Here is a 42,212-nt window from a genome sequence, read left to right on the forward strand (position 1 = left end):
TTCGGCACCACCGGATAGACTTCGGCGTTGATAAGCGTCATCAGCGCCTCCAGCACCTCCAGCCGGATGCCGGAGAAGCCGCGGGCCAGGGAGTTGACCTTGAGCACCATCATCAGCCGCACCGTGGCGTCATCCATGTAGGTGCCAATGCCGGCGGCGTGGGAGAGCACGATGGAGCGCTGCAGTTCGTCGAGCTGCTCCACCGGGATGCGGGTGTTGGCCAAGAGGCCGAAGCCGGTGTTGATGCCATACACCACCCGGTTCTGCTCGATCACCTTGGTGACGGCGGCGGCGGAGGCGTGGATCCCCGGCAGGGCGGACTCATCCAGCCGGATATGCAACTGCTCGCGGCTGACGCGGCGCAGGGTGGCAAGGCTGAGCTTGCCCGGTAACAGATTGAGTTCAAACATCTTATTTCTCTCCTTTGCCGGCAGCAGCCAGCATGGGCAAGTCCAGTTTCGCCTCATGGGCACAGTCGATGGCAATCGGGTAGCCCGCATCCGCATGGCGCATCACGCCGGTGGCAGGATCGTTGCGCAGCACCCGGCCGACGCGCCTGGCGGCGTCATCGCTACCGTCGCAGACGATCACCACCCCCGAGTGCTGGGAAAAGCCCATCCCCACCCCGCCACCGTGATGCAGCGAGACCCAGGTCGCGCCGCCGGCGGTGTTGAGCAGGGCGTTGAGCAGCGGCCAGTCGGAGACGGCGTCCGAGCCATCCAGCATGGATTCGGTCTCCCGGTTCGGACTCGCCACCGAGCCGGAGTCCAGGTGATCGCGACCTATGACCACGGGCGCCTTGAGCTCGCCATTTTTCACCATCTCGTTGAAAGCCAGGCCCAGGCGTACCCGATCCTTGACCCCGACCCAGCAGATCCGCGCCGGCAGGCCCTGGAAGGCGATGCGCTCGCGGGCCATGTCGAGCCAGTTGTGCAGGTGGGGATCGTCCGGGATCAACTCCTTCACCTTCTGATCCGTCTTGTAGATGTCTTCCGGATCGCCGGACAGCGCCACCCAGCGGAAGGGGCCAATGCCCTCGCAGAACAACGGACGGATGTAGGCGGGCACGAAGCCGGGGAAGTCGAAGGCGTTCTTGACCCCTTCATCCAGCGCCACTTGGCGGATGTTATTCCCGTAATCGAGGGTGGCGGCGCCACGGGACTGCAGGGTCAGCATGGCCTCCACCTGACGGGCCATGGAGTGGCGAGCCGCCTGGTTCACCTCCTGGGGCGCGGATTTTTGCAGCGCGCGCCACTGGGCGACGCTCCAGCCCTGGGGCAGGTAGCCGTGAATCGGGTCGTGGGCCGAGGTCTGGTCGGTCACCACATCCGGGGTGATGCCACGGGCCACCAGCTCGGCGAACACGTCGGCGGCGTTGCCGAGCAGGCCGACGGAGACGGCGGTGCCGCTACGTTTGGCTTCCTCGACCATGGCCAGCGCCTCATCCAGGCTGTGGGCCTTCTTGTCCACGTAGCGGGTCTTGAGGCGGAAATCGATGCGGGTCTCGTCGCACTCGACGGCGATCATGGAGAAGCCGGCCATGGTGGCCGCCAGCGGCTGGGCGCCGCCCATGCCCCCCAACCCACCGGTCAGGATCCAGCGGCCCTTGGGTTCGCCGTTGAAGTGCTGGTTCGCCACCGCGAAGAAGGTCTCGTAAGTGCCCTGCACTATCCCCTGGGTGCCGATGTAGATCCAGGAGCCGGCCGTCATCTGGCCGTACATCATGAGGCCTTTCTTATCGAGCTCGTTGAAGTGCTCCCAGTTGGCCCAGTGCGGCACCAGGTTGGAGTTGGCGATCAGCACCCGGGGCGCATCCTTGTGAGTCTGGAACACCCCGACCGGCTTGCCGGATTGCACCAGCAGGGTCTCGTCTTCCTCGAGCCGGGTCAGCACCTCGACGATCTTGTCGTAGCAGGCCCAGTTGCGGGCGGCGCGGCCGATACCGCCATACACCACCAACGACTGGGGATGCTCGGCCACTTCCGGATCCAGATTGTTCATCAGCATCCGCAGCGGCGCCTCGGTGAGCCAGTTCTTGGCGGTCAGCGTCGTGCCACGGGGGGCACGGATGATCCTGCTCGGGTCCTGACGGGGATCCTGGTGTTGCTCAGACATACACACTCCTTGTTTTATCAATGTCGCCGCCATCATGGGCGCTCCTGGCACCCGGCGAGTCGGCTGGCTACTTGGTGAGTTGATGGATCAGGCGGGCGGCCACGCGGGCACTGCGCTGATCCTGATCCAGACTCGGGTTGTACTCGGCCAGATCGGCGAGCCTGAGCTTGCCGCTGGCCCGGATATGGGCGATCAGGGGTTCGATGACGGCCAGCTCGACGCCGCGGGCGGCGGGGGCGCTCACCCCCGGCATGACGGCTGCGGGCAACACGTCCAGATCTATGGTCAGATAGAGGTGATCGCAGCGGGCGATGAAGGCATCCAGGCCGTTCAGCAGCTCGGGCAGCTCGCGCTGGGTCATGGCCTCGTCCAGCTCATACCAGACCCCCAACCCATCGGCGCGGGCGAACAGGGCCTGGGTGTTGGCCGTCTCGGCCACCCCGAGGCAGGCGTAGTGGAAGGGGCTACCCTGGGCGGCGCACTGCTCGGCGATCTGGAAGAAGGGGGTGCCGGAGCTCGCCTGCTCCTGCTTCATCCGCAGGTCGAAGTGAGCATCCAGGTTGATGATGCCGACCCGGCCCTTGCCCGCCAGATGACGGTTGAGGCCGCTCCAACTGCCGAAGGCCACCTCGTGGCCCCCGCCCAGCACCAGCGGGAAGTGCCCCTCGGCCAGCAGGCTCGCGACTCGCTCGGCCAGGCGGTTGTGGGCGGCATCGAGATCGCCGTCATCACAGGCCACATCACCGCCGTCGTAGACCGGCCGCCCCAGATGCCAGGCGGTGTTGGCCAGCAGCTTGCGAATGGCGTGCGGCGCGCTCGCGGCCCCCACTCGCCCCTTGTTGCGGCGCACCCCCTCGTCGCAGGCGAAGCCCACCAGGGCCACGCCGGGCGCGGCATCCGTTTGCCAAGGCTGGACGCGGTCGTGCCAGCGCAGGGCCAGTTCACCATCTTCCGGATCCCGGCGCCCCTGCCAGACCGTCATGTCAATGCCATTCAACTCAGCCATGGAGCGTCTCCTCGCCATTCAGTACCCGGCTCACCAGCTGATCGACGCCGATGAGGTAGCTGAGCTCGGCCGGGTGGGCACAGTTCCAGATCAGGAAGTCGGCCTGCATGCCCACTCGCAGTTGCCCCAATCGCTCCTGCTCGCCCAGGGCGCGGGCGGCGTGGCGGGTCACCCCGGCCATGGCCTCCACCGGCGTCAGGCCGAACAGGGTGCAGGCCATGTTCATGGCCATGCGCAGGGAGACGATGGGGGCCGTGCCCGGATTGATGTCGGAGGAGACCGCCATGGGCACCCCGGCGCGGCGCAGCGCCTCGACCGGCGGCAACTTGGTCTCTTTCAGGAAGTAGAAGGCGGTGGGCAGCAGGGTGGCAACCACGCCGCGGTGGGCCAGGGCCTGGATCCCGGCGGCGTCCAGGTGCTCGAGGTGATCCACCGAGAGCGCGCCGAAGTGGGCGGCCAGGGTGCTGCCCCCCAGGTTGGAGAGCTGATCCATGTGGCCCTTCACCGCCAGGCCGTATTGATCCGCCGCCAGATAGACCTGCTCGGTCTGGGCCAGCGAGAAGCCGATGTGCTCGCAGAAGACGTCAACCGCATCCGCCAGACCCGCCTCAGCGGCGGCCGGGATGATCTCCTGGCAGATGGTCTCGACCCAGGAGTCAGGATCGTCGCGGTATTCGGGCGGCACCGCATGGGCGGCCAGCAAGGTGGTCTTGACCCGGATAGGCAGCGCCTCCCCCAGTCGGCGGGCGACCCGCAGCATCTTGAGCTCATCCGCCAGGGTGAGGCCGTAGCCGGACTTGATCTCGACCGTGGTGACCCCCTCCCGGATCAGGGACCTGATCCTCGGCACCGCCAGTTCATAGAGCTGATCCTCGCTGGCGGCGCGGGTGGCGCGCACAGTGCTGAGGATGCCGCCGCCCTTGCGGGCGATCTCGGCGTAAGGCACGCCCCGCTGACGCAGTTCGAACTCCTCGGCACGGCTGCCGGCGAAGATGAGGTGGGTGTGGCAATCGATGAGGCCGGGTGTCACCAGCCGGCCCTTCATGTCGCGCAAGTGGGCGGGGTGCGGCCCCTTGAGATCCTGCATGGGCACCAGGGCGTGGATCTTGCCTTCGTGGACACCGAGGGCGTGGGGTTCCAGCAGACCGTAGTCGGCCAGATCGGGGCGCAGGGTGGCGGGTGTCACGTTGAGCCAGACCCGCTCGCAGTTCAACAGTTCCTTGTTCATACCGACCTCAAAATGTATATACAATAATTTATATCCGATCTCTGGCGAGAAAGATAGGATCTAATTCACATCTTGATAACAGCCATTTCATTAGAGTTTAGGCACAAAAAAGCCCACCTAAGGGTGGGCTCCGCAAACAAGATATGTATATACAATCAGATGAGGCGGGTCTTGGAGCTCAGCTTGTAGCGGGAGCCGGGCGAGAGCAGCCTGGCGTAGGAAACCAGATAGCCATCCGACCAGGTACGGCGATGCAGCAGCAGGCAGGGGGTATCGACCCGCACCTGCAGCAGCCCGGCCTCACCGGCGCTCGGCAGCACGGCCTCCACCACGTGTTCCATCTCGGAGAGCGGGCAGACCTCCATCAGATAGCTGTTCGGCGTCTGTTGGGTGAAGTCCTGCTCGCCATAGCCCGGCAGGCGCTCGGCATCGACGAAGCGCTCCTCCAGCTGCAGCGGCTCCCCATCGGCCTCGTGGACGATGAGGCTGTGGAAGGTGGGCGCCCCCACCCGCAGCCCGAGCCGCACCGCCACCTTCTCGTCGGCGGCCTGCCGCTGCAGGCGGATGACCCTGGCGCTGTACTGACTGCCACGCTCGCGGATCTCGTCGGCGATGTTGCGAATGGCCAGCAGCGGCGACTCGGCCCGCCGGTCCGCCACGAAGCTGCCGGAGCCCGCGGTGCGCACCAGCCAGCCTTCGGCCACCAGCTCCCGCAGCGCCTTGTTGACCGTCATCCGGCTCACGGCAAACTGGTCGCACAGGGCCGCCTCGGTCGGGATCCTGTCCCCCGCCTGATAGTGGCGTTCGCGGATACCATCGAGGATGTGTTGCTTGATCTGAAGGTAGAGGGCGGGGGCCAATGGCAGGCTCCTCAGCGGCGGCGATGGGGCGGACGCATGTCCGGCCAGGCGCGGTAGACATCCGGGATCTGCTCGGGACCGCTGACGCAGAGATCCAGATCGTGCAGCAAGCCGTCCTTGATGCCGTAGATCCAGCCATGCACCGCCAGCTCCTGACCCTTGCGCCAGGCGTTCTGGATGATGGTGGTATGGCAGACGTTGGCCACCTGCTCGGCCACGTTCAGCTCGCACAGGTAGTCGTGGCGCTCGTGCTCATCTTCGATGGCATCGAGCTCGTCACGATACTTGAAGTAGACATCCTTGATGTTGCGCAGCCAGTTGTCGATGAGCCCCAGCTCCTCGTTCTTCATGGCCGCCCGCACGCCACCGCAGCCGTAGTGGCCACAGACGATGATGTGCTTCACCTTGAGCACCTCGACCGCGTATTGCAGCACCGAGAGGCAGTTGAAGTCGGTGTGCACCACCAGGTTGGCGACGTTGCGGTGGACGAAGACGTCCCCCGGCAGCAGGCCCATCAGCTGGTTGGCGGGCACCCGGCTGTCGGAGCAGCCGATCCAGAGATATTCGGGCGCCTGCTGGGCGGAGAGGGTGGCGAAGAACTCGGGATCTTCGGCCTTGAGCCGTTCCGCCCACTCGCGGTTTTTGGTAAACAGGTCGTTCAACAGTTTCACTATCTGCTCTCCCTAGATGTGAGTGGCGGCAACATACCATATTCGATGGTATCGGAGGCAAGGGGTAACACCAGATAGTCGCGAAACAAAAACAGGGCCATCAGGCCCTGCTTGTTACTGGAGTATGCCCTCAGGCATCCATGGCGTCTTTCAGCTTCTTGAGCGCGTTCTTCTCGAGCTGACGCACCCGCTCGGCGGAGACACCATAGGTATCGGCCAGCTCCTGCAGGGTGGTCTTGCTCTCCTCATCCAGCCAGCGGGCGCGGATGATGTGCTGGCTGCGCTCGTCCAGGGTAGCCAGGGCCGCGCTCAGACGGCGGGAGGCATAGCTGTCCCAGTTGTCGTTCTCGATGGTGGCGGCCAGATCGGAAGACTTGTCTTCCAGATAGTGCACCGGGGCGAAGCCACCCTCGTCTTCATCATCACCGACCAGATCGAAGGCCTGATCGTAGTTGCTCATCCGTGCTTCCATCTCGGTCACATCGGTCGGGGAGACCCCCAGATCGGCGGCGACGGCCTGCACCTCGTCATGGCTGAACCAGCCAAGACGCTTCTTGGATTTACGCAGGTTGAAGAACAGCTTGCGCTGCGCCTTGGTGGTCGCCACCTTGACCATGCGCCAGTTGCGCAGGACATATTCGTGGATCTCGGCCTTGATCCAGTGCACGGCGAAGGAGACCAGTCGCACCCCGACACTCGGGTCGAAGCGCTTGACCGCCTTCATCAGGCCGATGTTGCCCTCCTGGACCAGATCGGCCTGGGGCAGGCCATAGCCGGCGTAGCTCTTGGCCACGTGAACGACAAAACGCAGGTGAGACATGACCAGCTGACGGGCAGCCTCGAGATCGCCATCCTGCTGCAAACGCGTCGCCAGCTCACGCTCTTCCTCTGCGCTCAGCACCGGAATAGAGTTTACTGCCTGGATATAGCCTTCCAGACTACCTTGCGGAATCAGGGCCATAGTGCGTTGCAATGAAGTTCCCATGTTCTACCTCTTACTTTTCAATCGAATCAGTCTAACACCCTGAGAGGGTCTGTCTACTGACCGCATGCCGTTCTGCGGGCCGCATCAAACAACCCCGGCGTGAACCCGGCTTATCTTAAGTCGACTGGATGAATCATAAATGAACAGTCAAAAAAAAGGGGTCACAGTGAAGGACCCCTGAAAAGTAGCATGCTAAGTCCATTGTTGCGGAGCTCGCAACCTTCACATGCTTGCCAAGTCAGACGAGCAAGGCAGAGGGGCCACACCCGTATACATTCTGTCGCATTAAATAGACTGCTTATAAATCAGAAGGTTCCCAAGATCCTTCCCAGGATCCAGCGACGCCTGCGGAGCAGTATCGTTCAGATTACTCCCTGAACTGGAGCTGTGCCAGAAACGGGCCATTCTTTTACTTGATCCAGTTCTCAAAATCCAGTGCTTTGCGGTGATGGCAAATTAATCAGGACGGTTCTATGTCGCGAATGTGTCTGTGCACCGAAAACCAGGATGCAATCAGCCCCAGCAAGGCGCCGAGCAGTATCAGATTGAAGCCATCGACCGCCCCCATCCCCACCAGCCGGAAGTTGCTGTTGTAAAGCCCGGCCAGCTCCTTCACCACCCCCTCGCTCCAGATCACCATCACCTCGGTCAGCCACCAGGCCAGCATGCCGCCGATGACCCCGAACCAGATGCCGGTGTACAGGAAGGGACGATGGATAAACGCATCGGTCGCCCCCACCAGCTTGAGCACCTCGATTTCGGAGCGCTGGTTGAGGATGTTCAGGCGCAGGGTGTTGCCGACGATCAGCAGCACCGCGGAGAGCAACAACACCGCTATACCCGTGATGGTGTGGCGCAGCAGGTTCATGATGCCCTGCAGCCGGGTCAGCCACTGCAGATCCAGCTTGCCCTGCTCGACGCCTGGCTCATTCTCCAGCTTGGCGAGCAGCTCGGCGGCCCCTTCCGGGTTCTGCCAGCGGGGATCCGGGATCACGCTCAGCACCGGCGGCAGCGGATTGCTGTCGAGGTAGTCGAGCGCATCGCCGAAGCCGGAGATCTCTCGAAACTCCTTCAGCGCCTCGTCCCGGCTCATGTAAGTGACGGACTCCACCTCGGGATAGAGCAGGATCCGCTGCTTCATATCGAGGATGCTCTGCTCGGGCAGGTCCTTGCGCAGATAGAGGGAGATCTGGGAGCTGGTCTGCCAGCTGCCTTCCACCACCTCGGCGTTCTTCAGCAGCACATGGAAGCAGGAGGGCAGCGCCAGACTGACGCCGAGCACCGCCAGCGTCATCAGGGAGGCGAGCGGATTGCGCCACAGCTCGCCCATGCTGGAGAAGGCCTGGCGGGCGTGATCCACCCAGTACATGCCCAGCCGCCGGAGCAAAGGTTGTTTATGACGAACGATGGCCATCAGCTCTCCTCCTGCTCTTGCGAATACATGCGACCCGCCTTGAGGGTCAGAGTGCGGTAACGCATGCGGGCGATGAGCCCGAGATCGTGGGTTGCGATCAGCACCGAGACCCCGAAGCGGTTGAACTCCTCGAACAGCCGCATGATGTCCATGGAGAGCTGGGGATCCAGGTTGCCGGTCGGCTCATCCGCCAGCAGCAGCGGCGGCTTGTTGACGATGGCGCGGGCGATGCCGACCCGCTGCTGTTCACCACCGGACAGCATGCGTGGCTGGTAGCGCTCCTTGCCGAGCAACCCCACCTTGTCCAGCGCCGCCGCGACCCGCTTGTTGATGTCACCGTGGCTATAGCCATCGATCACCAGCGGCAGCGCCACGTTGTCGAACACGGTTCTGTCCATCAGCAGCCGGTGATCCTGGAAGATCATGCCGATCTGGCGGCGCACATAGGGGATCTGGCCCCGCTTGATCTGACTGACGTCGTCACCGTGGAAGAAGACGCGGCCGTCGGTCGGCCGCTCCATCACGCTGATGAGCTTCAAGAGGGTACTCTTGCCCGCCCCCGAGTGGCCGGTCAGGAAGGCCATCTCCCCCTTGCGCAGGTGGAAGCTGACCTTCTGCAGCGCCTGGTGGCCACCGCTGTATACCTTGCTGACCTTATCGAAACGAATCATAACGGATCCCTGACATTGACAAGCCCCGACCTGGGTCGGGGCGAGTGGCGCTTATTCATCGCGACTGAACAGTGCCTCGATAAAGTCGTTGGCGACGAAGGGACGCAGATCGTCTATCCCCTCACCCACCCCGATGTAACGGATCGGGATCTGGAACTTGTCGGCCACCGCGAAGATGACGCCGCCCTTGGCGGTGCCATCGAGCTTGGTCAGGGTGATGCCGGTCAGGCCCACCGCCTCGCTGAACAGCTTGGCCTGGCTCAGGGCGTTCTGGCCGGTGCCCGCATCCAGGGTCAACATGATCTCGTGAGGTGCCTCTTCATCCAGCTTCTTCATCACCCGCACCACCTTCTTGAGCTCTTCCATCAGGTTGCTCTTGTTTTGCAGGCGGCCGGCGGTATCGGCGATCAGCACGTCGGCGCCCCGTGAACGGGCGGCCTCGATGGCATCATAGATGACGGAGGCGGAGTCGGCGCCGGTATGCTGGGCGATCACCGGGATCTTGTTGCGCTGGCCCCACACCTGCAGCTGCTCGACCGCGGCGGCACGGAAGGTATCACCGGCGGCCAGCATGACGCTCTTGCCCTCGGCCTGGAACTGCTTGGCCAGCTTGCCGATGGTGGTGGTCTTGCCCACTCCGTTGACGCCGATCATCAGGATCACGTAGGGCTTCTTGCTGGTGTCGATCACCAGCGGCTTCTCGACCTGGGCCAGCATGGCGCCCATGTCCTGCTTGAGCAGGCCATAGAGCGCCTCGGCATCCTTGAGCTGCTTGCGATCCGCGTGCTGGATCAGCCCCTCGATGATGCGGCTGGTGGTGTCTACGCCGAGATCCGCCGTCAGCAGCTGGGTCTCCAGCTCCTCGAACAGCTCATCATCGATTTTCTTGCCACGGAACAGGCCGAAGAAGCCGGACCCTATGTTTTCTCTGGTGCGCACCAGGCTGCGCTTGAGGCGAGCGAAGAAGCCCTCCCGCTGCGGCTTGTCCTGGGTGTCGTCGTCAACCTTGGCGGCCAGCGGCAAGCTGGCCAGGGCGGCGGCATCGGCCTCCGCAACGATGCGCGCGGCTTCTGCGGCCTGAGCCTCGGCGGCAACGCGGGCGGCTTCGGCAGCCTGTACCTCGGCGGCAACGCGAGCGGCTTCGGCAGCCTGCGCCTCAGCAGCAATACGAGCAGCTTCTGCGGCCTCTGCCTCGGCGGCGATGCGTGCGGCTTCCGCGGCCTGCGCCTCGGCAGCGATACGTGCGGCTTCCGCGGCCTGGACCTCGGCGGCAATACGAGCTTCTTCCGCGGCCTGAGCCTCGGCAACGATGCGTGCGGCTTCCGCGGCCTGAGCCTCGGCGGCGATACGCGCGGCTTCTGCGGCCTGCGCCTCGGCGACAACACGCGCGGCTCCCGCGGCCTGAGCCTCGGCGGCGATGCGAGCTTCTTCCGCGGCCTGGACCTCGGCGGCGATACGAGCGGCTTCCTCGGCCTGAGCCTCGGCGATCAGCGCCTCATTGACGATGACGGGCTCGAGTTCGGAGGCAGGCTCCTCCACCACCAGCGGGCCTTCGTCGGGCGTCGCCAGCGGCGCCTCGTGCTGTGCAGCAGGGGCCTCGGTCAGGGGAATATCAGCGACGGGAGCGGGGGCAGCAGTGGCCTCGGGCTCGGCGACAGCCGGGGTGGCTGCGGGGGCCTGTGATTGGACGGCCTCAGCCTCTTCTTTCTTGCGGCCGAAACCCAGCCAGGAAAACAAACCTTTTGCCATCTAAAAAATACTCACTTCGTTGGCTGACTGCTAAGATAGCCGTCCCTCGGTGGGTCGGCATAAAAATGAACCGCCTTATACTAACACTTTATTTTCTGACGACGAAACGCGATGCCCAGAGTGAAATCCAGCCCTAGCAGCCCCCATAAAAGCCCGGTTCCGCAGGGAAAAGCGGGCTTTGTAAGAATCATCAGCGGCCAGTGGAAGGGTCGAAAATTGCCGGTCAGGGATGTGGAAGGACTCAGACCCACCACGGATCGCGTCAAGGAGACCATCTTCAACTGGCTGGCGCCCCATGTCCGTGGCACCCGTTGCCTCGATCTGTTTGCCGGCAGCGGTGGCCTGGGACTGGAGGCGCTGTCGCGCTATGCCGAGCAGGTGACGCTGATCGAAATGGACAAGGGCGCAGCCGATCAGCTCAGGAAGAACCTGGCCGCCCTGGGCAGTCAGCAGGGCAAGGTGATCCAGGCCGATGCGGTCAGCTGGCTGCAAGGCCCGGTGACCCCCTTCGATCTGGTGTTCCTCGATCCGCCGTTTCGGCGCGAACTGTTGCCCCAGGTGTGCGAGCTACTGGAGCAGCGTGGCTGGCTGGCAGCGGATGCGCTCATCTATCTTGAACGGGAAAAGGAGATGGGCGACCTGGCTCTGCCTGCCAGCTGGCAACTACTCAAGGACAAGCAGGCCGGTCAGGTCTGCTATCAACTCTATGTGCGGGAGATGAACAATGAAGCGCTTCTTTAATCTGGTGGCGATGGGATTGCTGCTGTTCTTCTGGCTAGGGGTGGTGCTCGCGCTGGCGGGTACACTGCCGGGCAAGTTGAACGGTTTTCTGCCGGTCTGCGGTGTGATCGTGATCCTGATGCACTGGGTGCAGGCCAGCCTGATCAAGGCCGCCTGCAAGCCCTACTTCGCGGTCAGCCGCCTCGAGTTCACCCAGGTGCTGATCTTCGGCGTGTTCGGCATGATGGAGATCCGCGCCAAGCTGCAGGCTATCATAGACGCCAGGCAGAAGGGCGGGACGCCGCCTCGGGAAGACTAGCCTCTCCCCTCGCAACCGACCCTGAAGGAGTGACTCGTCACTCCTTCACTTTTTTCCCCACGCTGATCCCGAGCCTGATGGAGAGCACGGCGAGCAACAGCAGCATGGCGATCAGCGAGAAGAAATTGCTGCCAAGCTCAGGGTACTGCACCTTGATCAGCGCCGAGTGGCCGAACACCCCGATGAAAAAGCAGAGCAGGATGCAGCTGGGGGTGTTGCCGACCATGGGCTGGTGGCGATAGAGCTGATAGAGCTGGTAGGCCGCCAGCAGCAGGGCGATCAGGGGGAAGAAGGAGAAGGGCACGGCCGATGCGGTCAGCACCGACAGGAAGGCATCCCCGCAGATGCCGATGAGCAAGGCCAGCAGCAGGGGTTTCTTCGGGATCGCGTTCGGTTCACGCATGAGACTGTCCATCCTTAACTTAAGAGAGGGGTTCGCGGCGCTTGCGATTCTGGACCTCGGCGCCCATGGCGATCATCCGCAGCTGGCTGATGGTGCGATCGGACAGCGCCCGGCACTCTTCCGTGGTCATGTCGAGGGCGTCGGCACCGGCGCTGAAGACGATGGTCACCATGGCCTCGGCCTGAATGTAGGCCTCCTCCCGCGGCGCCTCCGTGGTCGCCTCCAGATAATCGGTCAGCTCGGCGATGAAATGCTGGATCTCGCGCGCCACCGCCTGGCGGAAAGCCGCCGAGGTACCGGAGCGCTCACGCAACAGCAGACGGAAGATATTCGGGTTGTTTTCGACGAATTCCATGAAGGTCTGCACCGAGGTGCTGATGACGCTGCCGCCACCGGCGATGCGCTGGCGCGCCTGGCGCATCAGCTGGCGCAGGGTCAGGCCACCCTCGTCCACCAGGGTCAGCCCCAGCTCCTCCATGTCGCGAAAATGACGGTAGAAGGAGGTCGGCGCTATGCCCGCCTCCCTGGCCACTTCCCGCAGGCTGAGGTTAGAGAAGCTGCGGTTGGCACAGAGTTGACTGAACGCCGCCTCGATCAGCGTACGCCGGGTTTTTTCTTTCTGTTGCGCGCGAATACCCACGAAAACCGTCACCTTGAGATTAGCGAGGCCAGATGATAACCCGAAGGCGGGGGCTGGATCAGGTTTGTTGCCGACTTTTTTACCATTGACCCCCATTCCGGCCCGGTGGAGAATAGTGAACAGCTGTTCGCTGAAAGGAGCCGAGTGAAATGGACCGCCCCCCGATCATCATGACCAACACCCTGCTGTTCGCCCTCTCCGGGCTGACCGCACTGATTGCGGTACCCTGGTACGGACTGAGCCACGGCTACGACCTCTGGCAGTGGCTCTGCTTCCTGCTGCTGTTCTGCTATTGCGGCATCTCCATCACCGCCGGCTATCACCGGCTCTGGTCACACAAGGCCTACAAGGCACACCCTGCCCTGCAATGGATCTTCGCCATCGGCGGCGCCCTCGCCCTGCAAAACTCGGCGCTGCACTGGTCGTCCGATCACCGCCGCCACCATCGCCACGTGGATGACAACCAGAAGGATCCCTACAGCGCGGGCCGCGGCTTCTGGTACTCCCACATCGGCTGGATGCTGCGGGAATACCAGCGTGAGACCTACCACGACTACAGCAATGTGCGGGATCTGCAGAACAACCCTGTGGTCGCCTTCCAGCACAAGCATTATCTGGCACTGACGCTCGGCACCAACATCGGCATCCCGCTGCTGCTCGGCCTCATCCACGGCGATCTGCTCGGCATGCTGCTGCTGGCGGGGGCGCTGCGCATGGTGATGACTCACCACACCACCTTCTTCATCAACTCCCTTGCCCACATCTGGGGCAGCCAGCCCTTCACCGATCGCAACAGCGCACGGGACAACGGCATCCTGGCCTTCTTCACCTTCGGCGAGGGCTATCACAACTTCCATCACCTGTTCGAGAACGACTACCGCAACGGCATCCACTGGTGGCAGTTCGATCCGACCAAGTGGCTGATCCGCTGCGCCGCCTGGTGCGGGTTGGCCAGGGATCTGCGCGCCTGCCCGGAGGAGCGGATCGAGCTGGCCAGGCTGGAGATGCAGCTCAAGCGCGCCCAGGCGAAGCTGCGCAAGGAAGAGGATAGGGAGCTGTGGCAGGCACTGCTGCAAGAGGAGTACGACAAGCTGAGTCTGCAGCTCCAGCACTACTACGCCAGCCGCAAGCTGCTGCTGGAGCAGCGCAAGCGCAAGGCGCTGGCCCGCTACGATAGATTCAAGCTGCAGCTGGAGTATCGCAACCTGCGGGATGGCTTCCTCGCCGGCAAACGCAACTGGAGTCGCCTGCTGGCCGGCATCGCCTGAGGCGGCTGACCGACAGACCTGATTGCCCAAGACCGCCCGCTGGCGGTCTTTTCATGAGCGCCAGGCGACCTTTCGACATAAAAAATGGGGCGACATTCGCATGTCACCCCCTCGCAAATAGCATGTTCCATATTGGGATCCGGCAATAACGGGTAGTGATTCCACTTCACGGGTTTCCGCTCCCGAGCCGAAGTGGTTGTCTGCCAGAGCAATCCGGCCGACCAATTCCCTCATCACCCTCTCCCGCACGACGGACCAGCCGCCGTGTTTGTCCTTGCAACTGAAATACTACGCAGTTAAATAAAATAAAAAACCGTTTTATACGAACTTGTATGCAAACAGCATGGAGCCAGCTCGATTCACATCAAGATAGAAAGTGATTAAAAACAATACGATAAAATCGAAATCCGGCGTTGGATGGCAAAGGCTATCCTCGAAGGCGCACAAGGCTTTGCGAGATCTCGCACAAACGGACCCCGTCACAGCCAGGGGTGCAGCGGCAACCAGTCGCTCAACCGGGCCAGCAGGCGCCGCAGCGCCGAGGGGGGCGTCGACACCGGCTGGACCGCTGCCTGTTGCCACCCTGCCAGCCACTGTTGCAGCTCGGCACAGAGCGCGGGGCAGCGCAGATGCAGCATCAGCTCGGTGTTGAGCAGCAGGGAGCGGGGATCCAGATTGAAGCTGCCGAGCAGCGCCTCTTCGTCGCCCATCAGGATCAGCTTGGCATGCAGGCTGAGCGCCTCGCTCTCCAGCTCGGCCAGCGCTATCCCCTGCCGCACCAGCCAGGGGCGGTGACGCCGGTAGGCGCCGTACACCAGCGGCACATCGGTGCTGGCCAGGGAGTTGGTCAGTATCTCTATCGCCACCCCCGCCTGGCGTTGCCGCTTGAGCTGACGACGCAGCCCGCGCGTCAGGATCAGGTAAGGGCTCACCAACCGCAGGGTGCCCAGGTTGCCGGCCAGCTTGCGCCCCAACAGGGGCGCCGTGGTCGGCCGGGAGACCAGCCCCTTGCCGGGCCGATCGAACCAGCACTCCCCCTGCCCCGGATGCCAGCGCAGGGGGACAGGCTCTTCATCAAACAGGCTGGCGGGCAGATCGTAGACGGCGGCCACCGCCGGCTCGGTCAGGGTGAGCAGGAAGTCGTTCACCGCCTCTATCTCGGCGGGCAGCAGGGCGCGGCGCAACAGGCGCCGGATGGGGTGGCTCCAGCGACTGTGCCAGAACAGCCCGAAGCCCTGCCCGGCCTGCCGGCAGAGGGGGCCCCGACAGAGCAGATCCAGATCGACGAAGTGAGGCGACGCCCCCAGCCCGAAGTAGCGATCACCGATGTTGCGGCCACCTATCACCATCTGGCAGCCATCCACCAGCAGCAGCTTGTTGTGCATGCGGTGGTTGATGCGTCTGAAGCTGAGCAGCCCCTCCAACAGCAGGGTCAGCCGGCGCCAGCCCCTGAGCCAGAACGGATTGAACAGCCGCACCTCGATGCCGGGCTGATGCGCCACCATCTCCAGGAAGCGGTTGTCGCCGGCATAGAGATCGTCGATAAGCAGCTGGACCCGGACCCCGCGCCGGGCCGCGTGCAACAACTCGGACAGCAACAGCTTGCCGCTGCCGTCCTCCTCCCAGCTGTAATACTGGGCCTGGATCCTGCTGCGGGCCGCGCGGATCAGCTGGCAGCGCGCCTTCAGGGCCGCACCAGGATCGTCGAGCAGGGCGAATTCGGCGGGGATCAGGGTCATCTCCTTGTCATCTGGCCATGGCATAACCCAGGCAACCGCCCTGATCGCAACGAATCAAGGAGTTGCGCATGGAACTCTGTGACCGCCCCTCCCTCGGCCATAGGCCGCAAGCCAGCCAACCGGATCCCATCCCGGCCGGACAACCATCCCCCTGGTACATGCTGCACCGGGACCAGGGCTGGGAGGCCGCCAGCGTCCAGGAGCGCGCCCCCGAGCGGTGCTGAGTGCTCAGGGCTGGGCCGCCTCTATGGCGTCGGACTTGCCCTCCAGCTGGGGCAGGCTGAAGCGATAGGCCACGTAATATTTGTAGATGGTGCCGACGTAGTTGATGGGCCCCTGGCCGACCTCGTTGGCCACCAGCTGTTCCACATTGCCGAACCAGACATTCGGATCCAGCCCCCTGGCCCTGGCCTTGGCCTGCAGCGCCTGCACCCGGTTGGGGCCCGCGTTGTAGGCCGCCAGCGCGAACAGGTGGCGGTTGAGCCGATCCATCCCGGGATCGTTGAAGTAGGTGTCGAGGATCAGCCGCATGTAACGGCAGGCCGCCTCCACGTTGCCCTCCAGGCTGGTGAGCCGGGCACCGCGGATCCCCACCTCGCCACCTGTGCTCGGCAGCAGCTGCATGATGCCGACCGCCCCCCGATTGGAGCGGACATTGGGATTGAGCCCCGACTCCTTGTACGCCAGCGCCGCCAGCATCAGCCAGTCCAGCTGGTATTTGTCCGCCTGCGTCTCCAGCACCTTGCGGATGGTCGACAGCCGGCCCATGGGATCCGGCGCCAAGATGTTGCTCATCTGGTCACTCTGCGCCAGCAGGCGGCGCAGGGTCATGTCGCTGAAGAGGGTGCGTTTGCTTGACTCCGAGATATAGGCATTCACCGCCTTGAGCAGCTCGGGGCTGTTGTTGCGCAGGGCCCAGGCGCTGCGCCCCTTGTCCCGCAACGGGATCAGCTTGTGGGCCTTGAGCCCGCCTATCATGCCGAGCCAGATCCGCCCCTTGAAGCTGTCGGTGACGGTCAGCGGTATGATGCCGGCCGCCACCATCTCCAGCAGATCCCCATCCTGCAGGTATTCCGGCACCGTCTCTATGTAGACGGGGGGCAGCCCCAGCTCGCGGAACAGCCAGTTGAGCTGGTGCAGGCTCTCGTAGTAGCTGGAGCTGGCACGTACCCAGATCCGCCGGCCCGACAGCTGGGTGATGCGGTTGAAGCCTGGCAGATCGCGCTGGCTCACCACCCACTCCTCGATGGGCGAGATGAGCGGGCGGGAGAAGGTCACCTGCTCGCGCCGGGTCGGCGTCACCGTCATGGTGGCCGCCACCAGATCGCCGCGCCCCTCGGCGAGGTAATCCAGCAGCTTGTCCTGGCGCACCGGGATGTAGATGATCTTGAGCTTGAGCTTATCCTTGGCGAGATAACGCTGGTTCAGCCAGCGCTCGAAGCCCTGCAGCTGATTGACCAGGATGCCGTACTGGGCGCCCTTGTCGAAGAAGAAGAAGCCCCGCTCATAGACCACCAGGGCCCTGAGTTCTTTCTTTTGCAGTATGTGTTCGAGATCCCCGGGTTGGGGCAAGAGCTGCGGCTTGAGATCGGCCGCCAGCAGGGGAAGACACCAGAGGGCCAGCAGGCCCCAGATCCATCGCCGCGTCATCATGTCGTCGCCTTCCGTTGGCCGACTCGCGCCGGACTGTTTCTTGGCAGGATGATTAACAATAAAACCCGGGGCTCAGGGCTGGGTCCATCGTCGCATCATCACGCCATCGCCTGCCGTTGGTCAGTCCACGGCAGGCTGTGCCTTGGCAGGATAACTCGCTCCGGAACCCGGGGCTCAGCGCAGGGCGCCATCGCTGCGTCAGCATGTTGTCGCCTGCAGGTTGACCGGCTCGCGCCCGGCGGTTCGTCGGCAGGATGCTTCGTTATGGGATAGGAGGGACAGGGCAGAGCGCCCTCGCCACTGCATCATGCCGTCGCCTGCCATTGGCCGACTCGTATCGGGCTGAGTCATCTGGAGATAACTCACTATAGAACGGGGAACTGTGGCTGGAGGCTCAATACGGCAGGCAGGCCTGCCGTATCCTCAGGGGGCTCAGATTGAGCGGGCACGCATCTCGAAAATCAGCTTCTCGGCGGTGCAGGTGAATTGCAGGCGGGCTTTCAGGATCACGCCATCGGCGCCCTGGCTCAGCTCGCTGCTGATCTCGGCCTCGGCGGTGACCTGCTTGGCCAGCGCCTCATAGGCCGCCAGCTTGGCGCGGGCATCGGCTTCGGCCGCGGCCTCGATCACCAGCTCCATCACATCGTCGCCTTCACCTATGATGGTGCCAATCTCGGCGAAACAGCCGCAGCTGTCGCAGGTTTCATTCAATTCGACTTTCTCGTCTACAGACATCACTCAACTCCCACTTATTTCGGCTTTACTTCATCGTCACGCAAGGCTTTACGAAAGTCCTTGATGGCGGTGCCCAGATCCTCACCGGCGCCGGCCAGGCGTTTGCTGCCAAACACCACGACCACGACCACGAGCAGGATCAACAAATGCCAGATATGAATTCCACCGAGTCCCATCGGGATACTCCTGACTGATAGATACCCATTGTTTGTATCAAAAGAAAGCGCAACGATTGTTGGGCAAAATCAAGGCAGGTGCAAGTTGGCAAATAAATCACGCAAAAAAATACGGCGGCCATTGGCCGCCGTATGAGTCTGTGCTACTTGTCCCCTCAACCGCTACATCCTGTACCAGCCACCCTCTCAGGCGAGAGACGACTCGAGCATAGGGTCGCCAAGATATGAAAACAAATGGTATAAATTCATCTAAGAATTGAAGAGGATTCATATCATGCTGCTGGAACAGCTCGGGCGCATAGACCTTAATCTGTTGATTATCCTGCAAGTATTGCTGGAAGAGCGCAATGGCAGCCGGGCCGCGCGGCGACTGCACCTGAGTCAGTCGGCCGTCAGCAAGGCCCTCGGCCGCCTGCGGGAAACCTTCGACGACCCCCTGTTCGTGCGTGCGGCCCATGGGCTGGAACCCACCCCGCGCGCCCTCGGCCTGCAACAACAGCTGCAACCCATACTGCTGTCGCTGGACAACCTGATCCAGCCGCCGGCGTTCGATCCGGCCAGCACCGAGCGGGAGTTCGTCATCGCCAGCATGGACAGCGCCTTCACCCTGTTCGCCCCCCTCTACCTGAGCGAGCTCAAGCGCCAGGCACCGGGCATCCGCTTGCGCTACGAGGAGTGGACGGAGCACAGCCTGACCGCGATGAGCCAGGGCCAGGTGGACATCGCCTTCACGGTGCGGGAGAACTGCATCACCTCGGACTACCGGCTGGATACCCTGCCCGGCAGCATCTGCCAGCGGCTGCTCGCCATCGATGGCCTCACCTGTCTGGTGCAGCAGGATCATCCGGCGCTGCACGAGCGCGAATGGGATCTCGCCCGCTACCTGGCCTATCCCCATGTGCAGACCTATTGCGAGGGGCGGGATCGCTGGATGCTGGATCACAAGCTGGCAGAGCAGGATCTCTATCGCCGGATAGAGGCGACCGTGCCCTCGTTCGAAGCGGCGCTGCGGATGGGGATGCACTCCGACATGATAGTGACCCTCTCCAAGCTCTATGCCCGCCATGCGACCCAGGTCTACCCGCTGGTGCCGCTGGCGCTGCCCATCGCGCTGGACAGCATCTCCCACCTGCTGATCTGGCATCAGCGTCACGAGGAAGATCCGGGCCACCGCTGGCTGCGGGAGACCCTGCTCGCCCTCATCCTGAGCAAGCTGGAGACCTCGGCCGTCGGTCAGCCCTGAGACAAGGCTCCGGCCGGCTTAGCCCTGACCGGTCACGTCCAGATAATGGTGCACGCCGTCGAGCAGCATCTGCACCGAGATCATCACCAGCAGCATGCCCATCAGCCGCTCCACGGCGGTGAGTCCTCGCTCACCCAGCAGCTTGTTGAACACCTCGTAGAACATCAGGATCACGGCGCTGGCGCCCCAGGCTAGCAACAGGGCCAGGGACCAGTCCGCCATCCGGGTCGGCTCCTGATTCGCCAGCAGCAGCAGAGAGGCCAGGATGGAGGGACCCGCGATCATCGGGATGGCCATGGGCACCAGGAAGGGCTCCTCCCCGGCCGCCAGCCCGGTCACCCCGCCCGGGGTCGGGAAGATCATCTTGATGGCGATGAGGAACAGTATGATGCCCCCCGCTATGCTCACCGCCTCCTGGCGCAGATTGAGGAAGCTCAGGATCTGCTGACCGGCGAACAGGAAGCCCAGCATGATGGCCAAGGAGAACAGCAGCTCCCGGATCATCACCTTGCGTCGCCGCTTGGGATCGACATGACGCAGGATGGAGAGGAAGACCGGCAGGTTGCCCAGCGGATCCATGATCAGAAACAACATGACGGCAGCGGAGAAAGTATCCATACAACGCCCAGGCTAAGCCTTCAACAGGGGGGAGAGAGGGCGAAATATAACAAAGGGCAGGGGATTCGGCGAGCACCAGGGCGGTGCCCGCCGCGGGGATCAACCGTGCTGGCAGATCTTGTCGGCCCGGGTCTGGAAACCCTGCCCGGATTCGATGAACTTGCCGCGCTTGGCCAGGAAGTCGATCAGCGCCTCGGCATCCATCTCGCTGGCGCTGCAGGTGTGAAAGCGGGCATCGGCGCCGAAGCGGCTGTCGATCGCCTGCTTGAGGCTGGCCCGGGTAAATTGGCCGTCCTGCGCCAGCATCATCTCCATCACTTCGTGACCGTGTATCGATTGAGACATCTCAAACCTCAGTAATCATCATATAGGATGCCAATTAAAGCCCGAGTCGGGCCCCCCTATCTTGATGTAAGCCAATAAAGTGCCGATTTCCCGACCTCCGAGCTGGCCGTGAGCGCCACTTTGTCGATAAAGTGGCAACCTGAACAGGGGATGGCTACACTGGCGCCCCTTTTTGCCGTCGCAGTTAGAAAATAAGGACATTGGCGTCATGCTGTTCCATGGATTGGCCCTCAAGCCCTGGCGGATCTGGACCCGCCGCCCGCTCTGGTTGAAGACCCTGATCGGCATGTTGACCGGGATTGGGCTCGGGCTCGGCTTCAGCGAGCAGGCGTTGCTGCTCAAGCCCATCGGCGTCCTGTTCGTCAACACCATACAGATGCTGATGGTGCCCCTCATCTTCTGCTCCGTCATCGCCGGCCTCACCTCCCTGCTCAAGGGCAAGACCCTGGATCGGATCGGCAGCAAGGCCATCGGCCTCTATCTGTGCTCGACCGCCATCGCCATCTGCATCGGACTGATGATGGGCTGGCTGCTGGAGCCCGGCATGGGCGCCAATATGGGGCCTTACGAGCGGACCGGTGTGGTGGTGCAACCGACCCTGGCCAGCGTGCTCAGCCATCTGGTGCCACGCAACCCGATCCAAGCCATGGTGGATGGCAAAATCCTGCAGGTGATAGTGTTCGCGGTGGCCCTCGCCCTCGCCCTCAACGCCACCGGCCGCCGTGGTCGTCCCGCCATCCGCTTCTTCACCGCCCTGGCGGAGGGCATGTTCAAGCTGACCCAGATGGTGATGGCCCTGGCCCCTTACGGCGTCTGCGCCCTGATGGCCTGGATGACCGGCAAGTACGGACTGGATCTGCTGCTGCCGCTGCTCAAGGTGATCGGGGCCGTTTACCTCGGCTGCCTGCTGCACGTGCTCGGCGTCTACAGCAGCCTGCTGATCCTGCTGGCCCGCCTCAATCCGCTGCACTACTTCAGAAGCATCCTCGATGCCCAGGCGATCGCCTTCACCAGCAGCTCCAGCAGCACGACCCTGCCCGTCAGCCTAGCCTGCGCCGAACGCCGGCTCGGGGTCTCCCCCGCCATCACCGCCAAGGTGCTGCCCATAGGTGCCACCATCAACATGGACGGCACCGCGCTCTATCAAGGGGTGACGGCGCTGTTCGTGGCGCAGGCGTTTGGCGTGGATCTGCACCTGGTGGATTACCTGACCATCATCAGCATCGCGACCCTGGCCAGCATAGGCACAGCGGGCACCCCGGGCACCGGGCTCATGTTGCTGACCCTGACCCTGACCGCGGTGGGCTTGCCGCTGGAAGGGGTGGCGCTCATCGCCGGCATCGATCGCCTGCTCGACATGGCCCGCACCACGGTCAACGTCTCGGGGGATATTCTGGTGTCCGTGCTGATCGCCCGCAGCGAAGGGGAGCTGGATCTGGCGACCTACCACGATCCCAATGCCGGCGAGGATATCGACTTCACCCTGCGCTGAGGCAGGCAAGACAGGATCAGGGCCCGCTGGCGGGCCCTGGTGAATGCGAATGATCAGTGATCGTGCGGATCATGATGGCAGCGCCAGCAGATGTCGAAGTTGGCGCCGTTCTCCTCCCCGCACTGGCCACAGAGCCAGCCATTGCCCTGGCGCTGCTGGTAACGCTCGATGACCTTGCCCGCCCGGCTGCGATCCTCGGCAGGCACCAGCAGGGTGACCTGCAGCAGATCCACCGGCAGCTCCCCCAGCGCGCCCGACAAACCCTCCCCACTGAGCCGCACCCGCACGCCTTCCACCTCCAGCGCCCCTTTCAGGGCATGGGCCTCCAGCGAATGGGAGGCCCGATACAAGTTAATCCACTGCTCCATATATCCTCTCCTCGCAACCGCTTGTCGATGCACCGACGGCGCCTGCGCCACCATCATTTCAGGGCGCGGGCCTCCAGCGAATGGGAGGCCCGATACAAGTCAATCCACTGTTCCATGTCTCGTCCTCACAACGGCTCGTCTTCATATCATCGTCGTCACGCACCAACCCCGCCAGCGGGAAGCCGTGCATTCGTGCGCCTTCACCGCAGGCTGTCGATGCCGTACTCGGCCCCATTCTCGACCAGAAAGTCGATGAAGACCCGCAACTTGCTCGGCATCAGCCGCCGCTCCGGGAACAGCAGATAGATGGGCACCCTGGGCTGCTGCCAGCCCGGCAACAGGGCCACCAGGGCCCCGCTGGCCAGCTCCTCGTGGCAGATCATGACCGGCAGCGCGGCTATCCCCAGCCCGGCCTTGGCGGCCTCCCTGGCACAGGTGATGTTGTTGACCTGGAAGCGGGAGCGCGGATCCACCAACACCTCCCGCCCCTCGGCCTCGAAGCACCAGTGGGAGGAGAGAAAACCGCTGCTGACCGCCACCCGCTCGTGCAGCAACAGATCCTCCGGCCGCGTGATCGGCGGGTTGTTGGCCAGATAGGCCGGGCTGGCGCAGAGCACGCGATCCGAGCTCCACAGCCGCCGTGCCGCCAGGTTGGAGTCGCTCATGTCACCGATCCGCACTATGGCATCCAGCCCTTCGTTGATGGGATCCACGACTCTGTTGGTCAGCTCCAGATCCACTCGCAGGCCAGGATAGGCCTGCAGGAAGTTGGCCACCAGCCGGCCCACCACCAGCTGCCCCGTCTCTATGGGCACGGCCAGCTTGAGGGTACCGGTCACCTCCTGCTGGCTGGCGCTCAGCATCAGCTCGGCCTGGGTCAGCTCCTCCACCGCCTTGCTGCAGCGCAGGTAGTATTGCTCCCCCGCCTCGGTCAGGGTGAGCTGCCGGGTGGAGCGATAGAGCAGGCGCACGCCGAGCCGCTGCTCCAGCTCGGCGATGCGACGGCTGACCGTCGCCTTGGTCATGCCCAGCTCCCGGGCCGCCGCCGTGAAGGAGCCCTTGTCGACGATGCGCACCAGAATTAAGGCAGCATTTAGGTCCATTGTCTCACCAGTGCAACTGTATATCTCATAAAGCAATACTAATCGAAACAGTCTGCCGATGTTAGCCTGCGCCCCTCAGTTCAGGAAACCCCACACAATGAGTCAACACAAGAAGATCCCCCTGCTGGCCGCCCTGCTGCTGGCCCTGTTCGGCATGCTGTTTGCCGGCTACTGGTATCTGCACGCCCGTTACTTCGAGAGCACCGACAACGCCTATCTGCAGAGCGAGGTGACCGGCATCGGCTCCAAGCTGCCCGGCTACATCAGCCAGGTGCTGGTGACCGACAATCAGGAGGTGAAGGCGGGTCAGCTGATCGCCCGGCTGGACGATCGGGAATACAAAGCCAAGGTGATCGAGGCCGAGGCCGACCTGCACCTCAACCAGGCGACGGCGGAGAACCTGGCCGCCACCCGCACCCAGCAGCAGAGCCTGATCCGTCAGGCCGAGGCCAAGGTCGCCTCGGCCGAGGCCGAGCAGGTGCGCTCCCAGCAGCAGGTGCATCGTGTCGGCCAGCTCAATCAGCGCCACTACAGCTCCCAGGACAACCTGGACGAGGTGCAGGCCGGTTTGCGCGTCAATCAGGCCCTGCTGCAGGAGGCCAAGGCGGCCCTGCAGGCGGCCCGTGAGCGCCTGCTGGTGCTGGATGCGGAGGCCAAGCAGAATCTGGCCAGACTGGCTCTGAGTGAAGCTCAGCTGGAACAGGCCAGACTGGAACTCGGTTACACCGAGCTGCGGGCCCCGGCCGACGGCATCATCGGCAAGCGCAGCCTGCGGGAAGGGCTCTACGTGCAGTCCGGCATGCAGGTCGCCAGCCTGGTGCCGCTGCAGCAAGTCTGGGTCGAGGCGAACTTCAAGGAGACCCAGTTGCAACACATGCAGCCGGGCCAGAGGGTGGATGTGATCCTGGATGCCTACCCGGATCAACCGGTCGAGGGCATCATCGACAGCCTGGCCCCCGCCACCGGCGCCAAGTTCGCCCTGCTGCCTCCCGAAAATGCCACCGGCAACTTCACCAAGATAGTGCAGCGGATCCCGGTCAAGATCCGCATCCCCGAGCCGGGCCCGCTGGCGGGCAAGTTGCGGCCGGGCCTCTCCACCGAGGTGATAGTGGACACCCGCACTGCCGCACCGGACCGGCTGGCGAGCACTGAGCCCGCCGCCCCGGCCAGCGGGGTGAACCTGGACCGCCAGGCCTCTGAAGCCATGGTGGCCGCCCACTGATGGAACCCATCCCGCGTCGCAACTGGATCGCGGTCATGGGGGGGCTCATCGGCGCCTTCATGGCCATCCTCGACATCCAGATCACCAACGCCTCCCTGAAGGACATTCAGGGGGCCCTGTCGGCCACCCTGAGCGAGAGCTCCTGGATCTCCACCTCCTATCTGGTGGCCGAGATGATCGCCATCCCGCTCAGCGGCTGGCTGAGCCGTGGCCTGAGCGTGCGCCGCTACATGCTGTGGAGCACAGGCGCCTTCATCGTCGCCTCCGTGCTCTGCTCGTTCAGCTGGAACCTCACCAGCATGATCGTCTTCCGGGCCTTGCAGGGCTTCACCGGCGGCGCCCTCATCCCCATGGCCTTCTCCCTGATCATCAGCCTGTTGCCGCTGCACAAGCGCGCCACCGGCATGGCGCTGTTCGGCCTGTGCGCCACCTTTGCGCCCACCATAGGGCCGACCCTCGGCGGCTGGCTGACGGAGCAGTTCTCCTGGCACTACATCTTCTATCTGAACGTGCCGCCCGGCCTGCTGGTGATGGCCATGCTGGCCCATGGCCTGGACCGGAAGCCGGTGGACTGGGAGGTGATCAAGCGGGTGGACCTCATCGGCATCGTCACCATGGCGGTGGGCCTCGGCCTGCTGGAGGTGGTGCTGGAGGAGGGCAACAGAGAGGACTGGTTCGGTTCCAGCTTTATAGTACGGCTCACCGTCATCTCCGTGGTGGCGCTGGTGTTCTTCGTCATCAGCCAGTTGCTGCGGCGCCATCCGCTGGTCAACCTGCGGCTGCTGCACAGCCCGCGGTTCGCGCTGGCCTGCTTCGCCTATCTGGTGCTCGGCATGGGGTTGATGGGCTCCATCTATGTGTTGCCGCTCTACATGACCCAGATCCACAACTACAACGCGCTGGAGATAGGTGAGGTGCTGATGTGGATGGGGCTGCCACAGCTGCTGGTGCTGCCGCTGGTGCCCAAGCTGGTCACCAGGATAGACCCGCGCTATCTGGTGAGCTTCGGCTTCCTGATCTTCGGGGTGAGCTGCTTTATGAACGTGAACATGAGCGCCGACTACGCCGGGCCCCAGCTGATCCAGTCGCTGATCGTGCGGGCGCTGGGCCAGCCCTTCGTCATGGTGCCGCTCTCCCTGGTGGCCACCGCCAGCCTGAGCCCGGAGGAGATCCCCTCCTCCTCGACCCTGCTCAACGTGCTGCGCAACCTCGGCGGCGCCTTCGGCATCGCCATCATCGCCACCCTGATCGACAACGATACCCGCATCCATTTCAGCCAGATCAGCAGCACCCTGGCCGCCACCAGCATCGAGGGTCAGAGCTATCTGTTGCAGCTGACCCAGAGCATGATGGCGCAGGGCTCGGGCCCCGAGCTGGCGCAGCAGCAGGCCCAGGCCATGCTCTCCAACACCATCTCGCGGGAGGCAGCCATCATGGCCTACAACCAAGTGTTCTACGTGATGGGAATCTTCCTGCTCATCGCCAGCGCCCTGATGCTACTGCTCAAGCAGCCGGCCCCCAAGCCGGCCAATGGGGAGCCGCTGGAGTCATGACAATAAAAAAACGGGCCGACTGGCCCGTTTTTTTCTGGCTGAAGATTCTTCATCCCATCCGCCGGATGGGCGCTCGCAGGCGAGGGATGACGTCCCGCCCTATCCCGCCAGCGAGGCGGCGATCAGGAACTGGGCGGCGAAGTAGCTGCTCATGATCCAGGCCTTGGCGTGGGGGAAGGGCCGGCGGAATCTGTCCAACGCCAGCATGCTGTCGGAGAACAGGAACATCAGGGCCCCCACCAGTGCGGCGGCGCTGCCCGCCGTCAGGGAGGCATGCCAGGCGCCTGCCGCCACCCAGGCCATGCCGATGATCACCAGCATGTAGCAGAACACCGGGATCTTCATCTCCCCCAGCTGGCCCCACAACAGGCCGAACACCAGGCCGGCCACCAGCAGCAACATCAGGCCATCCACCAGCTTCAGCACCAGCGGCCCCTGGGCGAAGCCGACGATGTAGCAGAGGTGCGCGACAAGAAATGCCGCCAGTCCCTGGATGAAGCGATCCCTTGGCAGCATCAGCAGCACGTCACCGGCGAGCGACAGGCAGAGGCCGAGCAGGAGCCAGGCATGGGAGCCGTTATGGTCGTCACTCTGGTAACCGAACGCCAGTGCGATGATAAACAGCATGGTCAGCGGCTTGCTGATATAGAACTGACGGGAGTCTGAGCCGTAGGCTGCGCGGATATGCCACCAGCCCGATGCGATGATCAAGAAACTCAATAACATGCCCTGCTCCTCACCGGTTGCTCGCTGTCATACGGCAACCTCTTTAGTGCTCGCAAGAGTAACAAATTCCCCCGCCGAGTGGCAGGGGTGCGCAGCAGATGAGCAGTCTACGCCTAAAGTCTAATTGCCCCGCCCTCGTGGCTCGGGCATAAGAAACGGGTCTGAAGGATCACCATGGAACAAACTATGACCAACTATCTGCCCGCTATCGATATCATGATGTGTCATCTGGGGATCAGCTTCGAGCAAGCCTGCGAGCAGCTGGGCCTGAGCCCGCTGGAACAGCAGAACCTGAGTCTGCTGCAAGAACAGCAGCCAGAGTAACGCCCCCAAGATTGAAAACGGCGCCTTCGAGGCGCCGTTTTTATTGTGGGTGTTGATTAACGCAAGGTTCGTCGCCGCTGCAGCCAGACCACCAGCGCAAACAGCAGGAAGCCAGGCAACCACATCAGCTCCTTGTGCCAGCGTTCGGTAGGCGCCTTGACGGAGAGGATCTCCTGATCGAACTCCATGCCGGCCTCCGCCGCCGGACTACCGAAGGTGACGTTGTCGATCAGCGTCTTGCCATCCTGCTCATATAGGGCCAGCCCCAGGCTGGCCAGACGGGCCTCCCCATCCGCACCGGCCGGCACCGCCAGCAGTACTGTGGATTGGCGCAGCTTGCCCACCGCATCCTCCCCCTGGATCCGCAGCCGCAGGGTGCTATCAGCCTCCACCTCCCCCAGGGTCTGGGCGAACTGGGCCGGCGCCGTGTCGCTGTAGGGATCGTGCACCATGTCCATCCAGAAGCCGGGACGGAACAGGGTGAAGGCCACCAGCAGCAGCAGCACGCTCTCGTACCAGCGGCTGCGCGCCAGGAACCAGCCCTGGGTCGCGGCGGCGAAGATCAGCATGGCCACGGTAGCCACCATGAAGATCAGCACACCGTGGGCGAAGTCCACGTCGATCAGCAGCAGATCGGTGTTGAAGATGAACAGGAACGGTAGCGCCGCGGTGCGCAGGCTGTAGTAGAAGGCGGTGATCCCGGTCTTGATGGGATCCCCCTTGGAGACGGCCGCCGCCGCGAACGACGCCAGCCCCACCGGCGGGGTCACGTCCGCCATGATGCCGAAGTAGAACACGAACAGGTGCACCGCGATGAGCGGCACTATCAGGCCGTTCTGCTGGCCGAGCGTCACCACCACCGGTGCCAGCAGGCTGGACACCACTATGTAGTTGGCGGTGGTGGGCAGCCCCATGCCGAGGATCAGGCTCAGCAGAGCGGTCAGCAGCAGCATCAGCAGCAGGTTGCCCATGGAGAGGAACTCCACCAGATCCGCCAGCACCAGGCCGACCCCGGTCTGGGAGACGGCGCCCACTATGATGCCGGCGGTGGCGGTGGCGATGCCGATGCCGATCATGTTGCGGGCACCGGCCACCAGGCCCTCCCTCAGATCCACCAGGCCATCGCGGGCTGAGCCGTAGTGGTGCTTGCCATCGGTGCGCAGCCAGTTGAGCAGCGGCCGTTGGGTCAGCAGTATGATGGTCAGCATCACTGTGCCCCAGAAGGCCGACAGCCCGGGCGACAGTCGCTCCACCATCAGGCACCACACCAGCACCACCACAGGCAGCAGGAAGTGCAGGCCAGATAGCAGCACGGCGCGGGTGTTGGGCAGCTCGGTCAGCGGCTGATCCGGATCCTCGGCGGGCAGCGGCTCATTGCTGGCCGCTATCTTGAGCAGTCCCAGATAGGCGGCTACCAGCAGCAGGGCGACCCCCGGCAGGGCATAGTCACCCAGCGCCGGTTTGAGCCAGCCCAGACCGTAATAGACCGCCATCGACAGGCCGCTGATCAGGGCGGCGCCGAAGGCAAAGCCGGTCAGGCGGCGCAGCCAGGGCTTGGGTTGGTGGTTGCCGATGGGCTCCATACCGAGCTTGAGCGCCTCCAGGTGCACTATGTAGAGCAGCGCTATGTAGGAGATGGTCGCCGGCAGGAAGGCGTGCTTGATGATCTCGACGTAGGGAATGCCCACGTACTCCACCATCAGGAAGGCGGCGGCCCCCATCACCGGCGGCATGATCTGGCCGTTGACCGAGGAGGCCACCTCGACCGCCCCCGCCTTCTCCTTGGAGAAACCGACCCGCTTCATCATGGGGATGGTGAAGGTGCCAGTGGTGACCACGTTGGCGATGGAGGAGCCGGAGATGACCCCGGTCAGCGCCGAGGCGACCACGGCCGCCTTGGCCGGCCCGCCGCGCAGGTGGCCGAGCAGGCTGAAGGCGAGCTGGATGAAGTAGTGACCGGCGCCGGCCCGCTCCAGCAGGGCACCGAACAGCACGAACAGGAACACGAAGCTGGTGGAGACCCCGAGCGCTATGCCGAACACCCCCTCTGTGGTGATCCACTGGTGGTTGGCCAGCGCGGTGAAGCTCACCCCGCGGTGAGCCAGCAGCCCCGGCATCCAGGGACCGGCCAGACTGTAGCCGAGAAACACCAGGGCGATCACCGCCAGGGCGGGCCCAAGGGCGCGACGGGTCGCCTCCAGCAGCAGCGGGATACCGATGCAGGCGGTGACCAGATCCGAGGTGGTGAGATTGCCGGGGCGCTGGGCCAGGGCCTCATACATGACGAACAGATAGGCGGCCGCACCGGCGGCGACCAGGCCGAGGGCGATGTCACCGAGCGGCACCCGATCCCGGGGCGAACGCCGGAAGGCCGGGAACACCAGATAGGCCAGCAGCAGGGCGAAGCTAAGGTGAATGGCGCGGGTTTCGGTATCGTTGAGGACCCCGAAGCCCAGCATGAAGGGCAGCGGAGAGGCGATCCAGAGCTGGAACAGGGACCAGGCCAGCGCCAGCCCCGTGATGAGCCAGCCCATGAGGCCGAGCGGCAGCCGAGCACCCACGTCCTGGGCGATCAGTTCCTCGGTAGAGAGTTGTTTTTCTTGCATAGGGTTAACTTGTGCCTACGAGTACAACGACACGACACCCGCTACCGCGGCAGGGCGGCAGACGGGTGTCGAAGAGACGAGAGAGGCCCTTGAGCCTGCGATCAGAGCCAGCCGCGCTCTTTGTAGTAGCGGGCGGCGCCTTCATGCAACGGGGCTGAGAGACCCACCTTGATCATGTCGGCTTCTTTCAGATCGGCGAAGGCCGGGTGCAGACGCTTGAAGCGATCCAGGTTGTCGAACACCGACTTGACCAGCTGATAGACCACTTCCGGATCGGCCTTGGCGCTGGTGGAGAGCACCGCCTTGCCGCCGATGGACGGGGTCGGCTGGTCGCTGCCCTTGTAGAGGCCACCGGGGATCTCGGCCTTGGTGTAGTAGCTCTTCTCGGCCAGCAGCTTGTCGATGTCGGCCCCGGTCACCGGCACCAGCACGGCGTCCGTGGTGGTGGAGGCCTCCTGGATGGCCCCGTTCGGGTGACCGACGAAGTAGCTCATGGCATCGATGTTGTTGTCACCCAGCGCCGAGGCCTGCTCGGCCGGCTTCAGCTCGGAGACCAGCCCGAAGTCGCTCTTCTGCCAGCCCTTGACCGCCATGATCTCTTCCATGGTGTCGCGCTGGCCCGAGCCCGGGTTGCCGATGTTGACGCGCTTGCCCTTCAGATCGTCGAAGCTGGCGATCTTGGCATCGCGCCGGGCCAGTATGGTGAACACCTCGCTCTGCAGGGAGAAGACGGCGCGCATGTCGTCCATGGCCCCCTCGGCCTGGAAGGGGGGCAGCCCCTTCATCGCCTTGTACTGGTGGTCGGACTGCATGATGCCGAAGTTGAATTCACCACTGCGGATGCCGTTGACGTTGGCCACCCCGCCGCCGCTGGCCGGGGCGTTGCATTTGATCTGGTGATCGGCGGCGCCGCGATTGAGGAAACGGCAGATAGACTGACCCGCCACGTAGTAGACCCCGGTCTGACCACCGGTACCGATCGTCACGAAGCGTTCCTGTGCCTGGACCTGGCCGCCGAAGGAGACGCCAACCAGAACAGCCGACAAGGCGCACGCCAAGGATAATCCTTTCATGTTTTCCATCCTTTTCATTGATTTATCTCACCCGATTCCCGGGTGAATATGAGACGGACCCGCATCAAGACTGGGTCCGCCTATATGACCTCATATGAGGAAAGGGTCGAGCGCCAACGGCTCTTCCCAAAGCCACCATCATCCTGCGGTGAGATAATCAGCGTCATGCCGATCGAGGGCGATTCGACCAGAAGAGGGTCGGATCAAAAGTGGTAACCCCTTGATTAGGCACATACTGCCAACATAAATCAAACAAAATGGCAAAATGCTGGATTTAAATAGCGAGAAATTTGAACTGGATCATCAATTCATCGGTCATGGATTAATTGAATCTGTTCATGCAGGCAGAGGGAAAATGGAGGGAGATTCTTTTGCAACCCTTGGCTGGCAAGGGCCTCAAGCTTGGTGGCTTATGGGTTTGGCTGCGAGATAAAAACACAGGCCGGTGGGTTGCCCTCACCGGCCTGTTCTCATCTGCGGATCGGCGCCGTCCCAGGCACCAGAGTCGCGTTCAGTAACAACCGCTTAGCCTTTCCTCATGCCTTCGGCTTGGCCAGATCCAGGATAAAGGCAAACTCCAGCGCTATGTCCTCATAGGCCTTGAAACGGCCCGACTTGCCGCCGTGCCCGGCATCCATGTCGGTGCTGAGCAGCAGCTTGTTGTCGTCGGTCTTCAGCTCCCGCAGCTTGGCGACCCACTTGGCCGGCTCCCAGTACTGCACCTGGGAGTCGTGCAGCCCGGTGGTGACCAGCAGGTTCGGGTAGGCCTGCGCCTTGACCTGGTCATAGGGGCTGTAGGCCTTCATGTAGTCGTAGTAGCGCTTCTGGTTCGGGTTGCCCCACTCGTCGTACTCCCCGGTGGTGAGCGGAATGGATTCATCCAGCATGGTAGTGACCACGTCCACGAACGGTACCTGAGCCACTACACCACGGTAGAGCTGGGGCGCCTGATTGATGACGGCCCCCATCAGCAGGCCGCCGGCGCTGCCGCCCATGGCGTAGACCTGCTCCCTGGCGCCGTAGCCCTGGCTCACCAACGCCTCGGTCACGTCGATGAAGTCGTGGAAGCTGTTCTGTTTTTTAAGCAGCTTGCCATCCTCATACCAGCCGCGACCCAGCTCCTCGCCGCCCCGGATGTGGGCGATGGCGTAGACGAAGCCCCGATCCAGCAGGCTCAGGCGAGAGGTGCTGAAGTCGGGATCCATGCTGGCGCCGTAGGATCCGTAGCCATACACCAGCAGCGGGTTCTGACCATCCAGCTTGAACATATCCTTGCGATAGACCAGCGACACCGGCACGGCGACACCGTCGCGGGCCGTCACCCACAGCCGCTCGCTGGCATAGAGCGCCGGCTTGAAGCCCGCCACCGCCTGCTGCTTGAGCAGGGTGCGCTTGCCGCTGTCCATGTTGAGCTCGTAGGTGGACGAGGGGGTGGTCATGGAAGAGTAGCCGTAGCGCAGCTCGCTGGTCTCCGGCTCCGGGTTGAAGGCGAGCCAGGTGACATAGGCGGGATCGTCGAAGGCGATCTCTTTTTGCTCGCCACTCTGCCAGTTGACCTGCCGCAGCCGGGTCAGCCCCTTGCTGCGCTCCTCCAGCACCAGCCAATCCTTGAACAGGGCGTAGCTCTCCAGCAGCACGTCCGGATTGGGGGCTATGACCGCCTTCCAGCGATCCACTGGGCTCTCCTTGGTCTCGTACAGGCCGAAGTTCTTGCCGTCCTTGTTGGATCGCACGTAGAAGCGGCCACGGTAGTGGTCCAGGCTGTATTCGTGATCCACCTGACGGGGCAGGAACAGCCGCGGCGCCTGGGTCGGGGTGTTGGCGTCGATGAGCCGCGCCTCCCCCGTGGTGGTGCTGGAGAGCGCGATGACGATGAAGTCTTCCGAGGTGGTGGCGTAGAGGCTGACATAGAAGGTGTCATCCTTCTCCTCGTAGACCAGCTGATCCTTGGCTGGATCCGAGCCGAGCTCGTGGCGATAGACCTGATAGGGCAGCAGGGTCTTGGGGTGCTTGCGCACGTAGAACACCGTCTTGCTGTCGTTGGCCCACACCAGGTTGCCCGAGGTATTCTCCAACTGGTCGCTCGCCCACTTGCCGCTCTCCAGATCGAGGAACTGGATCTGGTACTGACGACGGGAGAGGAAGTCTTCCGCCACCGCCAGCCAGCGGTTGTTGCGGCTCACCTCCAGCGCGCCCAGAGAGTAGAACTCGTGCCCCTCGGCGCGCTGGTTGCTGTCCAGCATCAGGCTGGCGTCTTTCTCTCCCAGCTTGGTGCGGGAGTAGATGCCGTACTCCTTGCCCGGCTCGTAGCGGGTCTGGTAGCGGTAGCCGTTCTTCACATAGGGCACCGACTCATCCTGCTGGGGAATGCGGGCCACCATCTCCTTGTAGAGCTGATCGCGCAGCGGCTTGGTCGGTTTGAGCATGGCCTCGGTGTAGGCGTTTTCGGCCTTGAGATAATCCAGCACCTCGGGCTTCTGGCGCTCGTCATCCCGCAGCCAGTAGTAGTTGTCGACCCGGACATCCCCATGTTTCTTCATGGAGTGCGGGTGTTTGGCGGCCACGGGCGGCTGGATAGGGGTTTCGCTTGTCGGCATGGCGGACTCTTCATTGGCATAGGAACAGGGAACGGCGGCCAGGCAAGCCAGCAGCAGAAGCCCTCGGGAAAAGGTGAACATGTCGCATCCTTTGCGCGGTAGCAGGGTAGGCGGCCGGGTATTAGCGCCATAAACTGACGATCGCTCTGCTGCCGGTCACCCTGCTTGCGTGGTAACGAGGCTAGCAAATCTTGCTCTCAACCCCGTGATCATAAATTGGCGATCAATCTGCCCCTTGTCGCTCTGGGTTGCAAGTGATCCCCAAACATTCGGCCAAAAACCACGGAAAAGGGCCGCCATCCTGCGATGACGGCCCTCTCGTGCTGGCCATGAGCGACACGGGTTCGCTCAGGTGTGCCTCACATGATGGAGTGGTGCCTGCTCATGACCAGGGTGCGTCAGCCGGGGTAGCTCGACCAGACCTTGGTCGCGCCCTCCTCGCTGATGCTCAGCACCTGATAGGGCTGACCCGGAATATCCATGCCAGGCGCACTCTGGGGCATGCCCGGAATGGTCAGGCCGCGGATCGCCGGTTTTTCCTTGAGCAGCTTCTGCACGTCGGCGGCGGGTACATGCCCCTCCACCACATAGCCGTTCACCACCCCGGTGTGGCAGGACGCCAGCTGCGGGGTGATACCGTATTGCTGCTTGATGGGATCGAGCTGCTCGGTTTCGACGACCTTGACCTCAAAGCCGTTCTCTTCCATGTGCTTGATCCAGGTCTTGCAGCAGCCGCAATACTGGGACTTGTAGACGGTCATCTGCTCCGCCGCCAGGGCAGAGAAGCTGACGGTACCGGCCAGCACGGCCAGTAACAGGGACTTGTACATAACTCACCTCAGATAAGAAGAAATACCCAAAAAACAGGGGGACTCGACTCAACCGAACTGGCGAGGGGGGCGTTCGAACCGCTCGAGCGGCGCGTCCGGCATGAACAGGGAGGGGGAGATGAAACGCGGAACGTCCGGCTCCAGCACGGCGACCGTCAGGCCGCCGCCGGTGAGCACCGTCATGGCGAGCGCCGAAGTGAAGCTGCCGCAGGGCATGGCTTTCTCCAGGGTGCGCTCACTCTGGCTGCAATGGGGCGTCAGGGTGCAGAGATCGGTCGCCGCCCGGCTGCCAAACGACATCAACACCATCAGCAGACTCCACAGGGGGAGCCAGCGGCGGGCGCGAGCGAGTTGGCGGCGGGTCAGAACCATGACATGACTCAGTAATCAAAGGAGGCCTATGGTAACCCTTGGCCCAGGGGGAGGGTCAAGCCTCCCCCCTGCGACAGATCAAAAGAGGATGAGATAGGGGATGGGACATGACACACTGGGTCAGGTTGAACGGTGCCAAAAGAACCGCCTCTGTCGGGCGACACGCCCGCCGCCATCCGCCCTGACACTGGCGGGAACAGGCACTTCTTGATAACGTCGCTGCTCGATGCATCTTCTTTTCGCGGACAAGAGTCTCCTCTCAGGTTATGACCCCATGAAACGCATTCTGGTTATCTTCTCACACCCGGCGCTGCAGAGTTCCAGGGCCAACAAACAGCTGCTGCAGGCGATCGAAGGCCTGGAGGGCGTCACCGTACACGACCTCTACCATCGCTACCCGGACATGTTCATCGACGTGAAGCGCGAGCAGGCGCTGCTGATGGAGCACGATCTCATCGTCTTCCAGCACCCCTTCTACTGGTACTCCTGCCCGGCCATCATGAAGGAGTGGATGGATCTGGTGCTGGAGTACGGCTACGCCTATGGCCCCGAGGCCCATGCGCTCGCCGGCAAGCAGTGGCTGAGCGCCATCACCACAGGCGGCGCCCCCGAATCCTACTGCAGCGCGGGTTACAACAACCGGCCGCTGCTCGACTTCCTGCTGCCCTTCCAACAGACGGCGCAGCTGTGCGGCATGAGCTGGCTACCGCCCTTCGTGCTCCACTCCTTCCACAAGCTCAAGGATCCCCAGGCGCTGTACCGCTGCGGGCAGGATTATCGTCAACTGCTGTGCGCCCTGCGCGACGAGCGACTGACCCCCGCCCAGCTCGGCGAGAGCGCCTATCTGCGTGACCTGCTGGAGGTGCTCTCATGAAACACGCTCAGCTATTTTGCCGACTCGATGAGCAGAGCCGGACAGCCAGGTTCGAAGGGAGGGCCGACTAATGGGACATGGATTGCTGTTCGATGCGCTGATCTATCTCTCGGCGGCGGTGCTCGCCGTGCCGCTCGCCAAGCGCTGGGGGCTGGGCTCGGTGCTCGGCTACCTGCTGGCGGGCATCATCATAGGCCCCTTCCTGCTGGGCCTGGTGGGTGAGCAGAAGGATGTGATGCACTTCGCCGAGTTCGGCGTGGTGCTGATGCTGTTCCTGGTCGGGCTGGAGCTCAAACCCGCCCTGCTGTGGCAGCTCAAGGGACCCATCCTCGGCACCGGTGGCCTGCAGGTACTGCTCACCACCGCCGCCCTGACCGGGGTGGCTTGCCTCATCGGTCTGCCCTGGCAACAGGGGCTCGCCATCGGCCTCATCCTGGCGCTCTCCTCCACCGCCATCGTCCTGCAGAGCCTGCAGGAGCGCAAGCTGATGCAGAGCGAGAGCGGGCGCTCCGCCTTTGCGGTGCTGCTGTTCCAGGACATCGCCGTGATCCCCATACTGGCGATCCTGCCGCTGCTGGCCATCACCCCTGTGGTCAATAACGGCAACCCGGATCTGGCGGGCTGGCAGCACGGGCTGCTGGTGGTCGCCGCCATCGCCGGCATAGTGCTGGGCGGCCATTACCTGATGCGGCCGGTGTTTCGCGCCATCGCCCAGTCCCATATGCGGGAGATCTTCGTCGCCGCCGCCCTGCTGCTGGTCATCGCCATCGCGGTGCTGATGGAGTCGGTGGGACTCTCCCCCGCGCTTGGCTCCTTCCTCGCCGGGGTGGTGCTGGCCGACAGCGAGTATCGCCACGAGCTGGAGGCGGACATAGAGCCATTCAAGGGGCTGCTGCTCGGGCTGTTCTTCATGTCGGTCGGCGCCGGCATCGACTTCGGCCTGTTTGCCGCGCATCCCCTGCTCATTCCGGCCCTGGTGATCGGCCTGGTGGTCCTGAAGTGGCTGGTGCTGATGGCGCTGGGCCTCATCATCCGCATCTCCCCCGGCCAACGCTGGACCTTCGGGCTGGCGCTGGCGCAGGGGGGGGAATTTGCCTTCGTGCTGTTCTCGTTCGCCACCCAGAACAAGGTGCTGCCGAGCGAGACCATCTCGCTGCTGACCCTGGTGGTCGCACTCTCCATGGCGCTGACGCCCTTGCTGCTGATCCTCAACGACAGGGTGATCCAGCCCTGGTTTGACTACCGCAACCAGGCCGACGTGCCGCAACACGAGCAGCCCGAGCTGGTCGAACACCCCGTCATCATCGCCGGCTTCGGCCGCTTCGGTCAGATCGTGGGCCGTCTGCTGCATGGCCACGGCATCGGCACCACCATACTCGAGCAGGATGCCAGCCAGATCGAGATGTTGCGCAAGTACGGCTATCAGGTCTTCTATGGCGACGCCAGCCGGCTCGATCTGCTGCACGCCGCCGGCGCCCACAAGGCCAAGCTGCTGGTGCTCTCCGTCAACGATCCGGCCACTTCGATCGCCGTCATCGAGATGGTGAAGAAACACTTCCCGCACCTTAAAATACTGGCGCGCGCCCAGGACAGACCCCACGCCCACGAGATCCTGCGCCAGGGGGTCGACAGCGTGCACCGGGAAACCCTGGGCTCAGCCGTGGATCTCGGGGTGGAGGCCCTGACCCAGCTGGGATTCCGGGCCAACCAGGCCTGGCGCGCCGGCCAGATGTTCAAGCAGTATGACAACCGGCTGCTGCGGGAGCAGGTCAACTACCTGGACGACGAGCACACCTATATCAACAAGAGTCTGCAATACCGGGAGATCCTCTCCGATCTGCTGCAAGACGATCAGGAAGGACAGGAGCGTACCCACGCCCACAACTGGAACAGCGGTCTGCCCGACAACGACAAGGAAGCAATATGATTGCCTATTACCCCCTGCTCAAACACCTGCACATGACCCTGGCCCTGGTCAGCGTGCTGCTGTTCCTCTATCGCTGGTGCCTTGCCCTCGGCGGCAGCCCGCGCCTGCAACAGAAATGGCTCAAGGTCCTGCCCCATATCAACGACACCCTGCTGTTGCTGTTCGGGCTAGTGCTGGCGGTGACCCTGCAGATGAGCCCGGGCCAGCAACCCTGGCTGATGGCCAAGCTGATCGCCCTGGTGCTCTACATCGGGCTAGGCGTCATGGCGCTCAAGCGTCCTTACCGTACTCAGAAGCTGATCGCCGGCCTGGCAGCCCTTGCCGTGTTCGGTTACATGGTGGGTGCCGCCATCACCAAGTCAGCCTGGTCCTGGCTGGTCTGAAGCAATGCCCCGTAGCGGTGAGGGCTCTGCCCTCACCGCATCTCCCTCCCTCCATTTCCAGCCTCTTTTATCCCCCAGCCGACAAGGGCAACCCTGCACTCCATCTTTTTTTGGCTAAAAACAGGCCTCAAACAACCCCTTTCAATATCGATTTAATGATTTATATCAATTGGTTATCTCATCTTGTATGAAAATGGCGACAGTTGTCGCAGCAAAACTTGCGACATAGACTGTCGCAAGTCATGGCTAGGATACACTCAACGCTAAACCAGTGAAGGCATGCACCATGAGTAAGAAGCTGTTACGACAACTGACCTTGGCGCGTTGCATCCCGCACCGCCCTTACAAGCTGACCGCCAGCCAACTCCAGGTAAAACTGGAAGAAGAAGGCATACACGTCAGTCTGCGTACCGTGCAACGGGATCTGGAAGAGATGTCCGGCATGGGGTTGTTCGACCTCACCTCGGACGAGCGCAGCAAACCGCACGGCTGGTGCTTTGAGCGCCATGGTCTCAATGACTTTGCCAACATCATGCCGCTCTCCCTGGCAGTGGCGCTGAAAACCTGGAGTGACCAGGCGAGCCAGCTGCTGCCGGCGAGCGTATTGACCGAATTGAACCCGCTGGTCGACAAGGCCGGCCAGGTGATCCGCGACAGCCAGAGCGAGCTGGCGGAACGTTGGCTCGAGAGCGTGCATCAGTCTCCTCGTCCCTTTGCCGGCAACCCGGAGATCCGTCGCAGCACCCTGATCCGCGACGCCCTGTGGCGTGGTCGCAAATTCAGTGCCGAGATCCAGCGTGTCATCAAGGAACGTACCGTGTGGCTGTGCTATGACCGCATCAATCCGCTCGGTATCCTGAACCAGCCGGATGGCCCGACCCTGCTCTGCACCCTGTCCGAGCTGGATCCCAAGGTGTATGGCATCCCGTTCGATCACATCAAGAACGTGGAACTGACCAACTTCAGCGCCACCCAGCCGAAGGAGTTCAACATCCAGAAGCTGATCCGCGATCAGGGCTATCAGGACGTCAGCGGCCCGATCCGCTTCGTTGGTCGTATCGATGCCAACTGCCCGACTCTGATCGATGGGCAGATCCCGGGCCACAACCCGCGCATGACCCGCTACGACAAACGCAGCGTGGTGGTAGAGACCGAGGTGCAAGATACGCCCGAGTTCCGCTCCTGGCTGAACAACATGAGTGGCAACTTGGAAGTTCTTGCCCCCGAGTCACTGCGCAAGGCCTACCCGACGCCGGGTACCCGGGTCAGCTGATAGCACTCTGTCATTGATAATGAAAAGCCGAGCCTCGTCTCGGCTTTTTTGTATGCTTTTCAGGCATATTCGTTCAATTAATTTTTAACTCTTACACCCCTGATTGAGCACTCTGTACCATCGTTTTCCTCCCTCAATCTGGTTGTGAGAGATCCGCCATTCCCCCTGTAAGACCCCTCAGTGTTGAACCGTACGTGAAGCCATCCCGGGAGCGTTATGCTTTCTTAAGAAACTAACTAACATCATGATATATAAGAAAACTAATCCTCTCTGTGCAATAACTATCCAGTAGTGGGCGACGCCTTATGGTGCTCCGCGCCTTGTTCCTGCTCACGATTGCCTTAGTATGGGTCTCACAAGGACGGCGCTGGTTCGGCAGGATGCAGAGGCAGCGCATAAAGGGAACACCACAGGATGTGGTAGGAACACCTCAGGATGAGGCTGATAACCCGGATGGTTATCACAAGGATCGACAGGACAACCGCAGGATGCGGTGGTGGACACCTCGGGACGAGGCAGAGTGGTACGGATTACCGCTCTTCAGGATGAAGCGAGATGACCAGGGTGGTTATCTGTCAGGAAGACGCAAGGAACACCACGGGATGTGGTAATGGACACCTCCAGGATGGAGAAGGTGAAGCAATCAGGAGCGATTGCCAGGCTAGGATGGCCACAGGACACCTCAACGGATTGGGAAGAGGATAATCCGAAGGACAGGATAGAGTCAGGGATTGCAGGGAGCATGGCAGTTCATGGACTGGACTAGATGACTTGAGGGGACGGCAACCGCCGTCCCCTTTTCTTTATGCCTGGCATCAGGGATTAGCAGCTCCGTCGCTATAACCACCGATCCCACACCGCCATGCCATTGTTACCCTTCAGCCTGGCTACCAGAACGTCCCATCCCCGTTAATTCTTCTACTGGCGCACAGATCTAGGCTGGCTTAGCCGAGCCCTATCCTTGACTAGCTAACAATGCGCCAACCTTCTATAGAATGCTGTGCTCTGCTGTTAGGCGGTAAAGCTCACATAGACTTTGGCTTGCACGCTTGTCCAGAACTGCTCATATTGCTACCCCGCAGTTTTACTAGATCGCTTGTCCTCCAGACCTGAATCGCCCCGGCTTATCTAGACACTTTTGAGCCGTTCGAAATATTGCTTTTCACACTCTACTGGCGATAGCCCGTTGTTGAAACTGTGCCGGCGTTTGGGGTTGTAAAACATTTCAATGTAATCGAACACATCCTGCCGGGCTTCCTCACGATCCGCATAGGTTTTGCGACGGATACCCTCGCGTTTGAGGAGCTGGAAGAAACTCTCCGCCACCGCGTTATCATGGCAATTGCCGCGCCTGCTCATGCTGGCCTTGAGCCGGTTTTCCCGCAAAAAATCCTGCCAGTCATAGCTGCTAAACTGGCTCCCTTGGTCGGAATGAACCAGCACTTCTTGTTCGGGTCGCCGTCGCCACACCGCCATCAGTAACGCACTGATGGCCAGCTCTCGGTCGATCCGCTGCCCCATCGACCAACCAATGACGTGTCGTGAGAACAAATCCAATACCACAGCCAGATAGAGCCAGCCTTCATGGGTGCGAATATAGGTGATGTCCGTTACCCAGACCTTATTGGGCTCGGTCACATCGAACTGGCGTTCCAAATGATTCGGTGCAACCACCGTTGGCCGGCCACCATAATGGCCTGGATGGCGGTGATAGCCGGTTTGTGAACGTAACCCTTCATGTCGCATTAATCGCGCCACCCGGTGCTTGCCACAGGTCTCGCCCATTTCTCGCAGGTCATCCCGGATCTTGCGATAACCATAGACGCCCCCGCTTTCTAGCCAACATTGCTTGATCTGGCCCAGGAGGCGTTGATCCTCCTGGGCTCGGGTAGATAAGGGCTGCCGCTGCCAAGCGTAATAACCGCTCGGATGGACATTCATCATCCGGCACAGCCTGCGGACGGGATGCGTGGACTCGTGCTCCCGGATGAAGGCGTACCTTACCCTGACAGCTTGGCAAAGTACGCGGCGGCCTTTTTTAAGATATCTCGCTCATCGGTGACGCGGCGCAATTCGGCCTTGAGACGGCGGATCTCGGCTTGCTGGCTGGACTCATGCTGCTGCACGTCGGGTTGGCTATAGCGTTTGATCCAGGCGTAAAGACTGTGGCTGGAAACACCGAGTCGCTCGGCGACCTCTGCCACTGGGTAATGGCGCTCAGTCACCTGCTTGACGGCGGCCAGTTTGAATTCTTCCGTGTAACGTTGCTGCTTGCTCATAACACCTCCTGAATGACCTCAGTTTGAGGCTCTTGAGGTGTCTAGAAAGTAGGGGCGATTCAGTTAGGCGGTAAAGCTCACACAGACTTTGGCTTGCACGCTTGTCCAGAACTGCTCATATTGCTACCCCGCAGTTTTACTAGATCGCTTGTCCTCCAGACCTGCAGACTATGTCGCTGCGCATGGCCCCCCCACAGAGCCTCCCTCCTTGGCAAACGCTGTAACCGCATCGATGTAGCTGCCTCACTCCAAAAGCCACCGAGTAGGGCGGCCGGAAGGTGAAACTGGGCGATTCTATGGCAAATTGCAGACATGAAAAAAAGCCCAGTCTTTCGACTGGGCTTCTTAATCATTGGCGGAGCGGACGGGACTCGAACCCGCGACCCCCGGCGTGACAGGCCGGTATTCTAACCAACTGAACTACCGCTCCGCAATTTGGCTAGCTTCTGCTAAATCGTCGCCGTTTCATCGAGGTGTCATCCTCTCGGCCAACGTCGTGATGTACACGTCGTTGTTTAATTGGGTGCCTGGCAGTGTCCTACTCTCGCATGGCGAATGCCACACTACCATCGGCGCTACCGCGTTTCACTTCTGAGTTCGGCATGGGATCAGGTGGTTCCACGGCGCTATGGCCGCCAGGCAAAAACTTCAA

At 62.5% G+C, this 42,212-nt stretch carries 39 protein-coding genes, 1 tRNA gene, 1 rRNA gene and 1 pseudogene (1 of these 42 only partly in view); 13 read left to right on the forward strand and 29 right to left on the reverse strand.

Going from position 1 to position 42,212, the window contains the following annotated elements; translation table 11 throughout:
* The 10 genes from hutH to ftsY form a co-directional block, all read right to left on the reverse strand.
* Nucleotides 1-410 carry the beginning of a histidine ammonia-lyase gene (hutH, locus tag KW821_RS19800; protein ID WP_218292632.1) on the reverse strand. The gene continues 1,123 nt to the left of window position 1, outside the view, so 410 of the gene's 1,533 nt are visible here — the first part of the coding sequence; it begins with the start codon at nt 408-410; the stop codon falls past the left edge of the window.
* A 1-nt stretch (nt 411) separates the two neighbouring features.
* A complete protein-coding gene (gene hutU / locus KW821_RS19805) occupies nt 412-2,115 on the reverse strand; it encodes a urocanate hydratase (RefSeq protein ID WP_218292633.1) in 1,704 nt (567 codons plus the stop codon).
* A gap of 67 nt (nt 2,116-2,182) precedes the next feature.
* Nucleotides 2,183-3,121, reverse strand: coding sequence for a formimidoylglutamase (gene hutG / locus KW821_RS19810; RefSeq protein ID WP_218292634.1), 939 nt, complete (start codon nt 3,119-3,121; stop codon nt 2,183-2,185).
* Entirely contained in the window at nt 3,114-4,349 is a 1,236-nt protein-coding gene (hutI, locus tag KW821_RS19815; RefSeq protein ID WP_218292635.1) for an imidazolonepropionase, read from the reverse strand. The genes hutG and hutI overlap by 8 nt, the downstream gene beginning before the upstream one ends.
* 155 nt (nt 4,350-4,504) lie before the next feature.
* Complete coding sequence (hutC, locus tag KW821_RS19820; RefSeq protein WP_042651860.1) at nt 4,505-5,209, reverse strand: histidine utilization repressor; 705 nt, start codon at nt 5,207-5,209, stop codon at nt 4,505-4,507.
* An 11-nt stretch (nt 5,210-5,220) separates the two neighbouring features.
* Nucleotides 5,221-5,880, reverse strand: coding sequence for a carbonate dehydratase (can, locus tag KW821_RS19825; protein WP_042651859.1), 660 nt, complete (start codon nt 5,878-5,880; stop codon nt 5,221-5,223).
* Between the two features lie 130 nt (nt 5,881-6,010).
* Nucleotides 6,011-6,865 carry an RNA polymerase sigma factor RpoH gene (gene rpoH, locus KW821_RS19830; protein WP_218292636.1) on the reverse strand — a complete coding sequence of 285 codons (855 nt, stop codon included), beginning with the start codon at nt 6,863-6,865 and terminating at the stop codon, nt 6,011-6,013.
* 460 nt (nt 6,866-7,325) lie between these two features.
* On the reverse strand, nt 7,326-8,279 hold the full coding sequence (ftsX, locus tag KW821_RS19835; protein ID WP_042651857.1) for a permease-like cell division protein FtsX: 954 nt from the start codon (nt 8,277-8,279) through the stop codon (nt 7,326-7,328).
* Complete coding sequence (ftsE, locus tag KW821_RS19840) at nt 8,279-8,950, reverse strand: cell division ATP-binding protein FtsE (protein ID WP_042651856.1); 672 nt, start codon at nt 8,948-8,950, stop codon at nt 8,279-8,281. The genes ftsX and ftsE overlap by 1 nt, the downstream gene beginning before the upstream one ends.
* A 51-nt stretch (nt 8,951-9,001) precedes the next feature.
* Nucleotides 9,002-10,699 carry a signal recognition particle-docking protein FtsY gene (gene ftsY, locus KW821_RS19845; RefSeq protein WP_218292637.1) on the reverse strand — a complete coding sequence of 566 codons (1,698 nt, stop codon included), beginning with the start codon at nt 10,697-10,699 and terminating at the stop codon, nt 9,002-9,004.
* A gap of 111 nt (nt 10,700-10,810) precedes the next feature.
* Between ftsY and rsmD the strand changes: the two genes are divergently transcribed.
* Both rsmD and KW821_RS19855 read left to right on the forward strand, forming a co-directional pair.
* Complete coding sequence (rsmD, locus tag KW821_RS19850; RefSeq protein WP_218292638.1) at nt 10,811-11,440, forward strand: 16S rRNA (guanine(966)-N(2))-methyltransferase RsmD; 630 nt, start codon at nt 10,811-10,813, stop codon at nt 11,438-11,440.
* A complete protein-coding gene (locus KW821_RS19855) occupies nt 11,424-11,738 on the forward strand; it encodes a DUF1145 domain-containing protein (RefSeq protein WP_218292639.1) in 315 nt (104 codons plus the stop codon). The genes rsmD and KW821_RS19855 overlap by 17 nt, the downstream gene beginning before the upstream one ends.
* A gap of 37 nt (nt 11,739-11,775) precedes the next feature.
* Here the strand turns inward: KW821_RS19855 and KW821_RS19860 are convergent, their stop codons facing one another.
* The gene (locus tag KW821_RS19860; protein WP_218292640.1) at nt 11,776-12,141 is read right to left on the reverse strand and encodes a YijD family membrane protein; all 366 of its coding nucleotides are present in this window, start codon (nt 12,139-12,141) and stop codon (nt 11,776-11,778) included.
* Between the two features lie 19 nt (nt 12,142-12,160).
* Nucleotides 12,161-12,781, reverse strand: a complete 621-nt coding sequence (fabR, locus tag KW821_RS19865) for an HTH-type transcriptional repressor FabR (RefSeq protein ID WP_042651851.1) — start codon at nt 12,779-12,781, stop codon at nt 12,161-12,163.
* 149 nt (nt 12,782-12,930) lie between these two features.
* Here fabR and KW821_RS19870 point away from each other — a divergent pair, with 149 nt between their 5' ends.
* Nucleotides 12,931-14,049, forward strand: coding sequence for a fatty acid desaturase (locus tag KW821_RS19870; protein ID WP_218292641.1), 1,119 nt, complete (start codon nt 12,931-12,933; stop codon nt 14,047-14,049).
* Nucleotides 14,050-14,528: 479 nt separating this feature from the next.
* On the opposite strand, the gene KW821_RS19875 is transcribed toward KW821_RS19870, so the two are convergent.
* Nucleotides 14,529-15,782 (reverse strand): phospholipase D family protein, encoded by a 1,254-nt coding sequence (locus KW821_RS19875; RefSeq protein ID WP_218292657.1) that lies wholly within the window; start codon nt 15,780-15,782, stop codon nt 14,529-14,531.
* Nucleotides 15,783-15,856: 74 nt separating this feature from the next.
* Between KW821_RS19875 and KW821_RS19880 the strand changes: the two genes are divergently transcribed.
* Complete coding sequence (locus KW821_RS19880; protein WP_218292642.1) at nt 15,857-16,012, forward strand: hypothetical protein; 156 nt, start codon at nt 15,857-15,859, stop codon at nt 16,010-16,012.
* Between the two features lie 4 nt (nt 16,013-16,016).
* Here KW821_RS19880 and KW821_RS19885 read toward each other — a convergent pair whose 3' ends face one another.
* From KW821_RS19885 to tatA, 3 genes are all read right to left on the reverse strand, one after another.
* A complete protein-coding gene (locus tag KW821_RS19885) occupies nt 16,017-17,438 on the reverse strand; it encodes a lytic transglycosylase F (RefSeq protein ID WP_218292658.1) in 1,422 nt (473 codons plus the stop codon).
* A gap of 435 nt (nt 17,439-17,873) precedes the next feature.
* Complete coding sequence (locus KW821_RS19890; protein WP_042651849.1) at nt 17,874-18,176, reverse strand: YfcZ/YiiS family protein; 303 nt, start codon at nt 18,174-18,176, stop codon at nt 17,874-17,876.
* Nucleotides 18,177-18,190: 14 nt separating this feature from the next.
* Nucleotides 18,191-18,352 carry a twin-arginine translocase TatA/TatE family subunit gene (gene tatA, locus KW821_RS19895; protein WP_042651848.1) on the reverse strand — a complete coding sequence of 54 codons (162 nt, stop codon included), beginning with the start codon at nt 18,350-18,352 and terminating at the stop codon, nt 18,191-18,193.
* A gap of 274 nt (nt 18,353-18,626) precedes the next feature.
* Here tatA and KW821_RS19900 point away from each other — a divergent pair, with 274 nt between their 5' ends.
* Complete coding sequence (locus KW821_RS19900) at nt 18,627-19,595, forward strand: LysR substrate-binding domain-containing protein (protein ID WP_218292643.1); 969 nt, start codon at nt 18,627-18,629, stop codon at nt 19,593-19,595.
* An 18-nt stretch (nt 19,596-19,613) separates the two neighbouring features.
* Here the strand turns inward: KW821_RS19900 and KW821_RS19905 are convergent, their stop codons facing one another.
* Nucleotides 19,614-20,213, reverse strand: coding sequence for a YhgN family NAAT transporter (locus KW821_RS19905; RefSeq protein ID WP_042651846.1), 600 nt, complete (start codon nt 20,211-20,213; stop codon nt 19,614-19,616).
* Nucleotides 20,214-20,312: 99 nt separating this feature from the next.
* The gene (locus KW821_RS19910) at nt 20,313-20,558 is read right to left on the reverse strand and encodes a YecH family metal-binding protein (protein WP_042651845.1); all 246 of its coding nucleotides are present in this window, start codon (nt 20,556-20,558) and stop codon (nt 20,313-20,315) included.
* 208 nt (nt 20,559-20,766) lie between these two features.
* Between KW821_RS19910 and KW821_RS19915 the strand changes: the two genes are divergently transcribed.
* The gene (locus KW821_RS19915; protein ID WP_042651844.1) at nt 20,767-22,050 is read left to right on the forward strand and encodes a dicarboxylate/amino acid:cation symporter; all 1,284 of its coding nucleotides are present in this window, start codon (nt 20,767-20,769) and stop codon (nt 22,048-22,050) included.
* 53 nt (nt 22,051-22,103) lie between these two features.
* Here KW821_RS19915 and KW821_RS19920 read toward each other — a convergent pair whose 3' ends face one another.
* Nucleotides 22,104-22,418: a DUF2007 domain-containing protein gene (locus KW821_RS19920; RefSeq protein WP_218292644.1), complete on the reverse strand. Its 315-nt coding sequence runs from the start codon at nt 22,416-22,418 to the stop codon at nt 22,104-22,106.
* A 200-nt stretch (nt 22,419-22,618) separates the two neighbouring features.
* On the reverse strand, nt 22,619-23,521 hold the full coding sequence (locus KW821_RS19925; RefSeq protein ID WP_042651842.1) for a LysR family transcriptional regulator: 903 nt from the start codon (nt 23,519-23,521) through the stop codon (nt 22,619-22,621).
* A 97-nt stretch (nt 23,522-23,618) separates the two neighbouring features.
* Between KW821_RS19925 and KW821_RS19930 the strand changes: the two are divergent.
* Nucleotides 23,619-24,653, forward strand: a pseudogene (locus KW821_RS19930) (HlyD family secretion protein); the annotation flags it as partial.
* Nucleotides 24,654-24,742: 89 nt separating this feature from the next.
* Nucleotides 24,743-26,296 (forward strand): DHA2 family efflux MFS transporter permease subunit, encoded by a 1,554-nt coding sequence (locus tag KW821_RS19935; RefSeq protein ID WP_042651841.1) that lies wholly within the window; start codon nt 24,743-24,745, stop codon nt 26,294-26,296.
* 99 nt (nt 26,297-26,395) lie between these two features.
* Here the strand turns inward: KW821_RS19935 and KW821_RS19940 are convergent, their stop codons facing one another.
* Complete coding sequence (locus KW821_RS19940; RefSeq protein ID WP_042651840.1) at nt 26,396-27,022, reverse strand: lysoplasmalogenase; 627 nt, start codon at nt 27,020-27,022, stop codon at nt 26,396-26,398.
* Nucleotides 27,023-27,196: 174 nt separating this feature from the next.
* Here KW821_RS19940 and KW821_RS19945 point away from each other — a divergent pair, with 174 nt between their 5' ends.
* On the forward strand, nt 27,197-27,346 hold the full coding sequence (locus tag KW821_RS19945; RefSeq protein WP_157433652.1) for a hypothetical protein: 150 nt from the start codon (nt 27,197-27,199) through the stop codon (nt 27,344-27,346).
* A 56-nt stretch (nt 27,347-27,402) separates the two neighbouring features.
* Here the strand turns inward: KW821_RS19945 and KW821_RS19950 are convergent, their stop codons facing one another.
* From KW821_RS19950 to KW821_RS19970, 5 genes are all read right to left on the reverse strand, one after another.
* Nucleotides 27,403-29,952: a TRAP transporter permease gene (locus tag KW821_RS19950; RefSeq protein WP_218292646.1), complete on the reverse strand. Its 2,550-nt coding sequence runs from the start codon at nt 29,950-29,952 to the stop codon at nt 27,403-27,405.
* A gap of 101 nt (nt 29,953-30,053) precedes the next feature.
* Nucleotides 30,054-31,025, reverse strand: coding sequence for a TAXI family TRAP transporter solute-binding subunit (locus tag KW821_RS19955; RefSeq protein WP_218292647.1), 972 nt, complete (start codon nt 31,023-31,025; stop codon nt 30,054-30,056).
* Nucleotides 31,026-31,561: 536 nt separating this feature from the next.
* Entirely contained in the window at nt 31,562-33,703 is a 2,142-nt protein-coding gene (locus KW821_RS19960; RefSeq protein ID WP_218292648.1) for a S9 family peptidase, read from the reverse strand.
* 317 nt (nt 33,704-34,020) lie between these two features.
* Nucleotides 34,021-34,452, reverse strand: a complete 432-nt coding sequence (locus KW821_RS19965) for a DUF411 domain-containing protein (protein WP_042651836.1) — start codon at nt 34,450-34,452, stop codon at nt 34,021-34,023.
* Nucleotides 34,453-34,500: 48 nt separating this feature from the next.
* A complete protein-coding gene (locus tag KW821_RS19970; RefSeq protein WP_218292649.1) occupies nt 34,501-34,824 on the reverse strand; it encodes a hypothetical protein in 324 nt (107 codons plus the stop codon).
* Between the two features lie 274 nt (nt 34,825-35,098).
* Here KW821_RS19970 and KW821_RS19975 point away from each other — a divergent pair, with 274 nt between their 5' ends.
* The 4 genes from KW821_RS19975 (at nt 35,099) to KW821_RS19990 (ending at nt 39,281) form a co-directional block, all read left to right on the forward strand.
* Nucleotides 35,099-35,698 (forward strand): NAD(P)H-dependent oxidoreductase, encoded by a 600-nt coding sequence (locus KW821_RS19975; RefSeq protein ID WP_218292650.1) that lies wholly within the window; start codon nt 35,099-35,101, stop codon nt 35,696-35,698.
* A 70-nt stretch (nt 35,699-35,768) separates the two neighbouring features.
* On the forward strand, nt 35,769-37,625 hold the full coding sequence (kefC, locus tag KW821_RS19980) for a glutathione-regulated potassium-efflux system protein KefC (RefSeq protein WP_218292651.1): 1,857 nt from the start codon (nt 35,769-35,771) through the stop codon (nt 37,623-37,625).
* Nucleotides 37,622-38,008 (forward strand): SirB2 family protein, encoded by a 387-nt coding sequence (locus KW821_RS19985; RefSeq protein WP_218292652.1) that lies wholly within the window; start codon nt 37,622-37,624, stop codon nt 38,006-38,008. Before kefC ends, KW821_RS19985 begins: the two co-directional genes overlap by 4 nt.
* Before the next feature lie 286 nt (nt 38,009-38,294).
* Nucleotides 38,295-39,281, forward strand: coding sequence for a YafY family protein (locus KW821_RS19990; protein ID WP_042651831.1), 987 nt, complete (start codon nt 38,295-38,297; stop codon nt 39,279-39,281).
* Nucleotides 39,282-40,409: 1,128 nt separating this feature from the next.
* Here KW821_RS19990 and KW821_RS19995 read toward each other — a convergent pair.
* The 3 genes from KW821_RS19995 to rrf all read right to left on the reverse strand — a co-directional run bounded on the left by KW821_RS19995 (nt 40,410) and on the right by rrf (nt 42,200).
* A protein-coding gene (locus tag KW821_RS19995) for an IS3 family transposase (protein ID WP_218292653.1) occupies nt 40,410-41,560 on the reverse strand; the annotation gives its coding sequence in 2 pieces (ribosomal slippage) (nt 40,410-41,326 and nt 41,326-41,560; 1,152 coding nt in all).
* Nucleotides 41,561-41,913: 353 nt separating this feature from the next.
* Nucleotides 41,914-41,990 (reverse strand) — tRNA-Asp (locus tag KW821_RS20000).
* A gap of 95 nt (nt 41,991-42,085) precedes the next feature.
* Nucleotides 42,086-42,200, reverse strand: a 5S ribosomal RNA gene (rrf, locus tag KW821_RS20005).
* Nucleotides 42,201-42,212 lie beyond the last annotated feature (12 nt).

Source organism: Aeromonas sp. sif2416, assembly GCF_019218665.1.
GTDB classification, from domain to species: Bacteria; Pseudomonadota; Gammaproteobacteria; order Enterobacterales; family Aeromonadaceae; genus Aeromonas; species Aeromonas encheleia.

Coding starts and splice junctions, on each gene's coding strand:
- KW821_RS19975 (WP_218292650.1), top strand. CDS start 35,099: ATGAAACGCATTCTGGTTATCTTCTCACACCCGGCGCTGCAGAGTTCC.
- KW821_RS19985 (WP_218292652.1), top strand. CDS start 37,622: ATGATTGCCTATTACCCCCTGCTCAAACACCTGCACATGACCCTGGCC.
- ftsE (WP_042651856.1), bottom strand. CDS start 8,950: ATGATTCGTTTCGATAAGGTCAGCAAGGTATACAGCGGTGGCCACCAG.
- hutI (WP_218292635.1), bottom strand. CDS start 4,349: ATGAACAAGGAACTGTTGAACTGCGAGCGGGTCTGGCTCAACGTGACA.
- KW821_RS19990 (WP_042651831.1), top strand. CDS start 38,295: ATGAGTAAGAAGCTGTTACGACAACTGACCTTGGCGCGTTGCATCCCG.
- KW821_RS19955 (WP_218292647.1), bottom strand. CDS start 31,025: ATGAAAGGATTATCCTTGGCGTGCGCCTTGTCGGCTGTTCTGGTTGGC.
- KW821_RS19860 (WP_218292640.1), bottom strand. CDS start 12,141: ATGCGTGAACCGAACGCGATCCCGAAGAAACCCCTGCTGCTGGCCTTG.
- KW821_RS19885 (WP_218292658.1), bottom strand. CDS start 17,438: ATGACGCGGCGATGGATCTGGGGCCTGCTGGCCCTCTGGTGTCTTCCC.
- KW821_RS19970 (WP_218292649.1), bottom strand. CDS start 34,824: ATGGTTCTGACCCGCCGCCAACTCGCTCGCGCCCGCCGCTGGCTCCCC.
- KW821_RS19880 (WP_218292642.1), top strand. CDS start 15,857: ATGGAACTCTGTGACCGCCCCTCCCTCGGCCATAGGCCGCAAGCCAGC.
- ftsY (WP_218292637.1), bottom strand. CDS start 10,699: ATGGCAAAAGGTTTGTTTTCCTGGCTGGGTTTCGGCCGCAAGAAAGAA.
- KW821_RS19855 (WP_218292639.1), top strand. CDS start 11,424: ATGAAGCGCTTCTTTAATCTGGTGGCGATGGGATTGCTGCTGTTCTTC.
- KW821_RS19915 (WP_042651844.1), top strand. CDS start 20,767: ATGCTGTTCCATGGATTGGCCCTCAAGCCCTGGCGGATCTGGACCCGC.
- KW821_RS19950 (WP_218292646.1), bottom strand. CDS start 29,952: ATGCAAGAAAAACAACTCTCTACCGAGGAACTGATCGCCCAGGACGTG.
- hutU (WP_218292633.1), bottom strand. CDS start 2,115: ATGTCTGAGCAACACCAGGATCCCCGTCAGGACCCGAGCAGGATCATC.
- KW821_RS19910 (WP_042651845.1), bottom strand. CDS start 20,558: ATGTCTCAATCGATACACGGTCACGAAGTGATGGAGATGATGCTGGCG.
- KW821_RS19965 (WP_042651836.1), bottom strand. CDS start 34,452: ATGTACAAGTCCCTGTTACTGGCCGTGCTGGCCGGTACCGTCAGCTTC.
- KW821_RS19920 (WP_218292644.1), bottom strand. CDS start 22,418: ATGGAGCAGTGGATTAACTTGTATCGGGCCTCCCATTCGCTGGAGGCC.
- tatA (WP_042651848.1), bottom strand. CDS start 18,352: ATGGGACTCGGTGGAATTCATATCTGGCATTTGTTGATCCTGCTCGTG.
- KW821_RS19925 (WP_042651842.1), bottom strand. CDS start 23,521: ATGGACCTAAATGCTGCCTTAATTCTGGTGCGCATCGTCGACAAGGGC.
- hutG (WP_218292634.1), bottom strand. CDS start 3,121: ATGGCTGAGTTGAATGGCATTGACATGACGGTCTGGCAGGGGCGCCGG.
- KW821_RS19935 (WP_042651841.1), top strand. CDS start 24,743: ATGGAACCCATCCCGCGTCGCAACTGGATCGCGGTCATGGGGGGGCTC.
- rsmD (WP_218292638.1), top strand. CDS start 10,811: ATGCCCAGAGTGAAATCCAGCCCTAGCAGCCCCCATAAAAGCCCGGTT.
- rpoH (WP_218292636.1), bottom strand. CDS start 6,865: ATGGGAACTTCATTGCAACGCACTATGGCCCTGATTCCGCAAGGTAGT.
- KW821_RS19905 (WP_042651846.1), bottom strand. CDS start 20,213: ATGGATACTTTCTCCGCTGCCGTCATGTTGTTTCTGATCATGGATCCG.
- KW821_RS19945 (WP_157433652.1), top strand. CDS start 27,197: ATGGAACAAACTATGACCAACTATCTGCCCGCTATCGATATCATGATG.
- KW821_RS19960 (WP_218292648.1), bottom strand. CDS start 33,703: ATGTTCACCTTTTCCCGAGGGCTTCTGCTGCTGGCTTGCCTGGCCGCC.
- KW821_RS19890 (WP_042651849.1), bottom strand. CDS start 18,176: ATGTCTGTAGACGAGAAAGTCGAATTGAATGAAACCTGCGACAGCTGC.
- KW821_RS19940 (WP_042651840.1), bottom strand. CDS start 27,022: ATGTTATTGAGTTTCTTGATCATCGCATCGGGCTGGTGGCATATCCGC.
- kefC (WP_218292651.1), top strand. CDS start 35,769: ATGGGACATGGATTGCTGTTCGATGCGCTGATCTATCTCTCGGCGGCG.
- KW821_RS19900 (WP_218292643.1), top strand. CDS start 18,627: ATGCTGCTGGAACAGCTCGGGCGCATAGACCTTAATCTGTTGATTATC.
- KW821_RS19870 (WP_218292641.1), top strand. CDS start 12,931: ATGGACCGCCCCCCGATCATCATGACCAACACCCTGCTGTTCGCCCTC.
- ftsX (WP_042651857.1), bottom strand. CDS start 8,279: ATGGCCATCGTTCGTCATAAACAACCTTTGCTCCGGCGGCTGGGCATG.